Origin of the sequence: Proteus sp. G2675, from assembly GCF_963886535.1 — a bacterium.
In the GTDB taxonomy this organism is placed as follows: domain Bacteria; phylum Pseudomonadota; class Gammaproteobacteria; order Enterobacterales; family Enterobacteriaceae; genus Proteus; species Proteus mirabilis.
This window is the reverse complement of record NZ_CAWPCB010000038.1, coordinates 1-57671: the sequence shown is the minus strand read 5'-3', so window position 1 is coordinate 57671 and position 57671 is coordinate 1. Positions and strand designations below refer to the sequence as shown.

The following is a 57671-nucleotide window of genomic DNA, read 5'->3' as shown; positions in this document are numbered from 1 at the left end:
ATTGATATGCCCTGCATAATTTCCCACGGAGCCTTTAGTCCCTTTAGCCAGATCATTTTCAATCAATTGCAGTGCTTCATCTTGTGCACCACTATTTACCAGTTTTTCAGCTAATTCCCCTACATCATTTGGATAATCAGCCACTTGGTTGATTAAAGGGCGCAGCGTATTGCGCATCGCAACGAGATTGCCCGTTTTATAGTAACGCTCAGCTTGTGTCAGTTGACGATAAAAACGCGCTCTCTCTAATAACGCTTTTTCCGCCTCAGTTTGTTGAGGTTGATTGTTCAGTAGGGTAAAAACTTTATCCCACTGTTTTTGTTCAACATAAAAGAGCGCTGCAATATAATTGGCATCACGTGTTTGACGACGTTCAAGTTGTAAAATGAGCTGATCCGCTTGCGTTTTATCACCTTCGGCTATCATTAAACGGGCTAAATCAAGGTATACCCAATTATTTTGCGGGTTTTTACGTTGTGCCTGAGTTAATAATTGTCTTGCCTGAGTGCGATGACCATTTTCTAACGCCTTTTGCGCATCACGACGTAATCTTTCTGATGGATCAGTATTTGCCGTTAATTTTTGTCGTAAAGATGCGGGTTGTTTTGCTACTAACTGCTCAGCTTGGCTGTTTTTTCCTTGTTGAATAAGCAAGTAGTAATATGCGGAAATAACTTTTTCATTTTGACTATGCTGTTGATATAGTTCAGATAATAGCTGATAAGCAGCAGGTAAATTACCTTGTTTGCGCAATAAATCCGCTTGCAATAAATGTGCTGATAATCCTTTTTCACCCGATGAGTGAGTTAAAGGTAATAATTTATCCAGTGCTTGCTGAGTATTACCTTGCTTAGCTTGTCGTTGCACTTCTCGTAATTGAGAATAAAAACCCGCATCCTCTGCTTGTTGTTTCCATTTTTGCCCTTGTTCCCCCCCTGACTGAGAGGCTTGGTTTAATAACTTTTGTCCGGTTGCCAAATCACCTGAACGTAGAGCCACATAACCTAATCCTGCTAACGCTTGAGCATCTTGACTATCGACCGTTAATGCTTGTTTAAAGTAAGTTGTTGCTTGCTTTAGGTTGCCTGTGTTTAGCGCTTCATAACCTGCTTGTCGGGCATTACCTTGTATTGCTCCTTGGTAATGCTGTGCAATAGCTTTATCGTTAGGATTAGTTTGTAGATAAGATTGATACAGCCCTTCATCATCAGGACGTACATTAAGCCATAGTAAGGCTTGTCTTAATCCATTTTTCGCCGTTTCATCACCAGAAATCTTACTTAAAATAGCAATCCCTTCACGGCGAGTTTCTTCGTTATAAGTTAATGTTAATCCTAATGCTTTTTGTGTTTCTTTATTATCTGGCATCCGCTGAGCACGTTGTTTTAACCCAGCAATCGCTTGTGGCAACATTGCCGGTATTCCAGCCATAGTTTGATAATATTCAAGTGATAGCGTATCAGGTGGTTCATGTGTGACAAATAAGCGCTGATAGGCTTTTATTGCCTCTTCATGTTGCCCTTTTTGGGCTAATTCTCTCGCGTAACCCAATTGCTGTTCACTAAATTGAGATGAGCGAATATTTTTTAATCCCGCAATACGCGGATCTTGAGGTGCAATCCGTGCCAGTTTTTCACGCCAATAGCTGGCTTGTTTTTCATTTCCTTGTTGCGCAGTAAAAAAAGCCATTAAATACAGCGCATCTTGATTATTATTTTCCATGATCAGCACTTTTTGTAGCGCTTCAATGGCTCGTTCATCATGCGCTTTTCCATGCCAGTAATTTGCTTGCTCTATTAACGAGCTGACAATATTCGCATCTGTTGCATTAGCAAGCGTGGAATGGGTAACGCCTAATAAGCAACTGGCATAAATCACTTTAACAATCATATTAAGTGTCTGTTTTTTCATTTTATTCCCCCTATTTATCAACATGACGCTTTGATATTTCACTCAGGCGACGCGTTGAGCGGCGTTGTAACCAGCAATAAACCACGCTCCCTGTTAGCGCACAAAAACCGACTGCCAACATGCCAAGCAAATAGACATGTCTGGTGCAATACCAAAGAAATTGCTGTAATAGAGGCAGGTCTCCCTGTGAAAAATGTTCTCCTAAATGGAAGCTCATCACCGTATCTTGACCACTAATTAAAGTCAGATCCCCTTTAATAGCGGCATTGACATTTGCATGGTTCAAATCACCAATGATGTTTTTAATTGAGTCATTACCTTTTGCAGTCACCAAAACAACCACACGATCTTTAGCCCAAGGAGAGATAAAACTCATCATTCCCCGCCAATCATTTAACAGAGCAAGATAATTTGCCGCATCACTACTTGGTGATAATGGATCACCGGCTAACCAACTTTTAGCTTTATCTATCAATGAGGGAGATTGGATCTCAAGTTGGTTATTTATAAAAGAGAAGGTTTTTTGTGAAAAAGCACTTGGCAAAAAGCCGTTACTACCTAACTCTCCAATCGCCAAGATATCTTTTTGTGCTAACTGATTTTTTTCTAAGTCTTGCGCACCAAGAAAAACAGAAATATAAGAAACAGGTGTACCGGTTGAATAGCCCGATCTCGCCATTAAATTAACTAACGTATATAGCTCTTCAGTTGTGGGGTTTTCTGGCAATAATAATGTGGTTTGAGAAAAATCTGCCCGGCGACTAAATGGGAACGATGCACCTGAAAAATAGGCTAAATTAGGCATTCTGGAATAGTGCCACGTATTTTTGAATTGTAAGGTTGATTGCGGATCAATACGACTAATCAATCCTTGGCCATCCGTTAAAATACAGGGGGCATCATCATACTCATGTAAATCAAAATAGAATTCTAATTGATTTTGACTGTAGATTTGTCGTGGATCTAAATAAAGCGTACTACTTTGCTGTGCACTCTCCATCCCTAACCACTGTCTTAATATTCCTAATGGCTCTGAACGAGAAGGATATAACGCACCAATAAATTGATGGTTTAAAGAGGCAATTAACGAAGAGCGACGGCTATTTATTTTATCTGAATGAGGAAAAACATATTGCAGATCTAAAGGTAGCGCATCTCCATCCCACCAAAAGAGATCGGGTGAGACACGAAACGAAAATTGATTAGGAGCATGATTTATTCCTTGGCGAGTAAAATCATCACGACCATGAGCTATCTCACCCAATGTTACAGGATGATTGGTATTTAACCAACGTGGGGCATCATAATCCTGACGTACCGGAATATGTTGAGCAGCAACCGTTAATTGGTCATTTGGTGGCAATTTGCCACTATTTAATGCCCATGCAGCTTGACGTAATGTTTTTTCATCATCACCGCTAATCAGTAATAATTTAAATACGGGATCAACAGGGTTATCGACTATCGTGAGCTGCCCATTTTTTCCTGATGGTAAGGTAATACCTGCAATAGTCTGTCCGGCATAACCAATTAAAACACCATCGCTATCAGGTAGTTGATTCATTAATACAGGTAAATCTATTTGTTTAATATCATGACTAAAACTACCAAACCAAGAAGCAGCAATAGCGGCAGCTGTTACCTGCCCATTATCTGGTTTATCGGCTAAAACAATAGGTAATGAGGTCGCTGTCATTCTGTCAGGATCAAAGAACGGTAGGGGCAGTCGTTCCAAGCTATACCCGCCATTAATCCAACGACCTCGATAATTTAATGATGAATCGGGCGAAATCACCAAACTTAACTCATCAGCTAAAGGAGGAATACACTGCTTTTCATCTAAAGCATCGCGACTGGCAAGGCGAAAACTCAAGTTGTTTACATTGGTCAACATCATTTCAGGGATTTCTAACATATACTCATGTTCTTGCTCACCTTCTTCTAAAGGCAAAAATCCCATAGGTTGACCATTTAGCATCAAATGTAACGTTTGATCGGCTTGCACTAATCCCGATGAAGCTTTCACTTTCATGGTGAGTGTCGCACTATCGATAAACAGATCATTTGCCATACGAAATGTCACGCCGGATAATAAACGTCGACCGGATAATACTATTGGTGATGGACTCCCCATCTGAGCTAATGTTAACTGCTCTTCAATATTACGCGCCTCGGAGAGTGCAACATCATCAAATAGTTGCGTACTTACTGTGGGTTGTAGTGGCGGATGAGTATAAGATGTTGGCTCTGGTAATACTTCACCATCTAGCTCTAGCATTCCTGTTGTCGCATAGCAAAAATGAATACTCGCCATGGCAATAACCGTCAGACTTAGTATTGATGTCAGTTTCTTTTTCATACCTAGTCATCCCCATTAATAGATTGCACAGAGAGAGAGGTTTTTGCTCTTTTTACCGGTGCTTTTACTTTTTGACGACGACCAAAGAACAACTCAAAAATACAGCCAGTGATAGCACCTAACTCTTTTAATGGTTTGTCTTGATATTGTGTTTGATGAACCCAAGCATCTGCTCGACCAAAGATCACCCGTACTAACTTACGGCGTAGATTTAAATCCATTGGTAAAAAAGCGAGACGTAACTGGCTATTTTCTAAACTGACCATTTCCACAGGAAGCGTAACAACATCACGTTGCACCATTAACGTAATGCTATTAACAGTACGCTGGCGTAATTCAGCTATTTTATTAATCGCAATACGCACTCCCCCCATAGAAATATCTTCGGTGGTAGTTTGTAATTCAGCGCCATCATCAAAATGTAAAGTGATAGGAAGTGATGCCTTAATGCGGGTATTTTTACGAATTTGGCGTGTTTCTTTACCTACTGCGATCGATGCCAACACAATAAATAAACTATAAGTTGCCCAAACCAAATTCAATACAATGACTAAAGGGTCGATGCCTTGAAAATCATTTAATAAATAACGAATGATGACCCATGAAATACCCATAACTAGAAGTAGCGCAGTAATAATCAAAGGGCGTACCGTTAGATAATCCATATAGCTTTTATCAAGCAAATCGCCTTTATCAGTGACATTAAATTTACCTAATTTAGGCGAGACTAAACTGAGCAATGTAGGCAGTACTAAACTAAATGCCATCACTGTTTCATAGATTTCTCCCCAGAAAGAATAGCGATATTTACCAATATTTCGTGAGTTTACATACACCGACATAATTAAATGTGGTAATGCAAAGGCAAAAATCATACTGGCAGAAGAGGCGATAATATTGAGGTTGAATAACATAAACAGTAAAGGTGCGGTTAAAAAGATAATCCGAGGCAATCCATACTGAAAATGCATCATCGCATTGAGATAACATAACCGCTGAGGAAACGTTAAGCCACGGCCTAACATAGGGTTATCAACACGAAAGATTTGTGTCATTCCTCTAGCCCAACGAATACGTTGATTAACATGTAATGCTAAACGCTCTGTTGCTAGACCTGCAGCTAAAGGAATATCAATAAATGCCGAATTCCAACCTAAACGTTGTAATTTTAATGCCGTATGGGCATCTTCTGTGACTGTCTCAACCGCAATACCACCAATTTCTTCTAGGGCGCTACGACGCATTACCGCACATGAACCACAGAAGAAGGTTGCATTCCAATTATCATTACCTCGTTGAACAGGGCCATAAAAAAGTGCACCTTCGTGAGGGCCGTTTTTGGCGGCACTTAAATTACGTTCAAAAGGATCGGGTGAATAGAAATAGTGTGGTGTTTGCACCAAAGCTAATTTTGGATCTTCAAGGAAACAGCCCACCGTTGCCTGTAAAAATATACGGGTGGAGATATGGTCACAGTCAAAGACGCAAATAAGCTCACCATCAGTTAATGCCATTGCGTGATTTAGATTACCTGCCTTAGCGTGATCGTGCTCTTCACGCTCAATATAAGTCACACCAACATCATTGGCGAATTGCTTAAACTCTTCACAGCTACCATCATCCAAAAGATAAACTTTCATTTTATCTTTTGGATAATCAATACTTTGTGCGGCTAAAACCGTATCACGCACCACATCTAAACTTTCGTTATATGTGGGTACATAAATATCCACTGTTGGCCATAACGAGATATCTTTTGGTAATGGCGCTATTTTTCTATTTAATGGCCAAGCTGTTTGGAAATAACCTAAAACTAAAATAATCCAAGAGTAGATCTCAGCCAAAAATAATCCTGTACCCAATATCCCTTCAATAGAGGTATTAAAATTAAGTGTGTGGGTTGCTCGCCAATACAGATAACGTGTAGACATTAACAATGATAAAAAAATCATTGTTAATAATCGTTTTTTTGATTTTTTAGAGCCAATAATAAATAACAGCAGAATATTAATTATACCAAATATATATTGTTGTTTAGCACTCATTGGCATAACAATAAGCGAAAACATTGTTATTAATAAAAAAGCTGTTATTAATAGTTTAAATAATTTATTCATAACCCCGTACCTTGCCATTGCTATTATTTTCTTTTTTAAGAAAAAATTCATTTTTGGTACGATAGACCAATAAAATTTTTTAAAAAAAGAAAATACCAATAGCTATAAATTGACACAAGTCAATATCATTTATATATAAGAGCTTGTTTAATTAGCTGATGCAATAAATGAAAATATCTTTTGCAATGAGAGCTTTTCATTTACTTGGCACTTATCTGTGGTTTTTTTTTCAAATAACTGATTATCTAGCAAACACTTACTTTGCTTATTAACTCTATTTTTTTCTTTTACTTCCGAGGCTAAATCTTGTGAATAAGAAAGAGAAGTCGCTATATTAGCTGTTTGTTTTTGTCTCTTTTTAACTTTAGATATATTCAAGAATTCTTCATTATCTCCTGATAGGGAGTCTTTATTATCCTGTTGATTTATAACACTATTGCCAATATTACAGGCTATATTACCTGTCGTTTGAGAAGAGAAATCTTGAAAAGTAAACCCCTCTTCCTGAAACTTATTTTTTAAATTATCTATATCATCATACATAATATGAACCCTTAAATAATCGCACCTAATACCTTGTCAAACAATTAAAAACCTCACCAAGATAAGGATACAAAAACAATTTAAATAAGCTTATTTAAAAGCTAACACCTAAGAGGTGCAGGACAACTTTCATTTATTTATACAAACCTAAATCATGCAGAGTAATTTTACTTGTAAAATATTTCATCTAATAAAAAAGACACTGTCTAATTGTAAGTAATGATTATTTAATTTGAATTGTATAATTATTTTAATAGGAAATACAACGCCTTCAAAATAGCTATTTTTCGCTCAGCTTGTATTTTATTTTATCTAACTGTGTATTTTTACTTAATACAATGTTAATGAAAAACACAAAAAAAAAGTCTCTTTTTAACGTAAAAAAGCAGGTTAATTCCCCATCTAATAACGTAATAAAACTAATAACAAATTGTATAAATTTTATAAAAATAAAATCCTGTAATTATTACCTTGTAATATAATTTATTCTAAGAAGAAAAAACATTGAGAAAAGTAATATGAAATTTTTCAGCTACTGATCTTTTTTAAATGTAAAATATGGCTCACAAAGCAAAATGCGATGTTGTTTTTTTGTGTTGATCATCATCAAAAAAAGACACATTTTTATAAGCGAAAAGTGTATTTTTTTCATAGAGTAGCTAACACATTGTCATGCTATAAAAAGAAAATAACTTTATTTATTCAGACCCATTAAGATAATCTAAAAAAAATAACTTAAAAGAGATGATTTAATAACAATATTCTTTATTGTTTATTAATAGGAAAAACAACTATCATTAACCATAAAATCAGGATAATTAACCAAGATTATATTTTACGTATTAAATAATATTGTTAATAATACTTAATAAAAAGAATAAATATACTAGATACGAATACATTAATTAACTTTAACACTATAATAACAATGAATCTTTAACTGACTGATTTATAATAAATAATGCACACCTTGTAGATACTATTACTATATACAAGTATTAATACGTATATTTTTGTTTTTTTATATCATTAAATAGCACTTAACTACGTTTTTATACTAATAAAAATACATCAAATAACAACCATCTATTTTAGATATAATGTTAACGATAACATTTTCGGAACCACTCCTTTTAAGAGTATTCCTATCATATTAATCCATATTTTCTTTATTAAAATCTAAAAACTAGTCATTTTATGATAGTTTTTTTCTATTAAAAATGGGGTTAGAAAAAACGTTTCACCTCCTGACAAGATCACAAAATGCGCTTATCTACGATTGTTTCTATGCTATCTTTAATAAATAGTGATAAATCTTATAATCTGTGGAAGTAATAGACAGAGAAAAAACGCATTAACTGAAGTGATGACCATTAAGCACCATAGCTTCTTCTCTATTTAATTAAGCTACGGATTACATTTACAGGATAACTAAGAGACTGATATGTATTATGGTTTTGATATGGGCGGCACAAAAATCGAGCTCGCCGTTTTTGATAAAGATCTTACTCAAGTATGGCAAAAACGTGTACCAACGCCAAAGAATGATTATCAAGCTCTATTAAATGTTTTTAAAACACTCACTTTAGAAGCTGATAATGATTTAGGCTGTAAAGGAAAAATAGGTATCGGTGTTCCTGGCATCGTCAACGCAAAAGAAGGAACTGTATTTACCACCAACGTGCCTGCTGCCAAATATAAACCGATGATCCACGATCTGGCTAATATTCTTGAACGCCCCGTCAAAGTTGAGAATGATGCTAACTGTTTTGCCTTATCAGAAGCATGGGATCCTGAATTTCGTCATTATCCTTCAGTACTGGGTTTAATATTAGGTACGGGTGTTGGCGGTGGTTTTGTCATTGATGGCAAAGTACTCTCTGGTAAAAATGGTATTGCCGGTGAAATAGGTCACATGAATCTTAATGTAGATGCTGATAATGTGATTGGTGAGACCATGCCAAAAATATTGTGCGGTTGTGGTAGAAAAGCCTGCTTTGAGACTTATTTATCTGGTCGTGGTTTTGAACGTATGTATAAAGCCTTTAATGGCTCACCACAAAGAGCGGTGGATATCGTTGCACAATATTATCAAGGCGATGAACAGACCCAACAGCATGTTGACCGCTATATGAAAGTATTAGCCATTTACCTTAGTAATATTCTGACTGTACTTGACCCACATTTAATTGTTATTGGTGGCGGTTTATCACAATTTGACGCACTGTATACCTTATTACCGGATTATCTCTCACATTGTGTATACGGTAATACACAAATTCCAACAATAGAAAAAGCACGTTATGGTGATGCGGGTGGAGCAAGAGGAGCTGCCTGCTTAAATTTATTAGACTGAATATAATAGAAGAAGAGCCATCTAACAGAAAGGCTCTTCTCTTTACAGTAGATTCATAAATAAAGGTCATCACCTACAATAAAGGCTTATCGTTATGGATCGTCTCTGGCTAAAAAGAAGAATTTATATTCTCAGTGGTTTAACTATCCTTCTTTTCTTATTACAAATTATAGGGAGCCTCTTCCCAGTCCATCTTCTTCAATATGGTATTATTCCAAGAAGCAGCGAAGGTTTATTCGGTATCTTTATTTCACCTTTTATTCATGGCTCATGGTCTCACCTTTTTAGTAATTTATTACCTTTTCTTATACTTAGCTTTTTATTGATGACACAGTCATTACGAGAATATTGCTATTCAAGTATTTTTATCATTATCATCAGTGGGTTATTAGTTTGGTTGTTTGGGCGTAACGCTATTCATGTCGGTGCAAGTGGGTGGATCTTTGGATTATGGTCACTGCTAATTGCCCATGCTTTTACTCGCCATAAAATTATCGATATCCTCATCGCCTTATTTGTGCTGTTTTATTACGGCTCTATGGCTTATGGATTAATCCCCGGGCAATTAGGGGTTTCTACAGAATCACATATCGCGGGCGTTATCTCTGGGTTGCTTTATGCTTGGTGTGCAAGAAAAATCATTCGTCGGAAAAGCCGTGTAGTAGAAATAATAAAATGAAATAATTACACCATCATTTATCAATAACAAGTTGATAAAATTGATATATTAATACCAATATTTACTTTAATATGCATTTTTATAGGAAGAATTGAACTAGAATTAATCTATCTCTAAGTGAATGTTTAAACCAATAAGCGAGCCTATTATGAAAAAAATACTAGTTTTATTAATTGGTAGTACATTGGCTTTTGCATCTCAAGCCAATTCAAACCAACAAAATAGTGGTGGTTTTGTTGCCCCACAAAGCGCTATCACCACCACAGAGCAAGGTGGATTTAAAGGTCCCTCAATTAGCGAAACCACCGTTGCTAAAGCAAAAACACTTTCAGATGATACTTGGGTTATCTTAACAGGTAAAATCACCAAAAAAATTGGTGATGAGCTTTATGTTTTTGAAGACACAACAGGTGCTATTAATGTTGAAATAGACCAAAAAAGATGGCGTGGTCAAACCGTTACGCCTGAGAATACCGTAAAAATTGAAGGTAAGATCGATAAAGAGTGGACAAGTACTGAAATCGATGTAAAACAACTGAGCATTGTTAAATAACTATACTCTTTAAAAAGACACATAAAGATTAAAACATTATGTGTCTTTTTATTTATTCCCTTCTTTTATCCTTATCCATTAATACTTCCTCCATCAATTATCATCGGATTATGAACAATATAGCGCCACCGTTTTATTGTTAGCTTTGTCACAAAAGCTTTTTTGATTGTTTTTATTTTAAGTAAGAAAAAATACTTAAATTACGTAATTATTAAATATTTTTTATAAAAAAACAAAACACATCAAAAAATGACGGCTATAATTTGATAAATTACTATACCGCCATAGGAGGATGTATGTTTAAAAAATATTTATTAGCAATTTCTTTATTAGCATTATCCAGCGGTACTACTTTAGCAGCTAACCCTATTGCTAAATTAAAAGTCACAGGAAGGATCAAGCCTCCGACTTGTACTATCAATAATGAAGAGCAAGAAGCCACAATCATCTACAACTTTGATATCACTCCAGGTCTTTTCCCTGAAAAGGGTGACTTAAAGTTAGCAGGTCAATCAAAAAACATTGTTATTTCTTGTGATTCAAGTACTTATTTAGCTTTTGTTGCAACAGATAATAGATTAGGGACACAGAGCCAAGAAAGTGAAGCCTTCTTTGGTTTAGGTCACTATCAATTTAAAAATAAAGATGATGGAAAAAATGCAGAAACAAAAGTAGGCTATTACACCATCAATATCAGCAATGCCACTGTCAAAAAAGAAGATGGTAGTAAGTTTGAAAAAGCTTATATCAAATCTAACAACGCCACGACATCAGTTCCTAATACATTAATTCATAAACAAAGTGAGTATGGTTGGGCTTTGCCTGGTAAGACATCTGTTGCAGGAAAATCTTTTGCTGCTGACTTTGAAGTCAAACCCGTCATTAATAGCCAAATGAAAAAAATCGAAGGCGAAGCTGAATTAGATGGCTTAGCCACTTTGACATTTCAATTTGGTATTTAATATTAATAAAGTGTAAGGTATTTAACAATTACCTTACACTTTTTATTATATGTTTTTTCATTCATTATAATAAGACTCGTATTTAAATACTCAAACAAAGAAAGTAATTTATTAATTATCTTATTTTGATTTAAATAACATTTAATGACTATCTTATTAAGATTAAAATATTTAATTCTTATCTTTTTTATGCATTTAAAGTTTATTTAATTATAAATACTATTTTTTATTTTTTATCAGCGTATAATTATTTGTAAGGTATTCTTATTAAGATAATAATATAAATAAGCAACTTAAAAAGTTGAGAGCATTTTATTATTTTTGAAAAAATAAAGTGCATTAAAAAGGTATATATGTATCGAATTAAGATATATATATACTTCCACTGGAGGATGTATGTTTAAAAAAAGTTTATTAGCTGTTTCTTTACTTGCTCTAACAAGTAGTGTTGCCTTTGCTGCTACACCTACTGCTAAACTAAAAGTTATCGGTACTATTCAAGCCCCTACTTGTACAGTTAATGGGGAAACAAGTGAGACTACTGTTGAATATAAATTCGATGTTAGCCCAGGCCTTTTCCCAGCAAAAGGTAATCTAACATTAGAACCAATTTCACACAACATTACTGTTACTTGTGATGCTAGAACCTATTTAGCTTTTGTTCCTACAGATGATAGAGCAGGTTCAGAATTAGAAGCAAATGCGGCTAACTTTGGTTTAGGTACACACCACGAAACAAACAAAGAGGGTGAAGCTGTAGATACTAAAGTAGGTTTCTATGGTATTACCATGAAAAATGCGACAGTAAAACCAACTGCTGATGCAGAAGAAGCTAAAGTTTCTGTATTCTACAATGGTGCTGTAAACAGTTCTCAAAGTCTTCAAAAAGAAAAAGTGTTTGCGTGGGCTAAAAGCTCTAGCGATTTCTCTGCCGGTGAAGTATTTGCAGCTGATTTCGAAATCAAACCAACTATCAATAGTGAACTAAAAAATAGCGGAGGTGAACCTAAATTAGATGGTTTAGCAACTCTTGCTTTCCAATTTGGTATCTAATTTAATTAAATTAATCTAAATTAATTTAAAATAGAATGTAAGAAATTAAACTAATTTCTTACATTCTTATTTTCCACAAAAACAACCTTCTCGATAATATCAAAAAAAAACATCAAGAAAAAAACCTATATTTTAGGTATAAAATATAGAAACTCCATCAAATAAAGAAAATCATTTTCTGATAAATTATATTATATTTAATCTTTTGTTAAATTATTAATGCGAAAAATTTAACCAAGGGTGTTAATATTTATATATACGAGTATAATATATAAATGCAATCTTATTTAGATGATTTTTATATACTTTGAGTCACTCTAAAAACTTGAGATTTTTATTATTTAAAATCAAACGATATGAGAGGTTATAAATAATCTTTTTAAGATAGTTTTATATCGCTCATGGAGGATATATGTTCAAAAAAAGCTTATTAGCTATTTCTTTACTTACTTTATCAAGTAGTATCGCTTTCGCTGCGACACCAACCGCTAAATTAAAAGTAAGTGGGGATATCCAACCACCAACTTGTACCATCAATGGCGAAACAAGTGAAACTACTGTTGAATATACTTTTGCTGTAACTCCTGGCCTTTTCCCTGCAAAAGGTGATTTAACATTAGAGCCTCAATCAAAAAATATTGTCGTAACTTGTGATGCAAAAACCTATCTAGCTTTTACTCCTACTGATAATAGAGCTGGGACAGAAAAAAAAGAAGGTGATTCTTATTTTGGTTTAGGCAGTTATAAGATGGCAGTCGATGGAAAAGAGGCTGTTGATACTAAAGTAGGTTACTACACAGTTTCAATGAAAAATGCCACAGTAAAAGAAGATTTGACTAGTGAAGAAAAGAAAGTCTATGTAATGGATTCTAGATATAGCAGATCTACTTCTAAGACACTAGTAAAAAATGATTCATTAGGTTGGGCTCGTAGTAATGCTAATGATTATGCTGACGGTCAAGTATTTGCGGCAGATTTTGAAGTCACACCAACCATCAATAGCGCACTAAAAAATAGTGATGGTGATGCTAAGTTAGATGGTTTAGCCACATTAACATTCCAATTCGGAATTTAATTAAAAAAAACGTAAGAAATCATTTGGGTTTCTTACGTTTTTATTTAAATATTTTTATAAATTATCAGATATAGAAAGTCTTTTATTAATTATCTTATATAGACTATATATTTTAGAGTAGCCGATTTGATATAGAATATAAAAACCCATTTTAAAATCACCAATTAAATTACAAGACTGTTTTTTATTTTCTATAAGCGTATAATTAATTAAAAATTATTATAAAGGTCGAATTAGTTAAATACATCAGAAAAAGAAACTACACTAGCTGGCTTTAGGTTATTATGAATATTATAAAATCTTTTTATTTTACCTTACCATTTTTAAGTATTTCATTAGTATCAACATCTGCTTTTGCAGATATTTATAACGATCTAGCACCATCATTTAATGATGATTGTTTTGTGTCACAAAAAGATATAACCATAGAGTATCATAATCTTAAAGCTTATATGTTTAAATCTAATGAAAATAATAAGTTAGATGATCGTTATACATTAATAAATATAAGCTGTCCTTCACCTGTTTCACCTGTACTATTTTCAATAAAAGCAGATGAAAAAATGGGAACAACCACAGATAATGATCAAACTCATTTTGGCCTTGGCACTATAAATACAACAGGTAAGATTGGTTTTTTTCAGGTATCTGTTGAAAAAGCCACAGTAGATGGTATTGATGTTAATATTTATGAAACAGATAACGAAAATAATATTGGAATAATAAAAACAAGCCCACAATTAAAAATAGGCACTCTAAACGGATTTAGTCAAGATGGTGTAACACCTTCGAAAGGGAATAACTATCAATTAAAGTTAAAAATTTCACCAACAATTTATAGTTTAAAAGAAACAAATGGCCCTCTTGTCGATGGTGGAGAACTTTCAGGCTCTCTATTATTCGATTTTTCATTTGGATCTTAAAATTTAAAAACGCGACGTTTTACTATGGGGTTCATTATGCATTTTCGATATCGTAAAATGATATTTTTATTATTAGCTTATCTAATTAACAATAATTTAGCATTAGCTGATAATAAAAATATCGAGTTTGATATTGACTCACTTAAATCTCTTGGTTATGGCAGTGAAATCGCTGATTATTTTAAAGAAGGAAGTCATTTTCTTCCTGGTTATCATGATGTAACAATTATAGTAAATAGTAGCCTTAACTATTCTGATAATATTCTTATTAATGAATCAGGTAATCTTTGCTTAAATAATCAATTAATAGATAAGCTGAAATTAAAAAAAAAGAGATAAATTCAGATTGTGCTGATTTTTTAGAGATATATCCTAAATCAGATATTACCTATCACCCAAATAACAACTCTATTGATATCACTATTAATGATGATTACTTCGATCAAAGTGCCTATGGTAATGAATTAACCTATGGTGGCTTAGGGGTATTCAACAACTATAGAATCTATGGTATGAAGTTAAATGGCTCTAATAATAGGAATTTTTATCAAGGAGATTTTAAAACAGGTATAAATTTTTATAATTGGATTTTACGTAATAACAGTAGCTTTTCTTCAGGTGATGGGAAAACTTACTATAGATTTAATGAAACAACGCTTTCACGTACAATAGAACGCATCAAAGCCATTTTACAATTAGGCCAAATTACATCTAATAGTGAGTTATTAGATAGTGCTGATGTGAATGGTTTTCAATTATATTCAGATAGTAGCTATCAAAACAGTAAGTTGACAGTTCCTATTACTGGGATGTCTGAAAAACCGGCTACCGTTGAAGTCACACAAAATAATCGATTGTTATATAGAACGATAATACCTGCAGGCCCTTTCCAATTAAATAACATTAGTGGTGTATCATCAAGTCAACCATTACATGTCAAAGTTATTCAAGATGATGGTACTATTCAAGAATTTGATGTTATTACATCAAATAAAGACTTAAAAAATCCACAGAGTAGTACCAGCTTTAACTTTTTTATGGGGAAATATAGAAAAAACTCAAGTGATGAACGCATACATACTCCTTTTATTACCGGTTTTGAAGGTGGCATTAATTATTTAAATCATAATTTTCTAGGGGGTATGGAAATATCATCAAAATATAAGTCCATTGTAGGTAGCGTAAATAGCGTTTTTGGTGAACATCGTCCTTTATCTACTGGCTTTGGTATTAAATATGCATCTTCTTCTAATAAAGGTGATGGCTTCCAAGCAAATGCTAATTTAAGTTTACCTGTATCAGTATTCTCACTAGGCTTATCAACAATATATCGTTCACGCAACTATTCCACACTCTATGAATCTCTACAAATAGATAATATAGAAGACCCATTAGATGATAATCTTGCTAATAATCAGACAAAAACATCAAGCTCATTATCTCTAAGCTTAGGAAATCAACGTTATGGATCACTGAGTTATAGCCTTAGCTATAGCCAATATTATGGTGATAAAAAAGACAATTATTCAAATACCATTTCTTATGGAAAAAGATTTCCATTTATGTCTTTTAATATTAGCTATCAAAAAAGTAGTAATTTTGAAGATCGTACATTTGTAAACATCAACGTACCTATTAATAATTCATCATCATTTAGTACTCAATACCAACATTATAAAACATCATCTTTAACAACAAATTATAGTAATTATCATAATGATTTATTTAGATATTCTATCGGGGCAACTGCTGATAAAGACAGTAAAGATAAGAATATTAGCGGTAATATCAATGCAACAACCGCTTACAGCCAAATTAGTGCGACAGGCTCCTTTAGTAATAGTAATCAAAAATCGGCGATGCTGACAGCATCTGGTGCTATTGCTTATAGTGATGGATTATTTGCTACTTCTCCTGTGGAGTTAGGAGATACTTTCGGTATTTTACGTGTTCCAGGACAATCTGGTATTTTAGTTAACTCTATGGGTGGTGGTACGACAATAACTAATCACTTTGGTACCGCCGTTATTCCTAACTTACCTGTAAATAAAAAAACAACTGTTCTATTAAATACTAAAAATTTACCACTCAATGTTATGTTAGGCACAACATCCTTTGATATTGCATTGGCAAAAGGTACTGTTTTTTCTCGTGAGATCCCTGTCAATACAATGAAGCAAGTTTTATTAGAAATAAAAAAACCAGATGGTAAACCTGTTAATACAGCAAATAGTGTTATTGATGATAAGGGAAATCTAATAGGTGTTATTATGGGGGACGGTAATGTTATAATAAGTAATGAGCAAATCGGTAAGCCACTAAAAGTAAAATCAGATAATGGTGACATCTGTTCTGTTGATTATTCAGTTCCAGAAGAATTTAATCCAGACTTTTTATATGAAAAAGTTGATGCAATTTGTAAGTAATACAAAGAGGATAGTCTAATTATGAAAATACTAAAAGGAATGATTTTTCTCATTCTATTAATAAGTCATTTTTCTCATGCTAGTTTTCAATTGGAAACCATGACTGTTATTTTAGATTCAGAAGAGCCAAGAAAAATTTTTAATGTTAAAAATACGGGTAGTGAACCTATTTTATTATCAACAAAAGTCAGCGATTTAGATAAACAACACGAAATAGCAAAAAATATTATTATAACTCCACCTATTACAAGAATAGAGCCAGATCAAAGTCAGAATATTAATTTTATTTTAAAAGACGGTATTGAATTTGATGATGAACAAATTTTAAAAGCCTCTTTCCAAGGTATTGGTGTTGCAAAGGTCAATTCAACAAAAATGCCTATCAGACAAGATATTGCGATGTTAATTATTCCAAAAGGGTTAACCATAGAACGTGAACCTTGGAAAAATCTAGAAGTAAAACAAGTCAATAATCAATTAATATTAAAGAATAATGGTAAACAAGTTATTCGTATGGCTCCCGCTTTTAGCTCTTTACCAAGCAATAACGGTTATAGTATTGGTCAATTTTATATTCGTCCTCAAGAAGAAATTAAAGTTGATGTAAAAGAAAAGTTAACAGAAATAAAAATATCACCTTTAAGTCGTTATGGATTTAAATTAGCAGGTGATATTAAAATGAAAGTTAATAATTAAAATAATTAATATATAAAGCCTTGATATGTTATATCAAGGCTTTTTTATTTATGTAGACATTTATATTATTAACCCTATATATTTATTTTTACAAAAATCTACACGCTTATACTTTATTTGAATTGACCTTCCTGTAGGGGGAAAGATTATTGTTCTCTGTATTCGTATCTATAAGGAATACATGATGAAAAAATTACTTTTTCCCTCTCTCTTAGTATTGTCAACGGTTAGTGGTACTGTACAAGCGGCAAATCATGCTGTAGTTGAAGTTTATAAAACCGAAAATTGTGGTTGCTGTAATTTGTGGGCTGATGGTGTAAAAGAAGCGGGCTTTGATGTTAATGTCAATATTGTCTCTGAAACAGAATTAATGCAAAAATATCAGCAAGCAGCAGTCCCTGATAATTTATTAAGCTGTCACTATGCAACATACCAAGGCAAAGACTTAGTCGGACATATTCCTATCGATAGCTTAAAAAATATAGACTTAATGGATAAAAAGCAAACAGGCATTGCTGTTGCAGGTATGCCAGCGGGTAGCTTAGGTATGTATGCAGGGGACTATAAAGAACCTTATCAAGTCATTGCTTTTGATAAAGCAGGTAATCAATCACTATTTAAATCATACAATTAATTTTTACTCTCATCATATTGATGTAACAAGAATATTTCTCTCCTATTATATTATTCTTATTTTATTTTCTGCCTGTACTAAAACAGGCAGTTTTTTATTTTACTAGCCTTGGGACTACCGGATTTTCTGGTGACGATTTTAAAAATGACATACAAAGAGCACCTAAAATAACCAAGAGCATAATCAAATCAAAACCATCAATAAAAGAGGCAACATGTGCTTCTCTTATTACTAATGCCATCGTTGTTTGATAATGTTCAGTAATATTCCCTGCTAATTTTTGCTCACCAGTTTGTATGTATCCTCTTAACAAATCATAATGAGTATCATATGAGATCCTCAAATAAGTATTGATAATAGCTCCTGCAAGGGCTGGCATTAATACTCTCGCTATCGAAATATATGCCCCTAAATGTAACGCTTCTTGTGGCTTGATATTAGTAACAAATGAGGCAATTAATCCGATAAGTAGCAAACATTCCCCCATTGCTTGCATAGATATGACAATAAAGAAATCATTAGCTCGCCACTGATAATCAATTTGATGACCGATTAAACATGCACCTCCAATAATCATAATACCTATTAACATCATTAATCGTGGCTCTAAACGCCGTGCAAGAAAAATAGCTATTGGACTACATAATAGATAGATAAAGAAGGCAAGATTGGTAACTTGACCTATTTGTAGTGGTTTCAACCCACCAACAACACTCAAAAATGAAGGTATAAATAACGAATTAGGTAACATCAAAAAGCCATATAAACAGGCAATAATAAAGCAGAGCCGTAAATTACTATCTTTGATCCAATTTAAGTGGCCAAAGCTTTGTTTATAAATATAAGCTCTAATAATAAATGTCCCCATCAGTATAGCGCTACCGATTAAGCAAGACACGACCAGCCCAGAATCCCACCAACCTAATAATTCACCTTGAACGACACCAATATATAATAGCGTTAATCCTAAGCATTTAAGCGCCATTCCTCCCCAATCACTTTGAGCGAGCAATGATTTATTAATAGGTGAGAGTGGCATTCCCCACCAGGTAAAAAATAGGATGACTAAGGTGAAAATAGCGGATAACCAATAAATCCAACGCCAATTCAATATGTCAACAAATTCTCCTGAGATCCCCACTCCCGCATCCATTCCTACAGAAACACGTAAGCTATAAGCCGCCATAACGATTAGCCAAACACTGGGATTTAAACTTTTTAAGGCTAATGAAATCGTCATCGGCAAATAAACTCCGATACAAAATCCAATCATAAAATGAGCAATAAAAAGTCCGCCAAAACCAATCTGTTGTCCTATTATGGGAACCGCTAATCCACAACAAAAAAGGATAAAACTCGCACTGATTAATATTTTTTCTGCGCCATAAACCACCATAAACCAAGGTACAAGAGTCATACTGATCAATTGAGCTATATTAAGAGCCACATTCAACCAAGATCCTTGGGCAACATCTAAACCAAACACGCCTCTTAAATCCGCTAACGAGATAGAAAACATACGTACAAAGAGTGTTGATAAAATAGCCCCGGTAAAAACAGCCATAACAACAAAAATAGGACGATGATTTTGTGCTGCTGATAATAATTTAATCACTGCGATCCCCCTCCTCCTCTACAGGAAGGCTTTCTGTGTCAATTTTCACTTGCACAGACATACCCGCTCTTAATTTAGCTAAGTGTCGGTTATCACTATTGAGCGTGATATAAACCGGAATACGTTGTACTACTTTAGTAAAATTACCACTGGCATTATCAGCAGGAATAAGAGCTGATTCACCACTACTTTGTGCGCCGATATATCTCACTTTTCCTGAAAAAACATCGGTAGGAAAAGCATCAACTTTGATAGCAACAGATTGTTCTGGCTGTACTTTTTTTATTTGTGTCTCTTTTAAATTGGCAATAATGTATACATTGTTAATCGGTGTTAAAGTCACAATTTCGCTACCCGCAGTCACAAGGCTACCGATATTGACTTTTATTTTATTTAATTGCGCATCGAAAGGAGCCTTAATAGTCGCGTATGAAAGCTCCGTTTCAGCCTGCTGATACTGTGTTTGAGCGATATCTTTTTGTGCCAGACGTATTTTTTCTTGAGATTTTAGTAATACCAGTGCTTGTTTAGCCTGATCCCACTCATTTTTCGCAGCACTTTGTAATTTCATTAAACGTTGCAAATCAGATTGAGCATCTAAATAATTTTGTTGTGTGATTGCCCCACTATTAATTAAATCTTTACGCAACATTGGACTGCGCTTAGCTTGGGTAACATCAATAACTGATGCTTGATAACGATTAGCTAATTTCTCAATATTTAATTGATATTCTTTAATTTCTTCAGTGAGATTATCTAAAGCTAATTGGGCTTTTTGATACTCTGCTAATGCCGCTTGCCGATTTAATATTTGTTCTTTCTTATTAATTTCAGCAATGACCTCACCACGTTTTACTACTTTGTAATCCTCTTTATTAATCTGAGAAATAAACCCAGTCATTCGTGATTTCAATATCGTTGAGTCCGCTTTTATGTAAGCGTTATCTGTTGTTTGATAACGAGCATCACTCCACCAGCGATCCCAATCTGCAGTCGCTATACCAATAAACGCAACAACACATATCACAGTGATCCAAGGTGTATAAACCATAACTAACTGCATGATTTTTTCTTTTTTTGATTGAATATTTTCCATCTTTCTACTCCTAAGCGAAGCTTAGTGATATTTAACTTTTGCTTTAATCTAACATTGTTAGGTTTAATAAATATGTTAAACTAACATTGTTAGATAGAAAAGAGGAAAATGAGAATTATTTATGAAAAGCCCTAAAATTGATCGATTAAATGTGTTGGATACGGCGCTTTCTTTGCTGGAAAAAGAAGGGATTGAAGGCTTAACAATGCGAAAACTGGCAGATGCATTACATATAAAAGCCGCCTCTCTCTACTGGCATTTTGATAATAAACAAACGCTTATTGAGGGAATGGCAGATCGTATAGTCAGTGAAGTCGCTGTTGATTTTCACTATAGCCAAGATTGGAAAGCGGATCTAAAACGTCTAGCAACAGAGCTAAGAGAAGCTTTTTTACAACATCGTGATGGTGCTAGAGTTTTTGCCGGAACCTATGTGATTTCTGAGAATGTGTTACGTATAAACAATACGCTTATTACTTTAATTATGCAGTCTGGTGCATCTGCTGAGTTAGCGAGCAATATGTCGATGACCTTACTCTATTTTATTTTAGGGTGTTGCATTGAACAGCAAGCTATCACGCTTATTGATAGTGAAATTTTAATGCAAAAACGACTCGCTTTTGAACAAATTGTACGTGATAAATACCCTCAAACTTGGCAAGTAAGAGAAATTCTTTTTGCTGATGATTTTGCTATGCGTTTTAATTTTGGCTTAGAGCAATTAGTTACAGGGTTTGAACACCAACTGATGACACCATGAGGTTGGTTTAAAAAGGCCGTTTGTAACTAAACAAACGGCACTTTATTTATACTTAATAACCTATTTATCGTTAATAATCCGTTAGTACAAAGCTACACTGGTCCATAACTTATTGCGGTAGCAATACCAATTGCAGCCATACCTATCACAACCCAAATCATTAAAATAGGGAATACAAATTTAACCCAACGCGTCCACGGCACTTTACCTACCGCCAGTACCGCCATAAGTACACCTGATGTTGGGGTAATAATATTGGTAAAGCCATCACCGAGTTTTAAAATAAGGACACCGGTTTGACGTGTAAGATCAAGAATATCGAGAATAGGCACCATAATAGGCATAACAATCGATGCTTGTCCCGTTCCTGATGTGACTAGCAAGTTAAACAGTAAATTAAAGAAATAAAGTAATTGAGCGCCCCAAAAGTGAGAGGTTTGCTGTAATGGCACTAATGTGGCTTGTACAATAGAATCAAGCACTCGTCCTTCATCTAAAATAACAATAACCGCTCTGGCGATCCCCACCACCAATGCCCCATACACTAAAGATTGAGCACCTTTCATAAAGGTTTTGATATAGTCATTAGGGGCAATTTTAAACATAGCCGCCACAACAATGCTCATCATAATAAAAATGGCTGATAGATGTTCAATCCCCCATTTATATTCAAAAGCGCCATATAAAAACAATCCAATAAACGCTATAAATACCACCAAACTCAATTTTTGCCTCAATGAGAAGGTGCTATCTAATGATTGAGTGTGTGGCTGTTCATAATCAGGATCATCTTTAGCTATTCCATACATATAACTGGTCGTTGGATCATTCGCAATACGTCTGGCATACCAGACAATATAAGCAATAGTGACAACAATTAAGATAGCGAATAATACAACTCGAAAAATAACACCAGAAAAAAGAGGAACTTCAGCTAATGTTTGTGCAGTACCTAAAATAGTTGGATCTAATACACCAACCGCATTACCTGCATAATAGCCTAAATAAACAACTGCAACCCCCGTAATAGCATCAAGTTTCATTGATCGCGAAAGGGCTATTCCTATAGGGATAAACGCAATAACGGCATTGGCCGCAAGCCCAAGGGATGACAACATACCAAAAATAAAAGCAACCGTAATAATAAGAGCTTGATAATTACCTTTGGTTTTAACAATAAGCGCATTAATACCTGAATCAATAGCACGGGTGCGATCATAAATGGCAATCGCGCCACCAATCATAAAGATCAAGAAAATAATACTGGCAGATTGTTTTAACCCTACAGGGATTGCATAAAACACATCCATCAATGAAGCTGGATTTTGTGCAACATAATTAAAGCTATTAGGGACAACGCGGTTTAATCCATTAACGGTTTCCCGCTGATAACTTCCCGCGGGGATCAAATAGGTGGCGATGGCCGCTAAAATAACGATGCCAAAAATAATAATAAAGGCATCAGGCATAGCCCATTTTATTTTTTTACTCTTTTCCATACATTCACCTTATTGAGACAGACGCTTAATAACATTTGCAAATAGCACTGTCCTTTCGGTCAATGACGGTAAATCGAGATATTCTTTATCACTATGTTGATAGCCACCAATAGGGCCTAAACCATCAACACTTGGCGTACCGACACCGGCAGTAAATGAGGCATCAGATCCTCCCCCGGTTGAAATATCTTCAATAGCTAAGCCAATAAAATCCGCTTGCTGTTTAATGATTTCTATTAAATTGGCACTTTCAGGTGTTTTCACCATTGGAGGGCGATTAATGCCACCTTTTAGCGTTAATTTAACCCCCGCTAACACAGGTTGACTACAAACTTCTCTGACTTGCTTATCAATTTCAATACCCTGCTCATCCGTTGAAATACGCACATCGATTTCAGCTCGTGCATGGGGTGCAACCGTATTGACAGATGTACCACCAGAAATCAGTCCGACATTAACGGAAAGACCTTCATCATGGCGAGAAAGCGCATGTAAAGCCTGAATTTTGTATGAGAGCTCTTGAATAGCACTAATTCCTGCTTCTGGTGCAATACCTGAGTGAGATGCTTTACCTTCAATCAACAGCTCATAAGTTCCAACACCTCGACGAGCGCTAACAATGGCACCATTCGCACGAGCAGGTTCCATAATTAATGCATAAGCTTTATTTTTGGCATATTTTTCAATTAAATGACGCGATGTTTTTGACCCTATTTCTTCATCACAGTTAAGCAATATTTCAACATTTTGATAAGAGAGATCGCCACTTTGTTTGAGTGCATTAATCGCATAGTAAGTTAAAACATGGCTAGCTTTCATATCAATAATACCGGGGCCATAGGCACGGGAGCCATCGATACTAAATGGACGCTCTGCTACTGTTCCTTTAGGAAATACGGTATCTAAATGTGCAGCAATAAAAATTTGTGGGTTTGTGGCATCTTTATGAACTAAACGGTAGTTATTCCCTAGTTGTTCATTTTCAAATACTTCAACAACAAAACCTAATTTTTGGTAGCGTTGAATTAAAAGATCAGCGACTGTATCAACCCCTTGTTTATCATAAGAGCCGCTATCGATATTCACTAACTCCTTTAGAAAATCAACCATTTCATCATATTGCGAATTAATTGTGTGTTGCATTTTATTTACCTCTTGTAATTATAATTTGTCTTTTTTAGCTAGATATTTGAATCAAGATGGCCTTTATCAACTGCAATAAAATGCTTGATAAAAAGCATTAGCCTTAAAATAAAATGTGGATTTATTTATCAATGACATCACATTAAACTTTACATATATTTAATATGATTGCATCTATTTTTTAAAACCATAATAACAATTAATTAAATAGAATAAGATCTGCTAGAAATCACATGATAGAAATAGATAAAATAATCTAAAGCTAATAAGAACATTGAAAAATAGAAAAGAGGTTTAAGATAAAATACTTTTTACTATTTTATCTTGTTTTTAGAGAGCATTATTTTAAATAGATTTATTTTATTTTTTGATAAAACCTAAAAAAACAAAATAAAACCAAATTATTTTTTATCAAACAAACAATAAAACCAATAAAATAATTTTTTAACACACTGGATTAAGAAAAATCGCTCTATTATTAAAATAAAAACTTTTATTTTCAATTTTATTTGATGAAAGAACAATACAATAAAACTCGGTAATAAATTTATCATACAATATAAAATATGTATGATAATAAAAGGTATTTTATCTTATCTAATAAAATTTATTGATTAATAAATAAAATCACTCTTTTTTTTATGCGTTAAATGATGATCTTAAAATCGTGTTTTATATTAGTTTTATTTACTTTTTTTAGTATCTAACGTTGAGAGCCAAGCTGCTTTTGCGGTGGAATTTATTGTGATGACATACCTATGTCATAAATCCCCCTTAAAATTGACATCACAATAACCCATTTTTTTAATGGTAGGATGTTCTACATTCTTCCCATTCGCCGTTAATAATGATTTCACATAGTAGGTCTAAACATATGAATAAATCGGTTGAAGCAGTAATTTTAGATTGGGCTGGTACAGTAGTCGATTTTGGCTCTTTCGCCCCCACACAAATTTTTGTCGATGCCTTTGCTCAAGCCTTTAACTTTAAAATAAGTTTATCAGAAGCACGAGGGCCGATGGGGATGGGGAAAATCGATCATATTCGTGCTTTACTTAACGAGCCTAATATTCGCACTCGCTGGACAGCCCAATTTGATCACCCACCAAGTGAAAAAGAGGCACAGCATATTTATCGCACCTTTATGCCGTTACAAATTGCACAAGTGGTACATTTTGCTAAACCGATTGAAGGAGCACTTGAGGCTATCACGACCATAAGAGCACAAGGAATTAAAATCGGCTCTTGCTCAGGTTATCCTAAAGCCGTCATGGATGTATTAGTACCGAAAGCCGCTGAATATGGTTATCAGCCTGATTGCGTGGTTGCTAGTGATGAAATTGCCGCCGGCTCTCGCCCAGGCCCTTGGATGGCGTTAAAGAATGTGATTGAACTGGGTGTAATGAGTGTAGCACGCTGTGTTAAAGTCGATGATGCAGTAACAGGTATTGCCGAAGGGTTAAATGCCGGTATGTGGACTGTCGGGTTATCTGTTTCAGGCAATGAGTTTGGTGCCACCTTTGAACAATATCAAACAATGGAACAGGCAGAAATAGAAAACCGTAAGCGCATTGCTGAAAATAAACTACGTACCGCTGGTGCTCATTATATTATTGATACCCTTGCCAATTTACCTGCGGTGATAGAAGATATTAATCAGAGGATCGCTAATAATCAAAAACCGTAACTATTATCCAATACCAACGCCCAATAAAGCAGTAATGGGCGTAATTGGTCAATAGAGAATATAAAGATATATCTAGGTATTCTTTAATATGAAAATAATACTCCGCACTTTTATATTTCTATATTTTATTTTTTTATTAATATTGATTAATATTCTTTCCATATCTGACTATGAATGGATGATTGGTGAAGGTGATATTGATAATCTTTGTCAACTGCCACTCAATGGTAGATATGTTATTGAGCCTATATTGATATTAATACCTTGTATTTTATTACTTTTTTTAGAAAAAAATAAAAAGCTAAGATGGGGTTATGTTACAATCACTGTTATGTATATCATATGGTCATTTTATTTACGTTTTAATTTTTGCTGAAAACTGACCTTCCCTATCCCCCAACGCCATCTTTCTCAATGGGAGAAATTTAGTTTTGATAAAAATAGAACCAGTAAAATTGATATTATCTTCTATTGCAATTCTATTTATAGCCATTTTTTCAATTTATATATCAACAAGTTACTACATAACCTATTTTCTAATGGAAGATAGGATCTTATTCTCATTTCAAACAGGGCTCTTAGTTTTTGCAACGCCTCTAATACTTTATTTCTCATATTATAGTTTTATTTTAGGATACCAAAAAAAGTTACAAAGAATGAATAATAAAGTAGCTGGTATATGCGCAGGAATAGCAATAATTGGTATCGTTTTTAGCTTTTTCTTTTCAATTTATGTCGCTCTCGATTTAACCTCTAAAGGCTATTATAGTTGTTATAAATCATCTGCTTTTGCACCAAATGAATATGTTATTGCAAAAGAGATGTGTAAAAAATAGATATCTCTTAAATCTGATAATGTGTACTAATAGTTTTCATAGTCAGATATGCTACTGAGCCTATATTGATATTAACACCTTGTATTTTATTACTTTTTTTAGGAAAAAATAAAAAACTAAGATGGGGTTATGTTACAATCACTGTTATATATATCATATGGTCATTTTATTTACGTTTTAATTTTTGCTAAAAACTGAAAAGTAGGGAAACTTTAGTCATGGTTAAAATAAACTCTCTAAAAATGTATTTAATTGCAATATTCCTTTTTTCTTTAGCTTTGTTTTGTTTCTATGACTCCATAATCTACTACAAAAACTATTTTATGATGAAAGATAGAATTCTATTCTCATTTCAAACAGGGTTGTTTTTTTTTGCAGCCCCTTTGATTATCTATTTTTCTTATCTAATTTTTATTTGTGGATACACAAAAAAAACACAAAGAATGAATAATAAAATAGCTGGTATATGCGCAGGAATAGCAATAATTGGTATCGTTTTTAGCTTTTTCTTTTCAATTTATGTCGCTCTCGATTTAACCTCTAAAGGCTATTATAATTGTTATAAATCATCTGCTTTTGCACCAAATGAATATGTTATTGCAAAAGAGATGTGTGAAAAATAGACATCTCTTTTTTATTCTCTCTTCGTAACCTGTACATTATAATTAAAAAATAACTTCACATCCCTAATGCAAGATTAATCAAATAGTTGACGAATATTCTGTTCACCTAAACCAGGCCCAACACTCATTCCTAAACCCGTTCGCATCAATACTGCAGTGACTTTTTCACTCGGCGTTAAAATTGAAATCGGCTCCTTTCCTTTTGCCCCATAAACCCCTTGCCAACGCTCTTTTACTTGAACCGAACAACCTAATGTATGCTCAGCTAACTCTATCAGGAGGTTATCAACCTCTTCGCTGTTAAAAGGCTGTGCATCTAAGCTATATTCATGAGAATCACCAATAATAAGATCGCCATAAGGAGTCGGGGTAATTAATAAATGAATACCATACTGCTCAATCAACGGCGATTGCATTTTAATTTCTTTCGCTAAAGCCTGTGCCTCAGGTAAATCAGCAAATGCACCATAGTGAGTACAACTTAATCCCGTCATTAGCGCATGCGCCAATCCAATATTTTGCTCTGCTGTCACTCGCAACATCTGCAGGCGGCAAACTATAGGATCAAGCTTTTTTATTTCGTCAGCCAGTAATGTTTGATAATCGTGCCCTGAGCAGACAATAATCTTTTCTGCACTAAATGTTCCATTGCTGGTGATCAATGCCCCCGTATCTACATCAATATCCCGTACCAATGTGGAAAAATAACTCGTTACATTAGCTAAGCTGCCTAGATAAGCCGCTAACTGTGGGATCGCTTCTCGCGAAAATAGCACCTGATCTTCTTTGCCATGCAATGCCGCTCTATGGTGTTGCAATTGACCACCATAAACCGTAGCTAATTGTGTTTTAGAAAGTAATTCACAATCATAGCCATAGGTTTTAGCTCGACCATCGACAAAGGCTTCAAGAACAGCGTGCTCAGATTGTGTACGTGCTAACAGATAAGTCCCTTTTTGACGCGTTAAAAATTTAGCCTGTTTGGCCATAGTTGCCCAAATTTCACGACTATTTTTCGCTAAATCTAGCATTTTTCCCGGCGCTTGACCCAAAATTAATCCGTGACCAAAATTACGTACAGAAGCGCCCACAGGCGTGTAACTGCGCTCAAAAATAGCAACACGTAAACCTCGCTGAGCCGCTGCATATGCATGAGATAAACCAATAATGCCCGCACCAATAACCGCAATATCAAATTTCATATGACACCCTAAACCAGATAGAGTGCATCGCACCCTATCTATTAATTAATAAAGTAAAAAATAATTATTTTGCACTCTTACCGTCATAGCGCTTACGCCATTCAGTTAAAATGGTGTCGCGCTTTTCAGCAGCCCAAATAAAATCATTTTTAATTAAACGTTGAGCATAATCGCGAGGTAATTCTGTTTGGCTTACGGGTACACTGGTATTGGCTAATACAGCAAAATTAGCACTATAAAGCTTCATCGCTTCCTTTGAGGCGGAAAAGTCAGCCAATTTTTGCGCGGCATCTCGCTTATTAGTTCCTTTGATTATCGCCGTTGCTTCAATATCCCAACCCAATCCTTCTTGCGGTAATATGATGTCTAGTGGTGCCCCTTGTCGTTTCAATTGGATCGCCGGATATTCAAAGGATATGCCTATCGGGTATTCCCCCGATGCAGCCATTTTGCAGGGTTTGGAGCCAGAATGAACATATTGACCAATATTCTGATGCAACTTGTCCATATATGCCCAACCCTCTTGTTCACCAAATATTTGTAACCAAGCACTTACATCTAAAAACCCAGTGCCTGATGATGCCGGATTTGGCATAACGATTTTGCCTTTGTATTCAGGCTTAGTGAGATCTTGCCAAGAAGTGGGTTTAGATAACCCCAATTTTTGTGCTTCTATCGTGTTGTAGCAAATCGTTGCCGCCCAGACATCCATACCAACCCAAGTTGGCGGGTTGTTGCTATCACGAAATTTCACATCAATATCATCTAACTGCGCCGGAGCATAAGGCTCAAGCATATTTTGCGCTTTTAATATTGCTAAACTTGATGCAGCTAATCCCCACACAACATCGGCTTGAGGACGATCTTTTTCTGCTAATAATTTAGCGGTGATAATCCCCGTTGAATCTCTTACCCATTTTATTTTTATATCAGGATATTTAGCCTCAAATGCTTGTTTATAAGCTTGTAATTGTTCACTTTCTATTGCGGTGTATACCGTAATTTCAGTCGCTGCAAAGACCGTTCCCGCAGAAAATAATAAGCTGGTGGCAAGTATCAGTTTTTTTAACATCATGCGATTTTCCTAGTATTGCTATGTGAGAGAATTAAACCTTTAAATTTATTGCTTAGCTTCACGCTGATGCCACGCTTGTGTACGGCGAATAACACCTTGCGAAGCAATAGATAACAATATCGAAACCCCTGCCGAGGTGGTTAAAATCAATGTCGACATAGCTGCCGCGCCACCAATATTGCCCGCATCATCCATATTCAATACCGCAACCGCGGCTAAAATAGTGTCTGGGCTATAAAGGAAGATCGCCGCGGAAACCGTTGTCATAGCAGAAACAAATAGATAACGATAAATATCTAATAATGCCGGCAAACAAAGAGGAATAGTGATACGCCAAAAGTGACGATATAAAGGCGCTTTTAAGGATAATGAAGCTGCCTCGAATTCTTTATCTAACTGGCGCAGTGCCGTGCTCGCAGTCATATAGGCAGTAGTGAAAAAGTGTGCAATGGAGCACAGCACTAATAACACCATACTGCCGTATAAAAAGTTCAGTGGATTATTCGGTAAGTTAAAGAAAAATACATATCCTAATCCCAACACTAACCCCGGAACAGCCATCGGTACAAAACTTAGCATACGTAACAGATTGTTAAGCCAAGAGTGAGAAGCCGTTTTCTCTATTAAGTAAGCGCCCATAAATATCAGAAAGCAGCCGATAGTGGCAGTGTAAAATGCCAAAATAATACTGTTGGTATAGGCGAGCCATCCCCCAGGCAATCCTTCAAAATTATAATGACGTAACGAAAACGATAAGTTATAAGGCCAGAACTGAATAAAAGAGGAGTAAACTGCCGTACCGAATACCAATAAAAATAGCGCGCAAATAAGCATCACAAATATTAGATAAAGCGTGTCACGCTGAAAATTAGCTTTTGGTAAATAGAATTGGGCACGCGAGCTCATTGCATCACGTTGACGTTTACGTAACCAAACATCGACACCGAAGGTCAACAATGCAGGTAGCAATAACAACATACCGATTAAAGCACCGCGGCCAAATTGTTGCTGACCAAGCACGGCTTTATAGGCTTCTAACGCCAGTACTTGATAATCTCCGCCGACGACAACCGGAATACCAAAGTCAGTAATAGTTAACGTAAATACCAAGCACAATGCTGCGAAAATCCCATGTCGGCTCGATGACCAAGTGACACTACGAAAAGTGCGCCAAGAAGACGCCCCTAAGCTAGATGCAGCATCAAATAAACGAGCATCAGACATGGATAATGCGGAGAGTAAAATCATTAGCGCATGAGGAAAAGTGTAGATCACCTCACCAAGCACTAATCCCCAATAACCATAAATACTCTCTGTGAGTAAGCTACGCAATAGCCCTTGGTTACCAAATAGATAAACCAATGCAATACCCGGTAGCATAGAAGGAGCGAGTAAGGGTAATAGTGATATTCCACGCCACAAGGATTTAAAAGGGATCAAGGTGCGATGTAGAGCATAAGCAAACAGGTAAGCCAGTGGCACTGTAATAACAGCAACGCTTAACGAAACACTAATACTGTTACCCACCAACCACAGAAAATTAGCACTGGTGAACAAATCAATAGCGGCCTGAAAACCACCACCTTGTGATATATCAGGCGTAAAACCTCGCCAGAAAATAGCCAATAAAGGCAATAAAACCCCAAGAGTAAGTAAGCAAATAATAAATAACTTACCACCAGCAACAAACAAACTATCTAAACGATTAATAGATTTGGTAGGTACTATCACTGACATTATCTCGCTACCTTACGCAAATATGTGTAGTTCATTAGCCGGTAAAGTCACTTTAACTTTACCGTTTTGAATACTATGTAGCTCAGCAGCAGAGATCTCGGCTTGTAATAAATGTCCCGGTAAATGGTCTAATTCAAACTTCATAATGCAACGACTTCCCAAAAACACCACATTTTGTATATTGGCATCGTATTGATTATGTTTGTTTTGTATTGGGTTAATTTTGATTGATTCAGGTCGACAAAAGAGACGCCCTTGATTATGAGGTATTGCAGTATGTTTTAATTGGACTTCTCGTGAGCCAATCATCGCCTCACCGTGCTGATTTCTATTGAAAGGTAACCAGTTACCTTTTCCTACAAACTCTGCAACAAATGGTGTTTGTGGATGGTTGTAAATCTCTTCACTACTGCCGTACTGTTCAACCTTGCCGTTATTCATTACAGCTATCCTATCGGCCATCAGCATGGCTTCATCTTGATTATGAGTGACCATTAGCGTAGTGATATTTAAGCTTTGCTGTAAATTACGTAGCTCCACACACAAATGTTCACGCACTTGTGCATCTAATGCCGACATTGGCTCATCCAGTAATAGTAAAGAAGGAGCAGGAGCCAAAGCACGAGCCAATGCCACGCGCTGTTGTTGACCGCCAGATAATTCTCCGGGATATTTTTTCTTTCGATCTTGTAAACCAACTAACTCCAGCATTTCATTAACGCGATCTTTAATCACATTACGAGGCTGACCGGCTAAACCATACGCAATATTCTGCTGTACCGTCAGGTTAGGAAATAATGCATAGGACTGAAATAAGATCCCATAGTCACGGGCTTGAGGGGGAAGGTGTGAGATGTTGTTATCGTAATTAAAGATACTACCGTGATCTTGTGTTTCTAATCCGGCAATACAACGTAATAATGTGGTTTTTCCACATCCAGAAGGCCCTAATAGGCAGACTAACTCGCCTTGTTTAATCTCTAAAGAAACACCATCTAAAGCAATAAATTGATTAAATCTCTTTTGAATATTCTCTACACGAATATGTGGCATTGAGCCATTTTGTGAGTTTATATTGAACTGTAACATATCGCTTACCACGCCAATTTATGATGATTGACTAGAGATTAAGCGACAATGATTAAAGTTTTATGAAAATTTAAAACTGATTTATATTTTTTTTAAATGACTAGTCACTAGACTATTATTACAAAGATAAAATATAGATTTTAAATTTATATTGTAGAAAGATTATTAATAACATCTCTATTATTTTTAGGCGTTACATTAAAAAGACACCTTATTGATTTTATTTTAATTTTCATCGATATATTTATAGTAATAATATATTTATCTGATAAAAAATAAAAACTTACGTGATTTTTAATCTATTCACTTTTTACACTCGTATTTATCTTTGTAATGTTTTTTAATAACAAAGAACTTAAAAATAATAGTGAGTTAAAAATGCCCCGCACCTAAAATTAAGATACGGGACAAAATTGGCAATAAACTATTAAATAATATTACTCAACAGTCACTGATTTAGCCAAGTTACGAGGCTGATCGACATCAGTCCCTTTAATTAACGCCACATGATAAGAAAGTAACTGTAATGGTACAGTATAGAAAATTGGCGCAATTAACTCTTCAACATGAGGCAGAGAAATTAGTTTCATTGTTTCACTTTCTTCAAAGCCAGCATCTTGATCGGCAAACACATACAGTAAACCACCACGAGCGCGCACCTCTTCAATATTAGATTTTAATTTCTCTAATAATTCATTGTTTGGCGCTACGATGATAACGGGCATATCAGCATCAATTAAAGCAAGAGGTCCATGTTTTAATTCACCAGCCGCATAAGCTTCTGCATGAATATAAGAGATCTCTTTTAACTTTAATGCGCCTTCTACCGCTATTGGATATTGATCACCACGGCCTAAGAAGAGTGCATGACTTTTTTCTGAGAAGTCTTCTGCTAAAGCTTCAATCACTTTATCTTTCGACAACATACTTTCAATACGGCTCGGTAGTGCATGCAGCGCCATTGCAACTTGTTGTTCAAGGGCTTCAACACCTTTAATGCGTCCCATATAGGCCACTAGCATTAATAAAACGGCCAGTTGCGTTGTAAAGGCTTTGGTTGATGCAACCCCAATTTCAGCCCCTGCTTTAGTCATTAACACAAATTCAGATTCGCGAACTAAAGAAGAGCCAGCCACATTACAAATTGCCAGCGATGATAAATAACCTAACTCTTTTGATAAGCGTAATGCCGCCAGAGTATCTGCCGTTTCACCCGATTGAGATAAGGTTATCAGTAAACTATTGCGACGAGTCGCTGGTTTGCGATAGCGATATTCTGATGCAATTTCCACATCACAGGGTATCCCCGCTAAAGATTCAAACCAATAACGCGATACCATACCTGCGTTATAAGATGTACCACAGGCAACGATTTGAATATGTTCCACTTGAGATAAGATCTCTGGTGCTTTAGATCCTAACTCACTAAGATCAATACTTTCTGCTTTTAAACGCCCTTCAAGGGTGTTTTTAATGGCTAAAGGCTGTTCGTAGATCTCTTTTTGCATATAGTGACGATAAATACCTTTGTCACCCGCATCATATTGCACATTCGATTCAATAATATCACGATTAACTTCTTCGCCATTAACATCATAAATATGCACATGACGACGAGTAATTTCGACAATATCGCCTTCTTCAAGGTAGATAAAGCGGCGAGTAACAGGCAATAAAGCCAGTTGGTCAGAAGCAAGGAAGTTTTCGCCAACACCAAGACCTACGACCAGAGGGCTTCCTGAGCGTGCTGCCACTAATAGCTCTGGTGTACGACTATCCATAATGACAGTACCGTAAGCACCACGTAATTGAGGGATCACACGCTGTACGACTTCACGTAATGTGCCGCCTTGGCGCTGTTCCCAATTGACTAAGTGAGCAATAACTTCAGTATCAGTTTGAGAGGCAAACTGATAACCCCGGTTAATTAACTCAGCTTTTAGCTCTTGGTAGTTTTCAATAATCCCATTATGTACCACGGCAATAGTGCCGGAGACATGAGGATGAGCATTATCTTGACAAGGTTCACCATGGGTTGCCCAACGGGTATGAGCAATACCTGTACCACCAATAACTTGTGTTTTTTCTGCTTCTTCTGCCAGCATCTGTACTTTGCCAACTTCACGCAGACGTGTCATATGACAATCATTATCGACAACAGCTAACCCCGCTGAATCATAACCGCGGTATTCTAAACGACGTAAACCTTCAATTAAGATTTCTGCGATATCGCGTTGTGCAACTGCACCTACTATTCCACACATTGTGTTATTCCTAAAACTGTGCGTTTTTCGCACTTGATGTCTTTATACCTGATTATTTTGTTCCCCAAGCCATGGTAGAAAACGGGGATATTTTTGTTTTTAGAATAATAGCGTACAAGAAAAGGGCGATAATGAAATATACGCCCTTATCTTAAAATTATTGTTTTTTCTTCACCGGACGTTTCCAGCCAGAGATATGTGTTTGCTTCACTCGGCTAATGACTAATTCGTTTTCGTTGACATCTTTTGTCAATGTTGTACCTGCACCAATTGTTGCGCCATTGGCCACGCAAACGGGGGCAACAAGTTGAGTATCAGAGCCGATAAACACATCATCACCAATGATAGTTTTAAATTTATTTGCACCGTCATAGTTACAAGTGATAGTGCCAGCGCCAATATTCACATTAGCACCCACTTCTGTATCACCTAAATAAGTAAGATGACCCGCTTTAGAGCCAACGCCTAAACTGGCTTTTTTCATCTCAACAAAGTTACCAACATGAGCTTTGTCTGCCAGCTGTGCGCCGGGGCGAAGACGAGCAAAAGGCCCAACAGTACACTCTTGCGCTAAATTTGCATCCTCGATCACCGTATATGGGCTGATAATCGAACCATCACCGATCACACAGTTTTTCAGTACACAACCCGTACCAATTTCAACGTTATTACCTAAAGTGACTTCACCTTCAATAATAACGTTAGTATCAATCACCACGTCTTTTCCGTGAGTTAGCGTACCTCGTAAATCAAAACGAGCCGGATCAAGTAACATTACCCCTTCAAGTAATAAGCGTTCAGCTTGTTCTGTTTGATAAATACGCTCTAATGCGGCAAGTTGTAAGCGGTTATTAACCCCTTCCATTTCGCTATGACGAGTAGGGTGAGCAGTTTCGATTTTACGACCTTCTTGGTGTGCAAGCGCAATAATATCAGTAATGTAGTACTCTTTCTGAGCATTGTTATTATCAAGATTCGCTAACCAGCGTTTTAAATCGCCCCCATTAGCAACCAATATACCTGTATTGATCTCTTTAATTTTTAATTGTTCTTCAGAGGCGTCTTTTTGCTCTACGATACCAACAACATCGCCATTTTCGCGAACAATACGGCCATACCCCATAGGGTTATCTAAAATAACGGTTAATAAACCAATGCCACCAGCAGGTTTTACCGCAATTAAACGCTCTAAGGTTTCTTTAGTGATAAGCGGTACATCACCATAAAGCATTAGGATATCTTCATCATCAGCAAAGAAAGGTGCGGCTTGTTGCATAGCATGACCGGTACCTAATTGCTCAGCTTGTAGCACCCAATTGACAGGTTGTGAACCTAATGTTTCTTTCATAAGTTCACCACCGTGCCCATAAACAAGGTGGGTTTGTTGAGCACCAAGGGATTTTGCGGTATCAATGACATGTTGCACCATGGATTTGCCCGCAAGTTTATGAAGAACCTTAGGTAACTGTGAATACATACGGGTACCTTTTCCCGCAGCAAGAATAACAACACTTTTAGCTGAATTAGACATAATTAACCTGATAACTCCCGTAAAGAATGGCAAGTAAACCTGTTTATGCCAAATAATACTACATATTTCGTTACACAAAATATTTCTGAAAGCAAAAAAGCCAGTTAGCTATAACTAACTGGCTTTTTATTCATGGACTGCCTATTTACATTAGCGTCTAGTCAATTCGATTACACGTAGTTTTGCAATCGCTTTGGCTAATTCTGCTGATGCTTGAGCATAATCAACATCACCATGAGAGGATTGAATGTGTTCTTCAGCTTTACGCTTAGATTCCAACGCTTTCGCTTCATCCAAATCACGACCACGGATAGCTGTATCTGCCAGTACAATGACGCCTGTAGGCTGAACTTCGAGAATACCACCTGAAAGGTAGATAAACTCTTCTTCACCCGATGTTTTTACGACACGTACCATGCCCGGTTTTATGGCAGTTAATAACGGGGTATGCTGCGGATAAATACCGAGCTCACCTTCGCTACCAGTTACCTGAATATGTTTGACTTCGCCGTCATATAAATGCTTTTCAGCGCTGACAACTTTCAGGTGGAACGATGTATCGGCCATATCAACCTCCCGTCAGCCGTATTAAAGCTTCTTAGCTTTTTCTACTGCTTCTTCGATAGTACCAACCATGTAGAACGCCTGCTCTGGCAGGTGGTCATAATCACCGTTCAGAATACCTTTAAAGCCACGGATAGTGTCTTTTAGGGAAACGAACTTACCTGGTGAACCGGTAAATACTTCAGCAACGAAGAATGGCTGAGATAGGAAGCGCTGGATCTTACGCGCACGCGCAACAACCAGTTTATCTTCTTCTGACAGTTCATCCATACCTAAGATAGCGATGATGTCTTTCAGTTCCTGATAACGTTGCAGGATAGACTGAACACCACGAGCAACATCATAGTGCTCTTGGCCAACTACCAGTGGGTCTAACTGACGACTGGTTGAATCCAGTGGGTCAACCGCAGGGTAGATACCTAACGAAGCAATTTGACGGCTCAGTACCACTGTCGCATCTAAGTGAGCAAAGGTGGTTGCTGGGGATGGGTCAGTTAAGTCATCCGCAGGTACGTATACCGCCTGAACAGAGGTGATAGAACCTGTTTTGGTTGAAGTGATACGCTCTTGCAGAACACCCATCTCTTCAGCCAATGTTGGTTGGTAACCTACCGCTGATGGCATACGACCTAACAGTGCTGATACTTCTGTACCGGCTAAGGTGTAACGATAGATGTTATCGACGAATAACAGTACGTCACGGCCTTCATCACGGAATTTCTCAGCCATAGTCAGACCAGTCAGTGCAACACGCAGACGGTTTCCTGGTGGCTCATTCATCTGACCGTAAACTAACGATACTTTGTCAAGAACGTTAGAATCTGTCATTTCATGATAGAAGTCATTACCCTCACGAGTACGCTCACCAACACCAGCAAATACAGAGTAACCTGAGTGCTCGATCGCGATATTACGGATCAATTCCATCATGTTAACTGTTTTACCAACACCCGCACCACCGAACAGACCGACTTTACCACCTTTAGCAAATGGACAAATTAAGTCCATAACTTTGATACCGGTTTCAAGCAGTTCTTGAGAGTTTGATAACTCTTCGTAAGTTGGTGCTTCACGGTGGATTGACCAACGCTCTTCGGTTTCAATCTCACCTTTCATATCAATAGGTGTACCCAGAACGTTCATGATACGTCCTAAAGTCGCTTTACCTACTGGTACTTCAATTGGGTGGCCTAAATCTTCAACTTTTAAGCCACGGCTTAAACCGTCTGATGTACCCATTGCGATACAACGAACGATACCACCGCCTAACTGTTGCTGAACTTCCAGCACCAGTTTTTCTTTACCATTCATAACCTCAAGAGCGTCGTATACTTTAGGGACGCTATCCTGAGGGAACTCGGCGTCCACTACGGCGCCGATTACCTGGACAATCTTTCCAGTAGCCATCTTGAATCCTCTACGTAATTCGTAAACCTAGCTGTTATACCGCGGCTGCACCAGATACAATTTCTGTCAGTTCCTGAGTAATGCTTGCTTGGCGTGCTTTGTTGTACACCAATTGCAGTTCTTTAATCAGATTACCACCGTTATCTGTAGCGGCTTTCATCGCGACCATTCGTGCTGCCTGCTCACTCGCTAAGTTCTCTACGACGCTCTGATAAACCTGCGATTCAATATAACGACGCAGTAAAGTATCCAGTAACGTCTTAGGATCAGGTTCGTACAGATAATCCCAAGATTTTTCTTTCAGTTCTTCATCATCACCTGGTGGTAATGGTAAAACTTGCAGAATTTTAGGCTCTTGGGCCATGGTATTGATGAACTTATTTGCCACCACATACAGTTTATCTAAACGACCTTCGTCATAAGCCTGCAACATGATATTGACTGGGCCGATAAGGTCAGATAGTTGCGGATCATCCCCCATACCTGTTACTTGACCGACAACATTCCCACCTACAGAGGCAAAGAATGAAACGGCTTTAGAACCAACAAGGGCTAAATCTACTTCTACACCTTTATCAGACCACTCTTTCATGTCTGCCAGCAGTTTTTTGAACAAGTTAATGTTCAAACCACCACACAAACCACGGTCGGTCGAAACAACCAGGTACCCGACACGTTTAACTTCACGCTCTTCGAGGTATGGATGTTTATATTCCAGATTCCCTAACGCAAGGTGACCAATCACACTGCGCATGGTTTCTGCATAAGGACGGCTGGCTGCCATGCGTTCCTGCGTTTTACGCATTTTCGACGCGGCGACCATCTCCATCGCTTTAGTGATCTTCTGTGTGTTTTGCACACTGGCGATCTTCGAACGTATCTCTTTTGCGCCGGCCATTTCTGCTTCTCCTCATGAACCAGACGGCCTAATGATCATTATTAGGCCGAATAGTTATTACCAGGACTGAGTCGCTTTGAAGTTGTCTAGCACGCCTTTCAGCTTCGCTTCGATTTCTTCGTTATAAGTACCGGTCTGGTTGATTTCTTTCAGTAAATCAGCATGTTCACGAGAAGCATAAGCTAATAAAGCCGCTTCAAATGGCACAACTTTTGAAATTTCAACATCTTCCAGATAACCACGTTCTGCAGCAAACAGAGATAAAGACTGTTGTGCGACAGACATTGGTTCGTACTGTTTCTGTTTCAGCAATTCAGTCACTTTCTGACCGTGGTTCAATTGTTTACGGGTAGCATCATCCAGATCTGAAGCGAACTGAGAGAATGCTGCCAGCTCACGATACTGCGCTAGTGCAGTACGGATACCACCAGAAAGTTTCTTCATAATCTTAGTCTGAGCTGCACCACCTACACGAGATACGGAGATCCCTGGGTTAACAGCTGGACGGATACCTGCGTTAAACAGGTTAGATTCTAAGAAGATCTGACCATCGGTAATAGAGATTACGTTCGTAGGAACGAATGCAGAAACGTCCCCTGCTTGCGTTTCGATAATAGGTAACGCAGTCAGTGAGCCGGTTTTACCTTTAACTTCACCGTTAGTAAAGTTTTCTACATACTCAGCGCTAACGCGCGCTGCGCGCTCCAATAAACGGGAGTGCAGATAGAAAACGTCACCAGGGTAAGCTTCACGTCCAGGTGGACGACGAAGTAACAGTGAAATTTGACGGTATGCGACAGCCTGTTTAGACAGGTCATCATAAATAATCAGAGCATCTTCACCACGGTCACGGAAGTATTCACCCATTGCACAACCCGCATAAGGAGCAAGGTATTGCAACGCTGCTGATTCTGATGCAGAAGCAACAACAACAATGGTGTTTTCTAACGCGCCATGCTCTTCTAATTTACGAACAACGTTCGAAATAGTCGATGCTTTCTGACCGATAGCGACATAAATACATTTAATGCCAGAGTCACGCTGATTAATAATCGCATCGACAGCCAGAGCAGTTTTACCTGTTTGGCGGTCACCGATGATCAATTCACGCTGACCACGACCAATTGGGATCATGGCGTCAACGGATTTATAACCCGTCTGTACAGGTTGGTCGACTGATTGACGGTCGATAACACCTGGAGCAATCATCTCAACAGGTGAGAAGCCATCATGCTCTACAGCACCTTTACCATCAATAGGTTCACCCAGTGTGTTAACTACACGACCAAGTAGACCACGGCCAACTGGAACTTCCAGAATACGACCTGTACATTTAACTTTCATGCCTTCTGCTAAGTCAGCATAAGGACCCATCACAACCGCACCAACAGAGTCGCGCTCTAAGTTTAATGCGATAGCGAAACGGTTACCCGGCAGTGCGATCATTTCACCCTGCATAACTTCGGCTAAACCGTGGATACGAATGATACCGTCACTAACGGAAACAATCGTACCTTCATTGTGAGCTTCACTCACTACATTGAACTGAGCAATGCGCTGCTTGATCAGTTCGCTGATTTCAGTGGAATTCAGTTGCATATGCTCCAGTCCCCTTAAGACTGCAAGACGTCAGTTAATCGCTCTAAACGGCCACGAACACTACCGTCGATGACAAGGTCACCGGCGCGTATAATCATGCCTGCGATAACGGACTTATCAATTTTGCAATTCAGCTTCACTTTGCGTGATAGACGTTTTTCCATCGCTGCAGAAATGTTAGCTAGCTGCTGTTTAGTTAGCTCAATGGCAGAAGTGACTTCAACATCAACCGTTGACTCGAGTACTGCGCGCAATTGAATAAATTGGCTCAATACTTCCGGCAATGTTGATAAACGGTCATTCTCAGCCATAACACGAATTAAGTTCTGAGCATGTTCATCAATTTGATCGCCACAAAGGTCGATAAAGATGTCAGCCAGTTTTTCTGATGCTAAAGAACCAGAAAGTAATTCGGTTACCTGCTCATTGCGTGCAACTTCAGCGGTGAATGCCAGCATAACCTGCCATTTATCGACAGCCTGGTTTTCCACAGCAAAGTCAAAAGCTGCTTTGGCGTAGGGGCGAGCTACCGTTGCTATTTCAGACATGCCCCTCCCTCCTTACAGTTCAGCGACCAGTTTATCAACGATGTCGCTATTAGCAGCTTCATCCACGGAACGTTCAATAATTTTCTCGGCACCAGCGATAGCCAGCATAGCGACTTGTTTACGAAGTTCTTCACGAGCACGTTTACGCTCTGCTTCCAATTCGGATTGAGCTTGTGCAACGATCTTACTACGTTCTTGCTCTGCTTCAGCTTTAGCTTCTTCAATCATTTGAGTGCGTTGTTTATTCGCAGACTCAATGATTGCTTGTGCTTCAGCTTTTGCTTTCGCTAACTGTTCGCCTGCATCGGCTTTCGCTAAATCTAAGTCCTTTTTCGCACGTTCTGCAGAAGATAAACCGTCAGCAATTTCTTTTTGACGTTTTTCAATGGCCGCCATAATTGGTGGCCATACATATTTCATGCAGAACAAAACAAACAGGACAAATGCGATGGCCTGGCCGAGGATTGTTGCATTTAAATTCACAGCACAATACCTCTTTCTTGGTTATTAACTAACTTGATGTTTTTACTGCTCATCACCATCATTAGGCGACAGCAAACATCACGTAAAGGCCCAGACCCACAGCAATCATTGGGATGGCGTCAACCAGACCCATAACGATAAAGAACTGTGTACGCAGAAGAGGGATCAGATCAGGCTGACGAGCAGCACCTTCTAAAAATTTGCCTCCGAGGATTCCGATACCGATTGCAGCACCGATTGCAGCTAAACCCATCATAATAGCGGCAGCCATGTACAGCAGATCCATACTCAGGTTTTCCATGACAGTCTCCAGTTTGTTTCAGTTATTTCTTTAAAGAGTTAATAATTAATGTTCTTCAGATGCCATCGACAGATAAACAATCGTTAGAACCATGAAAATAAAGGCTTGTAACGTAATAATCAGTATGTGGAATATCGCCCAAGGTAGGCTTAATAACCACTGTGACCACCACGGTAACAGACCAGCAATAAGAATAAAGATCAGTTCACCCGCATACATGTTACCAAACAGTCGAAGACCGAGTGAAACAGGTTTTGATAGCAGGCTTACCCCTTCCAGAATTAAGTTGATTGGAATAAATACAGGGTGATTAAAAGGCTGTAACGTCAGCTCTTTAGTAAACCCTTTTACGCCCTTCATCTTAATGCTGTAGAAGAGAATCAGGATAAATACACCAATTGCCATCGAAAGAGTGATACTCACGTCAGCAGTCGGAACGATGCGTAACGCTGGTAACCCTAAGATGTGTTCACCGATATATGGGATAAAATCAATTGGTAATAAATCCAGGGCATTCATTAACAGCACCCAAACGAACACAGTCAATGCCAAAGGTGCAATGACTTTGCTCTTCCCGTGATACATATCACGAACGCTGCTATCAACGAAACCAATGACCATTTCTACTGCAGTCTGGAATTTTCCCGGTACGCCACTGGTTGCTTTTACTGCTACTTTTCTAAATATCCATAGGAACAAAAGCCCCATGAGTACAGAGAAGAAAAGTGAGTCAATATTTAACACCCAGAATGATGGCGTATTTTCAGCATGGGGATTGACCAACTCGAAAGTACGTAGGTCCAACTGAAGGTTATTCAGATGTCCACCTATGTAGTCTCTAGTGGTTAATGCTTCTCCTGATGCAGACATGATGCCAATTACCCTTTTGTTGTTAAAAACGCTAACCGTTTATGACGGCTGGTGCAACGACCTGCATAACAAGCACCGCTAAGTAGGTCATGACCAGTGGTGCAAATGCCGCTTTAAACACTCCTAAAGCAACTATCAGCAAGGCTATTGATAATATAACCTTCAACCCTTCACTGAAAGCAAAAAGCCAGTTTATGCGAACTGAAGCTTCATTTTCATCTACTTTTTGTAAGCGTAGTAATAATAAAAATGCAATATTGGGTAACCAACATGCAATTCCACCTAAAAAAGCAGAAAAGCTCCAGTCTGTACTCTTAAAGTAGAAACCCGCACTGAGAATAACAAAAGTCATAAACTGCAAAAATAACAGTTTCAGTGCAACTTTCCCGCTGTAGAGGGAGACAGACATGACGTTTGTATTCTCCAGACTCGCTATCGTAAAAGGTATTACTGAATAATGTATCAAACTGTCTTTGCTATAAAGTGTCAAGTGACAAAAACGAGCAAATTATACGGGGCGTGGCAATGAATTCAATCAATAAGTAGCGAAAAAGTGAAGAATAATTTAAATTTTTTATGAAGGTTCCATTTATGGAAAATGATTAGCAACAAAAAGCGCAAAAATAATCAGCATAAACAGAAAAAATAATGTGATCTAGAACACATAAATTAGTATATAAATAAATTTTATTTCATAAAAATTATAATAGAGTTAACAAATAACTGCCTTTTTCTGAACAAAAACAGCCAAAAAGAAAAATAATTAATGATTTTTCAATTAAATAAATTAAATATTTTTGAGAATGCATAAATTTATTAATTTATTTTAGAAAGAAAAATAAAAAAATGAGGGGAATACAGGCAATTAAATAAAAAGATAATTATTTGTTACTTAATTGTAAAATATGGGTAACTATGGAATGACGCTATTTTATCCCTTAAAGTAAATAGCGATAACATTGTAAATGTTATCGCTAAAGCACAAAAAATGAAAAAAGAAGCCGATGAATAGCCGTCTACAGTTTAAAAAATAACCAGATGACGCTGTTCATTCAATTCGGGGATCGCTAAATTAATCACCTTTTCAGGCATCTTTAAACCATTTTCAGAAAGCTCATCAAGTTCTTCTTGATGAATTTGCCCTTTTAATGCATAAAAACGCCCGTGTTCTTCAGTGACTAAATGTGAACACCAAGAAAGCATATCTTTCATCGACGCAAAAGCACGACTAATCACACCATCAAATGGTTTTTCTACTTGATACTCTTCAACTCGATATTGCACAGGTTCGATATTATGCAGAGCTAATTCATGCTGAACTTGTTTCATAAAACGAACGCGTTTACCTAAGCTATCAAGTAACACAAAGTGGTGATCGGGACGCATTATTGCTAAAGGAATACCGGGCAATCCAGGCCCGGTACCAACATCTATGAAGTTGTTTCCTTCAAGGTATTGACTCACAACTATGCTGTCTAAGATATGACGAATAAGCATCTGTTGAGGATCTCTGACAGAGGTCAAATTATATGCTTTATTCCATTTATCGAGCATAGCAACATAAGCGGTTAATTTTTGGGCTTGAACATCAGTTAACTCAATATTGGCTTGCTTTGCCAGCTTTTTTAACCGATTAAGTAAGTCACTCATGATGCACTCCGGCGTAATAAACCTTGTTTTTTTAACCAAACAAGTAAAATTGAGATAGCTGCAGGTGTCACACCGGAGATCCGCGATGCCTGACCTATTGAAGTTGGCTTGTGATCGTTTAGTTTGGCAATGACTTCATTTGATAATCCACTCACCTGTTTGTAGTCGATATCAATAGGCAATGCAGCACTTTCATTACGCAGTTGTTTTTCAATCTCTTCTTGTTGACGATTGATATAACCTTCGTATTTTACTTGGATCTCAACTTGCTCTGCCGCTTGTGGTCTCGAATCATCAATACCAGGAGCAAAACGAGGGATCTTTTTCAAAATCTCATAGGTCATTTCAGGACGACGTAATAAATCTTCCCCATTCGCCTCTTTAGACAGTGGCGTTTTAAGTAATTGATTGATTTCTTCTAGGTTATCCGCTTTTGGATGAACCCAAATATCTCTTAAACGTTGACGCTCTTTTTCAACTAATTCGACTTTTTCACTAAATTGCGCCCAACGGTTGTCATCAACCATACCAAGTTCACGACCAATTTCAGTTAAACGTAAATCAGCATTGTCTTCACGTAACATCAAGCGATATTCAGCGCGTGAAGTAAACATTCGGTATGGCTCTTTCGTACCTAAGGTACAAAGATCATCAACTAATACACCAATGTAGGCTTGATCACGACGAGGGAACCAACCTTCTTGATCAAAAGCATAACGTGCCGCATTAAGACCTGCTAATAGACCTTGCGCTGCTGCTTCTTCATAACCGGTAGTGCCATTAATTTGGCCGGCAAAGAATAATCCGTTGATAAACTTACTTTCGAGTGTTTGTTTAAGATCACGGGGATCAAAAAAGTCATACTCTATCGCATAACCAGGTCGGATGATCTTGGCATTTTCCATACCTTTCATGGAATTTACTATTTGCATTTGAACATCAAAAGGTAAGCTTGTTGAAATACCATTAGGGTAAATTTCATTGCTTGTTAAGCCTTCAGGCTCTAAAAAGATTTGGTGTGAATTGCGATCAGCAAATCGCATCACTTTATCTTCAATTGATGGACAATAACGAGGACCGATACCTTCAATAACCCCTGCATACATAGGACTGCGATCAAGGTTATTACGAATTATTTCATGTGTTTGCTCATTAGTATGAGTAATATGGCAAGGCATCTGTTCAGGATGTTGATCCACATTACCTAAAAATGAGAAAACAGGCATTGGATTATCGCCTAACTGTGGCGCTAATTGACTAAAATCGATAGTTCTTGCATCAATACGAGGTGGTGTACCTGTTTTTAAGCGACCTACACGTAAAGGTAATTCTCTTAATCGATGTGATAAAGAGACTGATGGTGGATCACCTGCTCGGCCACCACTGTAATTTTCTAAACCAATGTGGATTTTTCCATCAAGGAAAGTTCCTACGGTTAAAACTACCGCTTTAGCACGGAATTTTAATCCCATACGAGTGACTGCACCCGTTACTTGGTCATTTTCAACAATGAGATCTTCAACGGGTTGTTGGAAGATCATTAAATTAGGCTGATTTTCAAGTGTTGTACGAATAGCTTGGCGATACAGTACGCGATCGGCTTGTGCTCTTGTTGCTCTTACTGCTGGCCCTTTACTTGCATTAAGGGTTCTAAATTGAATACCAGCATGGTCGATGGCTGTGGCCATTAATCCACCCATGGCATCGATCTCTTTTACCAGATGCCCTTTACCAATCCCACCAATAGCTGGGTTACAAGACATTTGGCCCAAAGTATCAATATTGTGGGTCAGTAATAGGGTTTGACGCCCCATACGAGCTGCAGCCATAGCGGCTTCTGTACCGGCGTGACCACCACCGATGACAATGACGTCAAAATGTTCTGGATAAAACATGTGTGAACCTTAAATGTTACGAAATGCTGAATGTGTTGCATTGGGAAAACGAATTCTACTCAACTTTTTGACAGATACAAGTGAGCATGATCCGCAGGTAATTATTTAAAGATCTTTTTATTTAAAGATCTCTTTATTAGATCTTTTATTAAGGAAGCGATCCTCTGTGGATAAGTGGATTTTCTATTTAAAGATCATAAAAGTGTAAAGGATCATATACTGTGAATGATCCGTGATCTAGATGCTGATAAGCTGGGATCAAAACAGCGAGTTATACACAGGTCATTTCTGGATATAGGCTTATACAATGGATAACTACGGGTTAACCCCTGCTTTTAAGCATAGTTATCCACATCTGACTGCTGTTTTTTTGTTCGATTTAAAGTAAATTTTTCCAAGTTGTAAGCCATTCCTCTGCTGGATCTTCCGGAATGTCGTGTTCTTGTATATCTATTTCTAGGCGATCACCTAATCGAACAGCCCCTTTTTCTATTAGTTTTTGATCTAATGTTCTGATCGCACCACAGAAAGTGTCATATTCACTACTTCCTATACCTACAGCACCGAAAGAAACTTTACTTAGATCAATGCCGTCTGCTGAGATTTCGTCAGCAAATGGCTGGAGGTTATCTGGGATCTCACCTGCACCGTGTGTGGAAGTGATCACCAACCAGATCCCTTCTTGCGGAAGATCATTAAGAGAAGGCCCATGGTGTAGATCTGTCTCAAATCCCTCTTTAGATAAGATCTCTTCGAGGTGTTCGGCGACATATTCAGCACTACCCATGGTGCTGCCACTAATTAGCGTGACTTTTTTCATTCATGATCTCCTTATGTTCAAGACGCGCTATTGTACGCTGTGAATCACTTGGGATCTACCTGTGGATAATGTGGTTATAAAAAAAAATAGTTTTTTTTTGTTATGGCTTGATTGTCCTTGTTATCGGGTTTTGCAAAGAGATCAAGGTTTCTGTCGATTGGATTTCATCAATAGTCTGAATTTTGTTGATAAGTACGTCTTGAAGCGCTTCGATGCTTTTACACATTACCTTAATAAAGATACTGTATTGACCTGTTGTATAATAAACCTCAACCACTTCATCTAACTTATCTAGCTTATCTAATGCGGTATGGTAGTCTTTGGCACTTTTTAAAATGATGCCAATAAAGCAGCAAACATCAAACCCTAGTTGTTTTTCACTTATATCTACGCGTGTCCCCGTAATAATTCCTGCTTGCTTCATTTTTTCAACACGAACATGAATTGTGCCCGGACTTACTGCAAATTTTTTAGCTAATTCAGCATAAGGTGTTCGAGCATTCGCCATTAAAGCGTGAAGTATGTCACGATCGAGATTATCGATCTGATAAATATTGTCCATAAAATCCCCCTGTTTTTAATGATAATGCATTTTTATAGTGTTTTTTTTAACGATTTTAAATAGGCAAGGCTATTTTTAATGAAGTATATTGAATTTACCCCCACTTTTGTTGCTTAATCTATCTCAGCAAAACACAACATCGCCACTAGGGATATAAAAAATGGAAAAATCATTCATTCAGACTCAACAACAAATTAGCTTTGTTAAATCATATTTTTCACGTTTATTAGAAAAAGAATTAGGCCTGATTGAAGTTCAAGGACCGATCTTAAGTCGCCTTGGTGATGGAACTCAAGATAACTTATCTGGTCATGAGAAGGCCGTACAGGTTAAAGTGAAATCTTTACCTGATTCTACCTTTGAAGTTGTCCATTCATTAGCAAAATGGAAACGTAAAACATTAGGTCGTTTTGGATTTAGTTCTGGTCAAGGTCTTTATACACATATGAAAGCCTTGAGACCAGATGAAGATCGCTTAACGCCAATCCATTCTGTCTATGTTGATCAGTGGGATTGGGAAAAAGTGATGGAAGGTGAGGAGCGTACACTACCTTATCTTAAGCAGACAGTGGGTAAAATCTATCAGGCTATAAAAGAAACTGAAAAAGCCGTCAGCGATGAATTTGGTCTGACACCGTTCCTGCCAGATCAAATTCAATTTATTCACACTGAAGAACTGTTACGCCGCTACCCTGATCTTGATGCTAAAGGTCGTGAAAAAGCGATAGCTGAAGAATATGGTGCTGTTTTCTTAATCGGTATTGGTGGAAAACTATCAAGTGGCGAAGCTCATGATGTAAGAGCGCCAGATTATGATGACTGGACAACACCTAACGAAGATGGCTTTGCAGGGTTGAACGGCGATATTTTAGTTTGGAACCCAGTATTGCAAGATGCTTTTGAAGTGTCGTCAATGGGTATCCGCGTTGATCCAGAGACATTAATGCGTCAGCTAACTTTAACTGATGATACTCAACGTCTTGAGTTAGATTGGCACAAAGCATTAATGCATGGCGATATGCCACAAACAATTGGTGGCGGTATAGGTCAATCACGTTTAGTCATGCTACTTTTGCAAAAAGAGCATATTGGACAAGTACAATGTGGCGTTTGGCAACAAGACACCCGTTTAGCTTTTGCGGATATGCTGTAATTATTGACGCCAACGTCGTAGTAATCGACTTTTTAACCCAGTATCAAAACGCCATATGTGGTCGAAAATTTTCATAATACTGGGTTTACCATAATTGGATAGGGTAACCGCATGGAAGCGATTATGCTGTTGCTGTTGGACTTTTTTGATTTTATTGATTAGGTTTTCGGGTAACCTTTGGGCAACAAAGTCAGAAATAACAACAGCATCAGCGTCTTTCCATGTGGGGGTATTAAGCTTATCTGCTACCTCATTTAAACAAGATGCTAAATCAGTTCCACCTCTAAATGTTTGATTCAAAAATTTAACAAGTTCTTGTAATCCATCAGAAGAAGATAATTGGTAATGGATCATTTCTGTTGAAAACAGCATGACATGACAGGCACGGTTATCCGCTAGTGCTATTTTCATTAGCGCTAAACCAAAGGCTTTAGCACATTGCTCATTAAATCCCCCCATAGAGCCAGAAGTGTCGATACAAATGATAAAAGGGCCTCTTGGCCGTTCTTCATCAAGGTGATGAGTGACTGGGCGTAATACTGTGCGTTCCTGCCAACTATCACCCTGTAAACGATAAGTATTGAGCTGTTTTTCAATGAGTTTACGATAAAACTCATACTCAACTTCATTTATGCCTAATAAAGCTAGTTCAGCTGGTAATAAACGTAAAATATCATCACTTAAGCCTATACCATTTACTTGTTCTGGCGTGGTATCCGGTGCTTTTTCAACAATTGTTATTGATTCAAAAATCACACTCTCTTCAGGAAGCGATTTCGCCGTTTTACTTCGCCCCAGTAAGCTGGCCAATTTATGTAATTCAGGTTGTTGATTTAGAAAATCACTATAACGTTGAATAATTTTCTCATCATAGGGGGTTTTGGTAATAACGCCTTTGCTCATATCCCATAAACGGCCTGCAGCCCGTTCATTTTCAGAAAATGTATTACTTAAACTGCCACTTAATGCTAAGCGTTCTTGTAGTTCTGCAAGTAACTGCTCTTGCTCTTGTTCAAACAGTGCTTTATGTAATGTCGTGACTTGAAATATTAAACTAATGCGCCAGCGTTGAATAAATAGAGCTTGTTGAGCTGGAGAAAAAGGTTTATTTGTTTTTATTAGTTGTGTTGCTTCTATAACAAATGAAGAATCAAGCTGATTTAGTTCTGTAAGAATATTGTCCACTTGCTGATTAAAAACAGCATTACATAATGATTGCGTTTGCTGATAAAGTGCAAATTCATCTGCGATGATGGTCGGCACCAGTGTTTCTTTCACTTTTTCTTGTAAGCTTTTTTTCCATTGATAAATGTCTTTTAGTAATGCTTTTTTTAATCTTGGGTGTTTTTCAAAAAAAACAGCTAATTGAGGAGAAGCTAATAAAGTGATAATCACTTCTTCTATAAGCTGCCCTTCGTTTATCGCTAAAAGCATATCGATGGTAGAAAGTGTTAGCATGGCATGGTCACTTTATTTGACTTCTTAATTGAGATAATTTTTCATTTAATTGCAAAAAGCTTTGTTCTATAGAAATGAGCCAATCATTATCAATAAAGATATTAGGTTGATGATGATTAAAATTTTCTTGTTCAGAATAAATCTCTTGGGTGAGATCTTTTAATTTATCTAACCATTGTTGATTATCTTCAATAGGCTCTGTTTTGATGCTTTCTGACTGTTGGTATAACGACGTTGTTCGGCGACTAACATCCAACACCTCTAAGACACCATCTTGACGAATTTGTGCATTAATAGATTGTGGGAAACCAATACCATTTAATCTGGCAGAGAGTTCATCACCTTTATCTAAGAAAGTTTCTAATGCTTTTTTCTCAACAGTTATAAAGTTAACTTGAATACTATGTATATGCAGTGGAATATGTAAAAACAGCGTAAATTTATCAGACTGCATTTTTTCTGATAATTTGAAATGTATATTTCTACCAAACATACTACTTTGTTTTTCAAAGCGAAATGCTTGTTGATCTTGTTTGCTTCTTGTCGATTGCATCCATTCAGCCCACAGATTTTCTATTTTCTGTAAAAGTGTTAGCTGGTGGTATGCTTGTTCTGTTAATAGTGTTTTTAATAAGTCATTTAGCAGCGCAAAAGAAGCTTGATCATGCCAAAGGCAATCTTTTAACAGAATAAGATCTAAAGGTGATATCGCACTACGACCATTAAAAAAAGCACTGGCCTGTAATAGACGAACCGCTTTTTTCCAACGTCTGTCTGAAACATAAGGTGCTGCATCACTTTTATCGAGTGAGTCGCGAAGTTGATAAATTAATTCGAATAAGTGGTCATTCAAAGTAATTTTTTCTAACTCTGTTTGCCAAAGTAAAAATTCGTCTGTTGTAATTTGTAGTTGTTCAGGAATACGAAAAGCGCTGACCTCTTTATTAACTAATAACGCCCGGAAGTTTTTTTTATCTTGTACTTTTGATAACCAAATTCTAATCAGCATTCGATCATAAAGCGCTTCAAGACTGCTGTCTGAATCAGGTAGTTCATTAGAAGCCGAAACTAACAAACGCATGGGAATACTTACTTCGTTTTCGCCATTGCGAAATTTACGTTCATTAATTGCTGTTAATAAGGTATTCAAAATAGCGGGACCGGCTTTCCATATTTCATCAAGAAAAACAATTTCGGCGTCAGGTAAATAACCTTCGGTTAAACGTTGGTATTTTCCTTCATCTTTTAATGCTTGAATGGATAGTGGACCAAAAATTTCTTCAGGTGTTGAAAAACGGGTCATTAAATATTCAAATGCTTTAGCGTGTTTAAATGCCTCTTTCATTCTTCTCGCAATTAAGCTTTTAGCAATACCTGGAGGACCTAGCAAAAAAACGCTTTCTCCACTTAAAGCCGCGAGTAAGCAAAGCCGTATCGCTGATTGACGTTCATAAAGCCCAGTTTCAAGGTATTGGCTAAGTTGTGAGATCCGTTCTGCAAGTTGCATAAAGGCTCCTAATTAGGGTACTTATTTTCGTTATAGAGATGAAACTATCAAAAAATGAGTAATGACATATAGTCAATTATTCAATTAGTACACAATTCGTTTATAACAAAAATCGATTCAGCTTCCTACTGCTTCTTTTGGTTCTTTTTTGTTTTGCTGGCGAAACGTTTCGATGGTGATCACGTTTTTTCATTAATGTTGCTGAGATGATCGATTTAAAATACGACATGTCATCAATTAATGGCATTAAAACATTATCACTTGATAGTAAGGAAATATCATGGAAGCGAAGAAATTAGTGATTTTAGGTAGTGTTAATGTCGATCATATTCTTAATGTTGCTCATTTTCCGCATCCTGGTGAAACTATTTCCGGTAATCAGTATCAGATGGTTTTTGGGGGTAAAGGTGCAAATCAAGCCGTCGCTGCAGGGCGTTGTGGTGCTAATATTACCTTTTTAGCTTGTCTTGGAAATGACGATATTGGTCAAAGTGCTAAAGCTCAGCTGATCACAGATAAAATAGATACAGATTGTATTGAATTAATTGATGATGAAGCCACGGGTGTTGCGTTGATTTTTGTTAATCAGCAAGGTGAAAACGTTATTGGTATACACGCTGGAGCCAATGGAAGGTTAAACAGAGAATATGTTGAACGTTATAACTCGGTGATTAAAAAAGCAGATGCTTTACTTATGCAATTAGAATCACCTCTAGATTCTGTATTAAAAGCGGCTCAAGTCGCTAAACAAGAAAGTGTGCAAGTTATATTAAACCCAGCACCAGCACAGGCTTTACCTGATGAATTATTATCTCTCGTTGATATCATTACACCTAATGAAACAGAAACTGAATACCTCACGGGGGTAAAAGTTATTGATGATGAAAGTGCTCAACGTGCATCTAATATATTACATGATAAAGGGATAGAAACCGTTTTAATTACTTTGGGTAGCCGTGGTGTTTGGGTTAGTCAAAACAATCAAGGAACGATGGTTCCGGCATTTAAAGTGACCGCAATAGATACTATTGCTGCAGGAGATACATTTAATGGCGCTTTTATAACGGCTTTATTAGGAGGTTTACCAATGATGAAGGCGATTAAATTTGCGCATGCAGCCGCCGCTATCGCTGTTACTCGTGCAGGAGCACAACCGTCAGTACCTTGGCGCCATGAAATTGAAGCTTTTTTGTCGCAGCATGACTAGCGTAAAAATAAGATTATCGCTATTTAGAGTGGCGTATAAAAGAGAGCTATAGGCTCTCTTTTATTTTTATATCTCAACTAATTAGTTTTCATTTTTCTTCTTATTAGTAAGATTATCACCATCATGCTTATTAAGTAATAAGAAGACAAATGAAGAGAGTAGTGTGATAGCGCCGACAGTAATAAAAGTATAATGGAAGTTATCTACCGTAGAGCCGGCATTTTCTGCATCAAAATAATTTAAGATAGAAGCACTTACTGCAATACCAAAACTAATCGCTAGTTGTTGAGTGACGGCTAAAACACTATTGCCTGAACTGGCATTATTGTCAGTTAAGTCAGCGAGTGAAATAGTATTCATCGAAGTAAACTGAATTGACATGACAACACCTAATAAAAAGAGTGGTAATACTAGGTAATAAATAGACATATCAGGTGATTGTAAGGAAAACTGTGCAATCATCAGACCTATAATAATGGTTATTCCAAATAGTGTCCGGCGATAGCTAAATGTCACTAAGACTTTTGTCACAAAGGATTTGGCGAGTATAGAGCCCAAAGCCATTGGTGCCATCATCATACCTGAGATAATAGCAGGATAGCCAAAACCTACTTGTAACATCAGTGGCATTAAGAAAGGAATGCATCCTGTTCCTAAGCGCGTTGCGATATTACCCGCAATACCGACAGAGAAAGTCCGTGTTTTGAATATATTTAATGGTATTAAGGGTTGCTGGTGGCGTTTAGCGTGATTGATATAGAGACCAAGTAAAAAGAAGCCACCTAAAATCACCGCAAGAGGGATATATCGAGAGATGTTTTTATCGCCAAAAAGATCGAGGCTGACGGATAACATGACTAAACCAAAACCAAAGAAAATAAAACCGAGTAAGTCAAATTTACGTTTTGGCATCGTAAAATTAGGCATATGTTTTATGGCGTAAAAAATACCAAGTAAGCCAATAGGAATATTAATAATAAATATCCAATGCCAAGAAGCATAGGTGACAAGGATCCCTCCCAATAATGGACCCGCAATTGGCCCCACAAGCCCCGGCATGGTGACAAAGTTAAGAATGGGAAGGAGTTCGCTACGAGGATAAGCTCTTAATAAAGCAAGACGAGCAACCGGCATCATCATTGCACCACCTATTCCTTGTATAACCCGCGAAATTACCAAAAAAGCAAGGTTAGGAGAAAGTGCGCATAATAATGAACCGCCAGAAAAGAGTGAAACGGCGATAATGAAAATCTTGCGAGTCCCAAATCTATCAGCTAACCATCCACTTACAGGAATTAATAAAGCTACCGTTAAAGTATAGCTAATTACGGCTGATTGCATGGCGAGAGGGGAGTGATTAAGACTTTTAGCTATATCAGGGAGTGCCGTATTTAATATAGTCGCATCTAATGACTGCATAAAAAAAGCCATTGCAGCGATCCAGGGCAACCCTGACATATTTTTGGCGGATTTTAACATGTAACAGATACCGTCTTTCTTTTATATTTAGCTTATTAGCCAGTATAAACAAAAAGACAATAAAATCGTATTAAAAATACTCAGTCATTTATTAATAGTATTAAACAAAGATCACGCGCTCTATTTCCATCTCCTTCTATAATCGCTTGTACAATTTGATTATGAGTTTCAGGCTGTACTGTTTCATTGCCAACAATTAAATCAAAATATTTTTTGTAGGCAGATAGAAAAAGAGAACCAAAAGAAGCAAAAAATGGATTGCCACTGGCTTGATAGATTAGATAGTGAAATTGTGTATCAATATCTAACCAATGCTGACGGTTAAAGTTATCTTTGAGTAGCTGCATTTCTGTAGCTAGAAATAATAGCGACTCTTTTTGTGTCTCTGAAGCATGTAATGCAGCTAAATAACAGGCTTGAGGTTCTATTGCTAAACGAACATGATGGAAATAATGACTCACCTTATTAAACTCACCGCTATCTATCCACCAATTAAGTAAATCATTATCTAATAGATTCCAATTTTGCATTGGCGTAACTCGAGTACCTATTCTTGGGCGAGGTAGTAACATACCTTTTCCAGCTAGCATTTTTATTGCTTCACGAATAACAGTTCGACTGACTGAAAGTAGTTCAGCGAGTTCTATCTCACCAGGTAATAAAGATTCAGGTTCGTAGTATCCAGAAAGTATTTGTTTACCTAGCTTTTCAGCAACAATATAAGAAAGATTTTTTTGGGATGCTGAGCGTTGTTCGCTTAGTTGCATAATAATAGTTACCTTTACCATAATTTGCTTTCTATATTACGTGAGTAATAGCAATAAAGCTGTTTGGATTTTAATCTATCAGTGTAAAATTAGAGCATTTTCATTCGTTTTGTTGAAAAATAGAGCGAACAGAAAAAAAATTGAAATAAATACTTGCGCTAATCTGAGAAGCCCCTATAATGCGCACCCACTGACCGACGATGAGCTGACAACAGCAACGACGGAAAGGGAAGAGAAAAGAAAAAAGTTTGAAAAAACTCTTGACTCTTCAGAGGAATAGCGTAATATACGCATCCTTGCAACAACGCAGAAGACCGGAAACGGCAGCGATAGTTGCACTGCTCTTTAACAAATTATCAGACAATCTGTGTGGGCACTCGCAGAGACGATATCTTCTAAAAAATTAGATGTATCAAGTCTTGAAGAGTGACTAACAAGTTAATTCATATAATGAATAAGCTAAGTTTTCGATTTCTTTGAGCATCAAACACTTTTAATTGAAGAGTTTGATCATGGCTCAGATTGAACGCTGGCGGCAGGCCTAACACATGCAAGTCGAGCGGTAACAGGAGAAAGCTTGCTTTCTTGCTGACGAGCGGCGGACGGGTGAGTAATGTATGGGGATCTGCCCGATAGAGGGGGATAACTACTGGAAACGGTGGCTAATACCGCATAATGTCTACGGACCAAAGCAGGGGCTCTTCGGACCTTGCACTATCGGATGAACCCATATGGGATTAGCTAGTAGGTGGGGTAAAGGCTCACCTAGGCGACGATCTCTAGCTGGTCTGAGAGGATGATCAGCCACACTGGGACTGAGACACGGCCCAGACTCCTACGGGAGGCAGCAGTGGGGAATATTGCACAATGGGCGCAAGCCTGATGCAGCCATGCCGCGTGTATGAAGAAGGCCTTAGGGTTGTAAAGTACTTTCAGCGGGGAGGAAGGTGATAAGGTTAATACCCTTGTCAATTGACGTTACCCGCAGAAGAAGCACCGGCTAACTCCGTGCCAGCAGCCGCGGTAATACGGAGGGTGCAAGCGTTAATCGGAATTACTGGGCGTAAAGCGCACGCAGGCGGTCAATTAAGTCAGATGTGAAAGCCCCGAGCTTAACTTGGGAATTGCATCTGAAACTGGTTGGCTAGAGTCTTGTAGAGGGGGGTAGAATTCCATGTGTAGCGGTGAAATGCGTAGAGATGTGGAGGAATACCGGTGGCGAAGGCGGCCCCCTGGACAAAGACTGACGCTCAGGTGCGAAAGCGTGGGGAGCAAACAGGATTAGATACCCTGGTAGTCCACGCTGTAAACGATGTCGATTTAGAGGTTGTGGTCTTGAACCGTGGCTTCTGGAGCTAACGCGTTAAATCGACCGCCTGGGGAGTACGGCCGCAAGGTTAAAACTCAAATGAATTGACGGGGGCCCGCACAAGCGGTGGAGCATGTGGTTTAATTCGATGCAACGCGAAGAACCTTACCTACTCTTGACATCCAGCGAATCCTTTAGAGATAGAGGAGTGCCTTCGGGAACGCTGAGACAGGTGCTGCATGGCTGTCGTCAGCTCGTGTTGTGAAATGTTGGGTTAAGTCCCGCAACGAGCGCAACCCTTATCCTTTGTTGCCAGCACGTAATGGTGGGAACTCAAAGGAGACTGCCGGTGATAAACCGGAGGAAGGTGGGGATGACGTCAAGTCATCATGGCCCTTACGAGTAGGGCTACACACGTGCTACAATGGCAGATACAAAGAGAAGCGACCTCGCGAGAGCAAGCGGAACTCATAAAGTCTGTCGTAGTCCGGATTGGAGTCTGCAACTCGACTCCATGAAGTCGGAATCGCTAGTAATCGTAGATCAGAATGCTACGGTGAATACGTTCCCGGGCCTTGTACACACCGCCCGTCACACCATGGGAGTGGGTTGCAAAAGAAGTAGGTAGCTTAACCTTCGGGAGGGCGCTTACCACTTTGTGATTCATGACTGGGGTGAAGTCGTAACAAGGTAACCGTAGGGGAACCTGCGGTTGGATCACCTCCTTACCTAAGAGATACGTGTTATGTG

At 37.4% G+C, this 57671-nt stretch carries 50 protein-coding genes and 1 rRNA gene (1 of these 51 running past the window's edge); 20 read left to right on the top strand and 31 right to left on the bottom strand.

Annotated elements, in window-relative coordinates; translation table 11 throughout:
- From AACQ49_RS13535 to AACQ49_RS13520, 4 genes are all read right to left on the bottom strand, one after another.
- Window positions 1–1911: the 5' portion of a cellulose biosynthesis protein BcsC gene (locus tag AACQ49_RS13535; RefSeq protein WP_161779095.1), read on the bottom strand. It extends 1776 nt beyond the left edge of the window; only the first 1911 of its 3687 coding nucleotides appear in the window; the start codon lies at window positions 1909–1911; the stop codon falls past the left edge of the window.
- A gap of 10 nt (window positions 1912–1921) precedes the next feature.
- Window positions 1922–4270 carry a cellulose biosynthesis cyclic di-GMP-binding regulatory protein BcsB gene (gene bcsB / locus AACQ49_RS13530; RefSeq protein WP_161779094.1) on the bottom strand — a complete coding sequence of 783 codons (2349 nt, stop codon included), beginning with the start codon at window positions 4268–4270 and terminating at the stop codon, window positions 1922–1924.
- 2 nt (window positions 4271–4272) lie between these two features.
- Window positions 4273–6387: a UDP-forming cellulose synthase catalytic subunit gene (gene bcsA / locus AACQ49_RS13525; RefSeq protein WP_161779093.1), complete on the bottom strand. Its 2115-nt coding sequence runs from the start codon at window positions 6385–6387 to the stop codon at window positions 4273–4275.
- 147 nt (window positions 6388–6534) lie between these two features.
- Complete coding sequence (locus tag AACQ49_RS13520) at window positions 6535–6930, bottom strand: hypothetical protein (protein ID WP_049203066.1); 396 nt, start codon at window positions 6928–6930, stop codon at window positions 6535–6537.
- A gap of 1444 nt (window positions 6931–8374) precedes the next feature.
- Between AACQ49_RS13520 and nagK the strand changes: the two genes are divergently transcribed.
- The 11 genes from nagK (at window position 8375) to AACQ49_RS13465 (ending at window position 18287) form a co-directional block, all read left to right on the top strand.
- Entirely contained in the window at window positions 8375–9286 is a 912-nt protein-coding gene (gene nagK, locus AACQ49_RS13515) for an N-acetylglucosamine kinase (RefSeq protein ID WP_004246555.1), read from the top strand.
- A gap of 94 nt (window positions 9287–9380) precedes the next feature.
- Window positions 9381–9965: a rhomboid family intramembrane serine protease gene (locus AACQ49_RS13510; RefSeq protein WP_017826969.1), complete on the top strand. Its 585-nt coding sequence runs from the start codon at window positions 9381–9383 to the stop codon at window positions 9963–9965.
- Window positions 9966–10113: 148 nt separating this feature from the next.
- Window positions 10114–10518, top strand: a complete 405-nt coding sequence (locus AACQ49_RS13505) for a YgiW/YdeI family stress tolerance OB fold protein (protein ID WP_004249797.1) — start codon at window positions 10114–10116, stop codon at window positions 10516–10518.
- Window positions 10519–10814: 296 nt separating this feature from the next.
- On the top strand, window positions 10815–11480 hold the full coding sequence (locus tag AACQ49_RS13500) for a DUF1120 domain-containing protein (RefSeq protein ID WP_012368617.1): 666 nt from the start codon (window positions 10815–10817) through the stop codon (window positions 11478–11480).
- Between the two features lie 396 nt (window positions 11481–11876).
- Complete coding sequence (locus AACQ49_RS13495; protein ID WP_004246560.1) at window positions 11877–12533, top strand: fimbrial protein; 657 nt, start codon at window positions 11877–11879, stop codon at window positions 12531–12533.
- A gap of 412 nt (window positions 12534–12945) precedes the next feature.
- Window positions 12946–13608, top strand: coding sequence for a fimbrial subunit (locus AACQ49_RS13490; protein WP_020946484.1), 663 nt, complete (start codon window positions 12946–12948; stop codon window positions 13606–13608).
- 284 nt (window positions 13609–13892) lie between these two features.
- On the top strand, window positions 13893–14531 hold the full coding sequence (locus AACQ49_RS13485; RefSeq protein ID WP_004249798.1) for a hypothetical protein: 639 nt from the start codon (window positions 13893–13895) through the stop codon (window positions 14529–14531).
- Window positions 14532–14567: 36 nt separating this feature from the next.
- Window positions 14568–14870, top strand: a complete 303-nt coding sequence (locus tag AACQ49_RS13480; protein ID WP_223232002.1) for a hypothetical protein — start codon at window positions 14568–14570, stop codon at window positions 14868–14870.
- 173 nt (window positions 14871–15043) lie between these two features.
- Window positions 15044–16957: a fimbria/pilus outer membrane usher protein gene (locus tag AACQ49_RS13475; RefSeq protein WP_004249799.1), complete on the top strand. Its 1914-nt coding sequence runs from the start codon at window positions 15044–15046 to the stop codon at window positions 16955–16957.
- Window positions 16958–16978: 21 nt separating this feature from the next.
- A complete protein-coding gene (locus AACQ49_RS13470) occupies window positions 16979–17653 on the top strand; it encodes a fimbria/pilus chaperone family protein (RefSeq protein ID WP_004246565.1) in 675 nt (224 codons plus the stop codon).
- 184 nt (window positions 17654–17837) lie between these two features.
- Window positions 17838–18287 carry a DUF411 domain-containing protein gene (locus AACQ49_RS13465; protein WP_004249975.1) on the top strand — a complete coding sequence of 150 codons (450 nt, stop codon included), beginning with the start codon at window positions 17838–17840 and terminating at the stop codon, window positions 18285–18287.
- A gap of 94 nt (window positions 18288–18381) precedes the next feature.
- On the opposite strand, the gene AACQ49_RS13460 is transcribed toward AACQ49_RS13465, so the two are convergent.
- Window positions 18382–19902, bottom strand: a complete 1521-nt coding sequence (locus AACQ49_RS13460; protein WP_161779092.1) for an MFS transporter — start codon at window positions 19900–19902, stop codon at window positions 18382–18384.
- Window positions 19895–20998, bottom strand: a complete 1104-nt coding sequence (locus tag AACQ49_RS13455) for an HlyD family secretion protein (protein WP_161779091.1) — start codon at window positions 20996–20998, stop codon at window positions 19895–19897. Before AACQ49_RS13455 ends, AACQ49_RS13460 begins: the two co-directional genes overlap by 8 nt.
- Before the next feature lie 121 nt (window positions 20999–21119).
- On the opposite strand from AACQ49_RS13455, the gene AACQ49_RS13450 reads away from it, so the two are divergent.
- Window positions 21120–21758 carry a TetR/AcrR family transcriptional regulator C-terminal domain-containing protein gene (locus AACQ49_RS13450; RefSeq protein ID WP_004246569.1) on the top strand — a complete coding sequence of 213 codons (639 nt, stop codon included), beginning with the start codon at window positions 21120–21122 and terminating at the stop codon, window positions 21756–21758.
- Window positions 21759–21850: 92 nt separating this feature from the next.
- Here the strand turns inward: AACQ49_RS13450 and AACQ49_RS13445 are convergent, their stop codons facing one another.
- Together AACQ49_RS13445 and AACQ49_RS13440 are read right to left on the bottom strand one after the other, a co-directional pair.
- Window positions 21851–23257, bottom strand: coding sequence for a YfcC family protein (locus AACQ49_RS13445; RefSeq protein ID WP_004246570.1), 1407 nt, complete (start codon window positions 23255–23257; stop codon window positions 21851–21853).
- Window positions 23258–23266: 9 nt separating this feature from the next.
- The gene (locus AACQ49_RS13440; protein WP_161779090.1) at window positions 23267–24400 is read right to left on the bottom strand and encodes a M20 family metallopeptidase; all 1134 of its coding nucleotides are present in this window, start codon (window positions 24398–24400) and stop codon (window positions 23267–23269) included.
- Window positions 24401–25274: 874 nt separating this feature from the next.
- Here AACQ49_RS13440 and phnX point away from each other — a divergent pair.
- The 5 genes from phnX (at window position 25275) to AACQ49_RS13415 (ending at window position 27546) form a co-directional block, all read left to right on the top strand.
- On the top strand, window positions 25275–26087 hold the full coding sequence (gene phnX / locus AACQ49_RS13435; RefSeq protein WP_161779089.1) for a phosphonoacetaldehyde hydrolase: 813 nt from the start codon (window positions 25275–25277) through the stop codon (window positions 26085–26087).
- An 88-nt stretch (window positions 26088–26175) separates the two neighbouring features.
- Window positions 26176–26463: a DUF2645 family protein gene (locus AACQ49_RS13430; RefSeq protein WP_017628742.1), complete on the top strand. Its 288-nt coding sequence runs from the start codon at window positions 26176–26178 to the stop codon at window positions 26461–26463.
- A gap of 163 nt (window positions 26464–26626) precedes the next feature.
- Window positions 26627–26923 (top strand): DUF1240 domain-containing protein, encoded by a 297-nt coding sequence (locus AACQ49_RS13425; protein WP_049199589.1) that lies wholly within the window; start codon window positions 26627–26629, stop codon window positions 26921–26923.
- A gap of 65 nt (window positions 26924–26988) precedes the next feature.
- Window positions 26989–27114, top strand: coding sequence for a DUF2645 family protein (locus AACQ49_RS13420; protein WP_202611309.1), 126 nt, complete (start codon window positions 26989–26991; stop codon window positions 27112–27114).
- 27 nt (window positions 27115–27141) lie between these two features.
- Window positions 27142–27546, top strand: a complete 405-nt coding sequence (locus AACQ49_RS13415) for a DUF1240 domain-containing protein (RefSeq protein ID WP_161779088.1) — start codon at window positions 27142–27144, stop codon at window positions 27544–27546.
- 74 nt (window positions 27547–27620) lie between these two features.
- Here the strand turns inward: AACQ49_RS13415 and AACQ49_RS13410 are convergent, their stop codons facing one another.
- The 19 genes from AACQ49_RS13410 to asnC all read right to left on the bottom strand — a co-directional run bounded on the left by AACQ49_RS13410 (window position 27621) and on the right by asnC (window position 48041).
- The gene (locus AACQ49_RS13410) at window positions 27621–28748 is read right to left on the bottom strand and encodes a TIGR03364 family FAD-dependent oxidoreductase (protein WP_036908625.1); all 1128 of its coding nucleotides are present in this window, start codon (window positions 28746–28748) and stop codon (window positions 27621–27623) included.
- 64 nt (window positions 28749–28812) lie between these two features.
- On the bottom strand, window positions 28813–29823 hold the full coding sequence (locus AACQ49_RS13405) for a putative 2-aminoethylphosphonate ABC transporter substrate-binding protein (RefSeq protein ID WP_004246580.1): 1011 nt from the start codon (window positions 29821–29823) through the stop codon (window positions 28813–28815).
- Between the two features lie 45 nt (window positions 29824–29868).
- Complete coding sequence (locus tag AACQ49_RS13400; protein WP_004249813.1) at window positions 29869–31560, bottom strand: putative 2-aminoethylphosphonate ABC transporter permease subunit; 1692 nt, start codon at window positions 31558–31560, stop codon at window positions 29869–29871.
- A 12-nt stretch (window positions 31561–31572) separates the two neighbouring features.
- Window positions 31573–32649 carry a putative 2-aminoethylphosphonate ABC transporter ATP-binding protein gene (locus AACQ49_RS13395; protein ID WP_004249814.1) on the bottom strand — a complete coding sequence of 359 codons (1077 nt, stop codon included), beginning with the start codon at window positions 32647–32649 and terminating at the stop codon, window positions 31573–31575.
- Between the two features lie 437 nt (window positions 32650–33086).
- Complete coding sequence (gene glmS, locus AACQ49_RS13390) at window positions 33087–34913, bottom strand: glutamine--fructose-6-phosphate transaminase (isomerizing) (protein WP_004246586.1); 1827 nt, start codon at window positions 34911–34913, stop codon at window positions 33087–33089.
- A 157-nt stretch (window positions 34914–35070) separates the two neighbouring features.
- Complete coding sequence (gene glmU, locus AACQ49_RS13385) at window positions 35071–36444, bottom strand: bifunctional UDP-N-acetylglucosamine diphosphorylase/glucosamine-1-phosphate N-acetyltransferase GlmU (protein WP_161779087.1); 1374 nt, start codon at window positions 36442–36444, stop codon at window positions 35071–35073.
- A 150-nt stretch (window positions 36445–36594) separates the two neighbouring features.
- Window positions 36595–37011: a F0F1 ATP synthase subunit epsilon gene (locus AACQ49_RS13380; protein ID WP_004246588.1), complete on the bottom strand. Its 417-nt coding sequence runs from the start codon at window positions 37009–37011 to the stop codon at window positions 36595–36597.
- A gap of 21 nt (window positions 37012–37032) precedes the next feature.
- The gene (gene atpD / locus AACQ49_RS13375; protein WP_004246589.1) at window positions 37033–38415 is read right to left on the bottom strand and encodes a F0F1 ATP synthase subunit beta; all 1383 of its coding nucleotides are present in this window, start codon (window positions 38413–38415) and stop codon (window positions 37033–37035) included.
- 34 nt (window positions 38416–38449) lie between these two features.
- Window positions 38450–39313 (bottom strand): F0F1 ATP synthase subunit gamma, encoded by an 864-nt coding sequence (gene atpG, locus AACQ49_RS13370; protein ID WP_004246591.1) that lies wholly within the window; start codon window positions 39311–39313, stop codon window positions 38450–38452.
- A gap of 57 nt (window positions 39314–39370) precedes the next feature.
- Complete coding sequence (gene atpA / locus AACQ49_RS13365; protein ID WP_004246592.1) at window positions 39371–40912, bottom strand: F0F1 ATP synthase subunit alpha; 1542 nt, start codon at window positions 40910–40912, stop codon at window positions 39371–39373.
- 14 nt (window positions 40913–40926) lie between these two features.
- Window positions 40927–41460 (bottom strand): F0F1 ATP synthase subunit delta, encoded by a 534-nt coding sequence (atpH, locus tag AACQ49_RS13360; RefSeq protein ID WP_004246594.1) that lies wholly within the window; start codon window positions 41458–41460, stop codon window positions 40927–40929.
- Window positions 41461–41472: 12 nt separating this feature from the next.
- Window positions 41473–41943: a F0F1 ATP synthase subunit B gene (atpF, locus tag AACQ49_RS13355; protein WP_004246595.1), complete on the bottom strand. Its 471-nt coding sequence runs from the start codon at window positions 41941–41943 to the stop codon at window positions 41473–41475.
- A gap of 61 nt (window positions 41944–42004) precedes the next feature.
- Entirely contained in the window at window positions 42005–42244 is a 240-nt protein-coding gene (gene atpE / locus AACQ49_RS13350; protein ID WP_004246596.1) for a F0F1 ATP synthase subunit C, read from the bottom strand.
- A gap of 45 nt (window positions 42245–42289) precedes the next feature.
- Window positions 42290–43114: a F0F1 ATP synthase subunit A gene (gene atpB / locus AACQ49_RS13345; protein ID WP_004246597.1), complete on the bottom strand. Its 825-nt coding sequence runs from the start codon at window positions 43112–43114 to the stop codon at window positions 42290–42292.
- A 31-nt stretch (window positions 43115–43145) separates the two neighbouring features.
- Window positions 43146–43523: a F0F1 ATP synthase subunit I gene (gene atpI, locus AACQ49_RS13340; RefSeq protein WP_004246598.1), complete on the bottom strand. Its 378-nt coding sequence runs from the start codon at window positions 43521–43523 to the stop codon at window positions 43146–43148.
- A 614-nt stretch (window positions 43524–44137) separates the two neighbouring features.
- Window positions 44138–44764 carry a 16S rRNA (guanine(527)-N(7))-methyltransferase RsmG gene (rsmG, locus tag AACQ49_RS13335; protein WP_004246599.1) on the bottom strand — a complete coding sequence of 209 codons (627 nt, stop codon included), beginning with the start codon at window positions 44762–44764 and terminating at the stop codon, window positions 44138–44140.
- Window positions 44761–46659 (bottom strand): tRNA uridine-5-carboxymethylaminomethyl(34) synthesis enzyme MnmG, encoded by a 1899-nt coding sequence (mnmG, locus tag AACQ49_RS13330; protein ID WP_004246600.1) that lies wholly within the window; start codon window positions 46657–46659, stop codon window positions 44761–44763. Before mnmG ends, rsmG begins: the two co-directional genes overlap by 4 nt.
- A gap of 379 nt (window positions 46660–47038) precedes the next feature.
- Window positions 47039–47479, bottom strand: a complete 441-nt coding sequence (gene mioC / locus AACQ49_RS13325; protein WP_004249871.1) for an FMN-binding protein MioC — start codon at window positions 47477–47479, stop codon at window positions 47039–47041.
- A 100-nt stretch (window positions 47480–47579) separates the two neighbouring features.
- A complete protein-coding gene (asnC, locus tag AACQ49_RS13320) occupies window positions 47580–48041 on the bottom strand; it encodes a transcriptional regulator AsnC (protein WP_004246603.1) in 462 nt (153 codons plus the stop codon).
- A gap of 160 nt (window positions 48042–48201) precedes the next feature.
- Between asnC and asnA the strand changes: the two genes are divergently transcribed.
- A complete protein-coding gene (gene asnA, locus AACQ49_RS13315) occupies window positions 48202–49194 on the top strand; it encodes an aspartate--ammonia ligase (protein WP_004249870.1) in 993 nt (330 codons plus the stop codon).
- On the opposite strand, the gene viaA is transcribed toward asnA, so the two are convergent.
- Together viaA and ravA are read right to left on the bottom strand one after the other, a co-directional pair.
- The gene (viaA, locus tag AACQ49_RS13310; RefSeq protein ID WP_004246605.1) at window positions 49195–50652 is read right to left on the bottom strand and encodes an ATPase RavA stimulator ViaA; all 1458 of its coding nucleotides are present in this window, start codon (window positions 50650–50652) and stop codon (window positions 49195–49197) included.
- Between the two features lie 7 nt (window positions 50653–50659).
- Window positions 50660–52159, bottom strand: coding sequence for an ATPase RavA (gene ravA / locus AACQ49_RS13305; protein ID WP_004249869.1), 1500 nt, complete (start codon window positions 52157–52159; stop codon window positions 50660–50662).
- 280 nt (window positions 52160–52439) lie between these two features.
- On the opposite strand from ravA, the gene rbsK reads away from it, so the two are divergent.
- On the top strand, window positions 52440–53366 hold the full coding sequence (rbsK, locus tag AACQ49_RS13300; protein WP_036971818.1) for a ribokinase: 927 nt from the start codon (window positions 52440–52442) through the stop codon (window positions 53364–53366).
- A gap of 81 nt (window positions 53367–53447) precedes the next feature.
- On the opposite strand, the gene mdtD is transcribed toward rbsK, so the two are convergent.
- Together mdtD and AACQ49_RS13290 are read right to left on the bottom strand one after the other, a co-directional pair.
- Window positions 53448–54845, bottom strand: a complete 1398-nt coding sequence (mdtD, locus tag AACQ49_RS13295) for a multidrug transporter subunit MdtD (protein WP_012368605.1) — start codon at window positions 54843–54845, stop codon at window positions 53448–53450.
- Between the two features lie 80 nt (window positions 54846–54925).
- Entirely contained in the window at window positions 54926–55612 is a 687-nt protein-coding gene (locus AACQ49_RS13290; RefSeq protein WP_004249867.1) for a FadR/GntR family transcriptional regulator, read from the bottom strand.
- Between the two features lie 494 nt (window positions 55613–56106).
- On the opposite strand from AACQ49_RS13290, the gene AACQ49_RS13285 reads away from it, so the two are divergent.
- Window positions 56107–57649: ribosomal RNA gene (locus tag AACQ49_RS13285) — 16S ribosomal RNA — on the top strand.
- Window positions 57650–57671: the final 22 nt, after the last annotated feature.

Bases quoted from the DNA above. Each gene is read 5' to 3' on its own strand.
- bcsB (WP_161779094.1), bottom strand. From the start codon at position 4,270: ATGAAAAAGAAACTGACATCAATACTAAGTCTGACGGTTATTGCCATG.
- bcsA (WP_161779093.1), bottom strand. From the start codon at position 6,387: ATGAATAAATTATTTAAACTATTAATAACAGCTTTTTTATTAATAACA.
- AACQ49_RS13520 (WP_049203066.1), bottom strand. From the start codon at position 6,930: ATGTATGATGATATAGATAATTTAAAAAATAAGTTTCAGGAAGAGGGG.
- nagK (WP_004246555.1), top strand. From the start codon at position 8,375: ATGTATTATGGTTTTGATATGGGCGGCACAAAAATCGAGCTCGCCGTT.
- AACQ49_RS13510 (WP_017826969.1), top strand. From the start codon at position 9,381: ATGGATCGTCTCTGGCTAAAAAGAAGAATTTATATTCTCAGTGGTTTA.
- AACQ49_RS13505 (WP_004249797.1), top strand. From the start codon at position 10,114: ATGAAAAAAATACTAGTTTTATTAATTGGTAGTACATTGGCTTTTGCA.
- AACQ49_RS13500 (WP_012368617.1), top strand. From the start codon at position 10,815: ATGTTTAAAAAATATTTATTAGCAATTTCTTTATTAGCATTATCCAGC.
- AACQ49_RS13495 (WP_004246560.1), top strand. From the start codon at position 11,877: ATGTTTAAAAAAAGTTTATTAGCTGTTTCTTTACTTGCTCTAACAAGT.
- AACQ49_RS13490 (WP_020946484.1), top strand. From the start codon at position 12,946: ATGTTCAAAAAAAGCTTATTAGCTATTTCTTTACTTACTTTATCAAGT.
- AACQ49_RS13485 (WP_004249798.1), top strand. From the start codon at position 13,893: ATGAATATTATAAAATCTTTTTATTTTACCTTACCATTTTTAAGTATT.
- AACQ49_RS13480 (WP_223232002.1), top strand. From the start codon at position 14,568: ATGCATTTTCGATATCGTAAAATGATATTTTTATTATTAGCTTATCTA.
- AACQ49_RS13475 (WP_004249799.1), top strand. From the start codon at position 15,044: ATGAAGTTAAATGGCTCTAATAATAGGAATTTTTATCAAGGAGATTTT.
- AACQ49_RS13470 (WP_004246565.1), top strand. From the start codon at position 16,979: ATGAAAATACTAAAAGGAATGATTTTTCTCATTCTATTAATAAGTCAT.
- AACQ49_RS13465 (WP_004249975.1), top strand. From the start codon at position 17,838: ATGAAAAAATTACTTTTTCCCTCTCTCTTAGTATTGTCAACGGTTAGT.
- AACQ49_RS13455 (WP_161779091.1), bottom strand. From the start codon at position 20,998: ATGGAAAATATTCAATCAAAAAAAGAAAAAATCATGCAGTTAGTTATG.
- AACQ49_RS13450 (WP_004246569.1), top strand. From the start codon at position 21,120: ATGAAAAGCCCTAAAATTGATCGATTAAATGTGTTGGATACGGCGCTT.
- AACQ49_RS13445 (WP_004246570.1), bottom strand. From the start codon at position 23,257: ATGGAAAAGAGTAAAAAAATAAAATGGGCTATGCCTGATGCCTTTATT.
- AACQ49_RS13440 (WP_161779090.1), bottom strand. From the start codon at position 24,400: ATGCAACACACAATTAATTCGCAATATGATGAAATGGTTGATTTTCTA.
- phnX (WP_161779089.1), top strand. From the start codon at position 25,275: ATGAATAAATCGGTTGAAGCAGTAATTTTAGATTGGGCTGGTACAGTA.
- AACQ49_RS13430 (WP_017628742.1), top strand. From the start codon at position 26,176: ATGAAAATAATACTCCGCACTTTTATATTTCTATATTTTATTTTTTTA.
- AACQ49_RS13425 (WP_049199589.1), top strand. From the start codon at position 26,627: ATGGAAGATAGGATCTTATTCTCATTTCAAACAGGGCTCTTAGTTTTT.
- AACQ49_RS13415 (WP_161779088.1), top strand. From the start codon at position 27,142: ATGGTTAAAATAAACTCTCTAAAAATGTATTTAATTGCAATATTCCTT.
- AACQ49_RS13410 (WP_036908625.1), bottom strand. From the start codon at position 28,748: ATGAAATTTGATATTGCGGTTATTGGTGCGGGCATTATTGGTTTATCT.
- AACQ49_RS13405 (WP_004246580.1), bottom strand. From the start codon at position 29,823: ATGATGTTAAAAAAACTGATACTTGCCACCAGCTTATTATTTTCTGCG.
- AACQ49_RS13400 (WP_004249813.1), bottom strand. From the start codon at position 31,560: ATGTCAGTGATAGTACCTACCAAATCTATTAATCGTTTAGATAGTTTG.
- AACQ49_RS13395 (WP_004249814.1), bottom strand. From the start codon at position 32,649: ATGTTACAGTTCAATATAAACTCACAAAATGGCTCAATGCCACATATT.
- glmS (WP_004246586.1), bottom strand. From the start codon at position 34,913: ATGTGTGGAATAGTAGGTGCAGTTGCACAACGCGATATCGCAGAAATC.
- glmU (WP_161779087.1), bottom strand. From the start codon at position 36,444: ATGTCTAATTCAGCTAAAAGTGTTGTTATTCTTGCTGCGGGAAAAGGT.
- AACQ49_RS13380 (WP_004246588.1), bottom strand. From the start codon at position 37,011: ATGGCCGATACATCGTTCCACCTGAAAGTTGTCAGCGCTGAAAAGCAT.
- atpD (WP_004246589.1), bottom strand. From the start codon at position 38,415: ATGGCTACTGGAAAGATTGTCCAGGTAATCGGCGCCGTAGTGGACGCC.
- atpG (WP_004246591.1), bottom strand. From the start codon at position 39,313: ATGGCCGGCGCAAAAGAGATACGTTCGAAGATCGCCAGTGTGCAAAAC.
- atpA (WP_004246592.1), bottom strand. From the start codon at position 40,912: ATGCAACTGAATTCCACTGAAATCAGCGAACTGATCAAGCAGCGCATT.
- atpH (WP_004246594.1), bottom strand. From the start codon at position 41,460: ATGTCTGAAATAGCAACGGTAGCTCGCCCCTACGCCAAAGCAGCTTTT.
- atpE (WP_004246596.1), bottom strand. From the start codon at position 42,244: ATGGAAAACCTGAGTATGGATCTGCTGTACATGGCTGCCGCTATTATG.
- atpB (WP_004246597.1), bottom strand. From the start codon at position 43,114: ATGTCTGCATCAGGAGAAGCATTAACCACTAGAGACTACATAGGTGGA.
- atpI (WP_004246598.1), bottom strand. From the start codon at position 43,523: ATGTCTGTCTCCCTCTACAGCGGGAAAGTTGCACTGAAACTGTTATTT.
- rsmG (WP_004246599.1), bottom strand. From the start codon at position 44,764: ATGAGTGACTTACTTAATCGGTTAAAAAAGCTGGCAAAGCAAGCCAAT.
- mnmG (WP_004246600.1), bottom strand. From the start codon at position 46,659: ATGTTTTATCCAGAACATTTTGACGTCATTGTCATCGGTGGTGGTCAC.
- mioC (WP_004249871.1), bottom strand. From the start codon at position 47,479: ATGAAAAAAGTCACGCTAATTAGTGGCAGCACCATGGGTAGTGCTGAA.
- asnC (WP_004246603.1), bottom strand. From the start codon at position 48,041: ATGGACAATATTTATCAGATCGATAATCTCGATCGTGACATACTTCAC.
- asnA (WP_004249870.1), top strand. From the start codon at position 48,202: ATGGAAAAATCATTCATTCAGACTCAACAACAAATTAGCTTTGTTAAA.
- viaA (WP_004246605.1), bottom strand. From the start codon at position 50,652: ATGCTAACACTTTCTACCATCGATATGCTTTTAGCGATAAACGAAGGG.
- ravA (WP_004249869.1), bottom strand. From the start codon at position 52,159: ATGCAACTTGCAGAACGGATCTCACAACTTAGCCAATACCTTGAAACT.
- rbsK (WP_036971818.1), top strand. From the start codon at position 52,440: ATGGAAGCGAAGAAATTAGTGATTTTAGGTAGTGTTAATGTCGATCAT.
- mdtD (WP_012368605.1), bottom strand. From the start codon at position 54,845: ATGTTAAAATCCGCCAAAAATATGTCAGGGTTGCCCTGGATCGCTGCA.
- AACQ49_RS13290 (WP_004249867.1), bottom strand. From the start codon at position 55,612: ATGCAACTAAGCGAACAACGCTCAGCATCCCAAAAAAATCTTTCTTAT.